At 74.2% G+C, this 57,671-nt stretch carries 43 protein-coding genes and 2 pseudogenes (2 of these 45 running past the window's edge); 15 read left to right on the forward strand and 30 right to left on the reverse strand.

Features of this window, described 5'->3' with window-relative positions; genetic code table 11:
- On the forward strand, window positions 1-365 hold the final stretch of the coding sequence (locus ACF1ED_RS08700) for an AI-2E family transporter (RefSeq protein WP_391757995.1). Its footprint begins 772 nt before the window's first position; 365 of the gene's 1,137 nt are visible here — the last part of the coding sequence; the start codon falls outside the window, past its left edge; the stop codon is at window positions 363-365.
- 405 nt (window positions 366-770) lie between these two features.
- Here ACF1ED_RS08700 and ACF1ED_RS08705 read toward each other — a convergent pair whose 3' ends face one another.
- Window positions 771-971 (reverse strand): CsbD family protein, encoded by a 201-nt coding sequence (locus ACF1ED_RS08705; protein ID WP_391757997.1) that lies wholly within the window; start codon window positions 969-971, stop codon window positions 771-773.
- A gap of 107 nt (window positions 972-1,078) precedes the next feature.
- On the opposite strand from ACF1ED_RS08705, the gene ACF1ED_RS08710 reads away from it, so the two are divergent.
- Entirely contained in the window at window positions 1,079-1,546 is a 468-nt protein-coding gene (locus tag ACF1ED_RS08710; protein ID WP_391757999.1) for an MSMEG_6728 family protein, read from the forward strand.
- Window positions 1,547-1,612: 66 nt separating this feature from the next.
- On the forward strand, window positions 1,613-2,791 hold the full coding sequence (locus tag ACF1ED_RS08715; RefSeq protein ID WP_391758001.1) for a spore photoproduct lyase family protein: 1,179 nt from the start codon (window positions 1,613-1,615) through the stop codon (window positions 2,789-2,791).
- 298 nt (window positions 2,792-3,089) lie between these two features.
- Here ACF1ED_RS08715 and ACF1ED_RS08720 read toward each other — a convergent pair whose 3' ends face one another.
- Window positions 3,090-4,007, reverse strand: coding sequence for an alpha/beta fold hydrolase (locus tag ACF1ED_RS08720; protein WP_391758003.1), 918 nt, complete (start codon window positions 4,005-4,007; stop codon window positions 3,090-3,092).
- Window positions 4,008-4,225: 218 nt separating this feature from the next.
- On the opposite strand from ACF1ED_RS08720, the gene ACF1ED_RS08725 reads away from it, so the two are divergent.
- Window positions 4,226-5,785, forward strand: a complete 1,560-nt coding sequence (locus ACF1ED_RS08725) for an AMP-binding protein (protein WP_391758005.1) — start codon at window positions 4,226-4,228, stop codon at window positions 5,783-5,785.
- A gap of 720 nt (window positions 5,786-6,505) precedes the next feature.
- Here the strand turns inward: ACF1ED_RS08725 and ACF1ED_RS08730 are convergent.
- On the reverse strand, window positions 6,506-7,429 hold the full coding sequence (locus ACF1ED_RS08730; RefSeq protein ID WP_391758007.1) for an NADP-dependent oxidoreductase: 924 nt from the start codon (window positions 7,427-7,429) through the stop codon (window positions 6,506-6,508).
- A gap of 126 nt (window positions 7,430-7,555) precedes the next feature.
- On the opposite strand from ACF1ED_RS08730, the gene ACF1ED_RS08735 reads away from it, so the two are divergent.
- From ACF1ED_RS08735 to ACF1ED_RS08745, 3 genes and pseudogenes are all read left to right on the forward strand, one after another.
- Complete coding sequence (locus ACF1ED_RS08735) at window positions 7,556-8,611, forward strand: GlxA family transcriptional regulator (RefSeq protein WP_391758009.1); 1,056 nt, start codon at window positions 7,556-7,558, stop codon at window positions 8,609-8,611.
- 63 nt (window positions 8,612-8,674) lie between these two features.
- Window positions 8,675-9,286, forward strand: a pseudogene (locus ACF1ED_RS08740) (hypothetical protein); the annotation flags it as partial.
- A 124-nt stretch (window positions 9,287-9,410) separates the two neighbouring features.
- Complete coding sequence (locus ACF1ED_RS08745) at window positions 9,411-10,502, forward strand: PP2C family protein-serine/threonine phosphatase (protein WP_391758011.1); 1,092 nt, start codon at window positions 9,411-9,413, stop codon at window positions 10,500-10,502.
- A 134-nt stretch (window positions 10,503-10,636) separates the two neighbouring features.
- Here the strand turns inward: ACF1ED_RS08745 and ACF1ED_RS08750 are convergent, their stop codons facing one another.
- The 3 genes from ACF1ED_RS08750 to ACF1ED_RS08760 all read right to left on the reverse strand — a co-directional run bounded on the left by ACF1ED_RS08750 (window position 10,637) and on the right by ACF1ED_RS08760 (window position 14,717).
- Window positions 10,637-13,033 (reverse strand): SpoIIE family protein phosphatase, encoded by a 2,397-nt coding sequence (locus ACF1ED_RS08750; RefSeq protein ID WP_391758013.1) that lies wholly within the window; start codon window positions 13,031-13,033, stop codon window positions 10,637-10,639.
- 546 nt (window positions 13,034-13,579) lie between these two features.
- A complete protein-coding gene (locus tag ACF1ED_RS08755; RefSeq protein ID WP_391758015.1) occupies window positions 13,580-13,834 on the reverse strand; it encodes a hypothetical protein in 255 nt (84 codons plus the stop codon).
- A 316-nt stretch (window positions 13,835-14,150) separates the two neighbouring features.
- Window positions 14,151-14,717: a DUF4291 domain-containing protein gene (locus ACF1ED_RS08760; protein WP_391758017.1), complete on the reverse strand. Its 567-nt coding sequence runs from the start codon at window positions 14,715-14,717 to the stop codon at window positions 14,151-14,153.
- A 273-nt stretch (window positions 14,718-14,990) separates the two neighbouring features.
- Here ACF1ED_RS08760 and ACF1ED_RS08765 point away from each other — a divergent pair, with 273 nt between their 5' ends.
- The 3 genes from ACF1ED_RS08765 to ACF1ED_RS08775 all read left to right on the forward strand — a co-directional run bounded on the left by ACF1ED_RS08765 (window position 14,991) and on the right by ACF1ED_RS08775 (window position 19,349).
- Window positions 14,991-15,494 carry a hypothetical protein gene (locus tag ACF1ED_RS08765; protein WP_391758019.1) on the forward strand — a complete coding sequence of 168 codons (504 nt, stop codon included), beginning with the start codon at window positions 14,991-14,993 and terminating at the stop codon, window positions 15,492-15,494.
- Window positions 15,491-16,711, forward strand: a complete 1,221-nt coding sequence (locus ACF1ED_RS08770; RefSeq protein WP_391758021.1) for a metallophosphoesterase — start codon at window positions 15,491-15,493, stop codon at window positions 16,709-16,711. The genes ACF1ED_RS08765 and ACF1ED_RS08770 overlap by 4 nt, the downstream gene beginning before the upstream one ends.
- Window positions 16,712-16,925: 214 nt before the next feature.
- On the forward strand, window positions 16,926-19,349 hold the full coding sequence (locus ACF1ED_RS08775) for an ABC transporter substrate-binding protein (RefSeq protein WP_391758023.1): 2,424 nt from the start codon (window positions 16,926-16,928) through the stop codon (window positions 19,347-19,349).
- A gap of 239 nt (window positions 19,350-19,588) precedes the next feature.
- On the opposite strand, the gene ruvB is transcribed toward ACF1ED_RS08775, so the two are convergent.
- The 12 genes from ruvB to ACF1ED_RS08835 form a co-directional block, all read right to left on the reverse strand.
- Window positions 19,589-20,794, reverse strand: coding sequence for a Holliday junction branch migration DNA helicase RuvB (gene ruvB / locus ACF1ED_RS08780; protein WP_391758025.1), 1,206 nt, complete (start codon window positions 20,792-20,794; stop codon window positions 19,589-19,591).
- Window positions 20,795-20,856: 62 nt separating this feature from the next.
- Window positions 20,857-22,080, reverse strand: coding sequence for a recombinase RecA (recA, locus tag ACF1ED_RS08785; protein WP_391758027.1), 1,224 nt, complete (start codon window positions 22,078-22,080; stop codon window positions 20,857-20,859).
- 61 nt (window positions 22,081-22,141) lie between these two features.
- Window positions 22,142-22,645: a single-stranded DNA-binding protein gene (locus ACF1ED_RS08790; protein WP_391758029.1), complete on the reverse strand. Its 504-nt coding sequence runs from the start codon at window positions 22,643-22,645 to the stop codon at window positions 22,142-22,144.
- Window positions 22,646-22,859: 214 nt separating this feature from the next.
- The gene (locus ACF1ED_RS08795) at window positions 22,860-23,651 is read right to left on the reverse strand and encodes a hypothetical protein (protein WP_391758031.1); all 792 of its coding nucleotides are present in this window, start codon (window positions 23,649-23,651) and stop codon (window positions 22,860-22,862) included.
- Window positions 23,648-24,163, reverse strand: a complete 516-nt coding sequence (locus ACF1ED_RS08800) for a hypothetical protein (RefSeq protein WP_391758033.1) — start codon at window positions 24,161-24,163, stop codon at window positions 23,648-23,650. The genes ACF1ED_RS08795 and ACF1ED_RS08800 overlap by 4 nt, the downstream gene beginning before the upstream one ends.
- A complete protein-coding gene (locus ACF1ED_RS08805; protein WP_391758035.1) occupies window positions 24,160-25,164 on the reverse strand; it encodes an ATP-binding protein in 1,005 nt (334 codons plus the stop codon). The genes ACF1ED_RS08800 and ACF1ED_RS08805 overlap by 4 nt, the downstream gene beginning before the upstream one ends.
- Before the next feature lie 259 nt (window positions 25,165-25,423).
- Window positions 25,424-26,341 carry a RecB family exonuclease gene (locus ACF1ED_RS08810; RefSeq protein ID WP_391758037.1) on the reverse strand — a complete coding sequence of 306 codons (918 nt, stop codon included), beginning with the start codon at window positions 26,339-26,341 and terminating at the stop codon, window positions 25,424-25,426.
- Between the two features lie 255 nt (window positions 26,342-26,596).
- Window positions 26,597-27,925: a lysine N(6)-hydroxylase/L-ornithine N(5)-oxygenase family protein gene (locus ACF1ED_RS08815; protein WP_391758039.1), complete on the reverse strand. Its 1,329-nt coding sequence runs from the start codon at window positions 27,923-27,925 to the stop codon at window positions 26,597-26,599.
- Window positions 27,922-28,512 (reverse strand): GNAT family N-acetyltransferase, encoded by a 591-nt coding sequence (locus tag ACF1ED_RS08820; protein WP_391758041.1) that lies wholly within the window; start codon window positions 28,510-28,512, stop codon window positions 27,922-27,924. The genes ACF1ED_RS08815 and ACF1ED_RS08820 overlap by 4 nt, the downstream gene beginning before the upstream one ends.
- The gene (locus ACF1ED_RS08825) at window positions 28,509-30,293 is read right to left on the reverse strand and encodes an IucA/IucC family protein (RefSeq protein ID WP_391758043.1); all 1,785 of its coding nucleotides are present in this window, start codon (window positions 30,291-30,293) and stop codon (window positions 28,509-28,511) included. Before ACF1ED_RS08825 ends, ACF1ED_RS08820 begins: the two co-directional genes overlap by 4 nt.
- Window positions 30,290-31,828, reverse strand: coding sequence for a pyridoxal phosphate-dependent decarboxylase family protein (locus ACF1ED_RS08830; RefSeq protein ID WP_391758045.1), 1,539 nt, complete (start codon window positions 31,826-31,828; stop codon window positions 30,290-30,292). Before ACF1ED_RS08830 ends, ACF1ED_RS08825 begins: the two co-directional genes overlap by 4 nt.
- 12 nt (window positions 31,829-31,840) lie before the next feature.
- Window positions 31,841-33,661 carry an IucA/IucC family protein gene (locus tag ACF1ED_RS08835; RefSeq protein ID WP_391758047.1) on the reverse strand — a complete coding sequence of 607 codons (1,821 nt, stop codon included), beginning with the start codon at window positions 33,659-33,661 and terminating at the stop codon, window positions 31,841-31,843.
- A gap of 191 nt (window positions 33,662-33,852) precedes the next feature.
- Between ACF1ED_RS08835 and ACF1ED_RS08840 the strand changes: the two genes are divergently transcribed.
- The gene (locus ACF1ED_RS08840) at window positions 33,853-35,367 is read left to right on the forward strand and encodes an MFS transporter (RefSeq protein WP_391758048.1); all 1,515 of its coding nucleotides are present in this window, start codon (window positions 33,853-33,855) and stop codon (window positions 35,365-35,367) included.
- Window positions 35,368-35,414: 47 nt separating this feature from the next.
- Here ACF1ED_RS08840 and ACF1ED_RS08845 read toward each other — a convergent pair whose 3' ends face one another.
- The 6 genes from ACF1ED_RS08845 to ACF1ED_RS08870 all read right to left on the reverse strand — a co-directional run bounded on the left by ACF1ED_RS08845 (window position 35,415) and on the right by ACF1ED_RS08870 (window position 43,940).
- The gene (locus tag ACF1ED_RS08845; protein WP_391758050.1) at window positions 35,415-37,496 is read right to left on the reverse strand and encodes an iron ABC transporter permease; all 2,082 of its coding nucleotides are present in this window, start codon (window positions 37,494-37,496) and stop codon (window positions 35,415-35,417) included.
- The gene (locus ACF1ED_RS08850; protein ID WP_391758052.1) at window positions 37,496-38,491 is read right to left on the reverse strand and encodes an ABC transporter substrate-binding protein; all 996 of its coding nucleotides are present in this window, start codon (window positions 38,489-38,491) and stop codon (window positions 37,496-37,498) included. The genes ACF1ED_RS08845 and ACF1ED_RS08850 overlap by 1 nt, the downstream gene beginning before the upstream one ends.
- A gap of 104 nt (window positions 38,492-38,595) precedes the next feature.
- A complete protein-coding gene (locus tag ACF1ED_RS08855) occupies window positions 38,596-39,399 on the reverse strand; it encodes an ABC transporter ATP-binding protein (protein WP_391758053.1) in 804 nt (267 codons plus the stop codon).
- A gap of 568 nt (window positions 39,400-39,967) precedes the next feature.
- Window positions 39,968-41,890: a molecular chaperone HtpG gene (gene htpG / locus ACF1ED_RS08860; RefSeq protein WP_391758055.1), complete on the reverse strand. Its 1,923-nt coding sequence runs from the start codon at window positions 41,888-41,890 to the stop codon at window positions 39,968-39,970.
- Window positions 41,891-42,083: 193 nt separating this feature from the next.
- Entirely contained in the window at window positions 42,084-42,734 is a 651-nt protein-coding gene (locus ACF1ED_RS08865; RefSeq protein WP_391758057.1) for a type III effector protein, read from the reverse strand.
- 219 nt (window positions 42,735-42,953) lie between these two features.
- Window positions 42,954-43,940 carry a hypothetical protein gene (locus tag ACF1ED_RS08870; protein WP_391758059.1) on the reverse strand — a complete coding sequence of 329 codons (987 nt, stop codon included), beginning with the start codon at window positions 43,938-43,940 and terminating at the stop codon, window positions 42,954-42,956.
- 329 nt (window positions 43,941-44,269) lie between these two features.
- Between ACF1ED_RS08870 and ACF1ED_RS08875 the strand changes: the two genes are divergently transcribed.
- Window positions 44,270-45,091 carry an ArsR/SmtB family transcription factor gene (locus ACF1ED_RS08875; RefSeq protein ID WP_391758061.1) on the forward strand — a complete coding sequence of 274 codons (822 nt, stop codon included), beginning with the start codon at window positions 44,270-44,272 and terminating at the stop codon, window positions 45,089-45,091.
- A 459-nt stretch (window positions 45,092-45,550) separates the two neighbouring features.
- On the forward strand, window positions 45,551-46,474 hold the full coding sequence (gene ligD / locus ACF1ED_RS08880; RefSeq protein WP_391758063.1) for a non-homologous end-joining DNA ligase: 924 nt from the start codon (window positions 45,551-45,553) through the stop codon (window positions 46,472-46,474).
- A 268-nt stretch (window positions 46,475-46,742) separates the two neighbouring features.
- Here the strand turns inward: ligD and ACF1ED_RS08885 are convergent, their stop codons facing one another.
- Window positions 46,743-47,273, reverse strand: a complete 531-nt coding sequence (locus ACF1ED_RS08885; RefSeq protein ID WP_391758065.1) for a hypothetical protein — start codon at window positions 47,271-47,273, stop codon at window positions 46,743-46,745.
- A 182-nt stretch (window positions 47,274-47,455) separates the two neighbouring features.
- On the opposite strand from ACF1ED_RS08885, the gene ACF1ED_RS08890 reads away from it, so the two are divergent.
- Together ACF1ED_RS08890 and ACF1ED_RS08895 are read left to right on the forward strand one after the other, a co-directional pair.
- On the forward strand, window positions 47,456-49,813 hold the full coding sequence (locus ACF1ED_RS08890) for a phosphoketolase family protein (RefSeq protein ID WP_391758067.1): 2,358 nt from the start codon (window positions 47,456-47,458) through the stop codon (window positions 49,811-49,813).
- Between the two features lie 108 nt (window positions 49,814-49,921).
- The gene (locus ACF1ED_RS08895) at window positions 49,922-51,694 is read left to right on the forward strand and encodes a hypothetical protein (protein WP_391758069.1); all 1,773 of its coding nucleotides are present in this window, start codon (window positions 49,922-49,924) and stop codon (window positions 51,692-51,694) included.
- A gap of 12 nt (window positions 51,695-51,706) precedes the next feature.
- Here the strand turns inward: ACF1ED_RS08895 and ACF1ED_RS08900 are convergent, their stop codons facing one another.
- From ACF1ED_RS08900 to ACF1ED_RS08920, 5 genes and pseudogenes are all read right to left on the reverse strand, one after another.
- A complete protein-coding gene (locus ACF1ED_RS08900) occupies window positions 51,707-53,845 on the reverse strand; it encodes an ATP-binding protein (protein WP_391758071.1) in 2,139 nt (712 codons plus the stop codon).
- A gap of 149 nt (window positions 53,846-53,994) precedes the next feature.
- Window positions 53,995-54,488, reverse strand: a pseudogene (locus ACF1ED_RS08905) (hypothetical protein).
- A gap of 449 nt (window positions 54,489-54,937) precedes the next feature.
- Window positions 54,938-55,690 (reverse strand): ABC transporter permease, encoded by a 753-nt coding sequence (locus ACF1ED_RS08910; protein ID WP_391758073.1) that lies wholly within the window; start codon window positions 55,688-55,690, stop codon window positions 54,938-54,940.
- Window positions 55,691-55,893: 203 nt separating this feature from the next.
- The gene (locus ACF1ED_RS08915; RefSeq protein WP_391758075.1) at window positions 55,894-56,376 is read right to left on the reverse strand and encodes a hypothetical protein; all 483 of its coding nucleotides are present in this window, start codon (window positions 56,374-56,376) and stop codon (window positions 55,894-55,896) included.
- A protein-coding gene (locus tag ACF1ED_RS08920; protein ID WP_391758077.1) for a putative T7SS-secreted protein crosses the window boundary here: on the reverse strand, window positions 56,364-57,671 show its final stretch. It continues 3,489 nt past the right edge of the window; 1,308 of the gene's 4,797 nt are visible here — the last part of the coding sequence; its start codon lies off the right edge, out of view; it ends in the stop codon at window positions 56,364-56,366. Before ACF1ED_RS08920 ends, ACF1ED_RS08915 begins: the two co-directional genes overlap by 13 nt.

The following is a 57,671-nucleotide window of genomic DNA, read 5'->3' on the forward strand; positions in this document are numbered from 1 at the left end:
TCGGCGCACTGTTCGCCGGGTTCGTCGCCGTGCTCATCGCCCTGGTCTCCAACGGCCTGACCGACGCCCTGCTCGTGCTCGCTGTCATCGTGGTGGTGCAGCAGCTGGAGGGCAACGTCTTCCAGCCCATCATCCAGAGCCGCGGACTCGGTCTGCACGCCGCCGTCGTCCTGCTGGCCGTCACCCTCGGCGGCAGCCTGGCCGGCATCGTCGGCAGCCTCCTCGCCGTGCCCGTCGCAGCCCTCATCGCGGTGGTGTGGGGGTACATGCGCGAGCAGCTGTCCGAACCACCGCACCACGACCCCGACGGCGATACGGAACCCAGCCCCGGCGGCGGCCCCGAGGCCGTCGCCCCGGCGTCCTGAGCGAGCCGGCGCCCGCCGCGTACCGCGTGCCGAGCGGTACGGGTGCGGGGCGGGCGCCCTCCGTTCCTCCGGGCGTCGCCCGGACGCTGCTGCCCAGCGGCGCGCAGCGGTTGCCCGGCAGGCTTTGAAGCAGACCGTGCCGCGCTCCCCTGGCCGGGCCGCCGCCCGAACGGACTCCGACGGCCTCGCAGACACCGGAGAGCCGCTGTCCGGTCTCCCTCGGACCACCTTCCGCGCGGTCCGGCCTCTGCGGCCGGCCCCGTCCCCGCCGGGAGCCCTGCGAGTGCGCGAGTGCCGTCGTCCTCCCCGTGCGGCCGTGGGCCCTGTCAGCCGTTCGCGGACATGCGGCGGCCCGCACGCCCCGTTGGAGGGGCGAGCGGGCCGGGTGCGGCCGTCGGAGGAGGTTCAGGGGTTCTGACGGCCCCGGAGGGAGTCCTTGACGCCCTTGGCCCGCTCCTCCGTCTTGCCCGCGGCTTCTCGCGCCTTGCCCTTGGCCTGGTCGGTCTTGCCCTCGGCCCGCATCCGTTCGTTGCCGGTCGCCTTGCCGACGGCCTCCTTGGCCTTGCCCTTGGCCTGCTCCATCTTGCCCTTGGCCTTGTCCGCCATGGGTTGACTCCTTTCCTGGATGGAAATCCATCCACAAATTAGGGCATATGCGGTGTTTCCGCTCATCGAGCCGAGAGGGCGGGGCCGGGGGCGGGGAGCAGATACACATGCAGACCTTCCTTCCGTACGAGAGCTTCTCCGCCTCCACCGCCGTGCTGGACCCGAAGCGACTGGGGAAGCAGCGCGTCGAGGCGCTGCAGGTGTTCCGGGGGCTGACCGTGCCGACGTACGGGTGGCGGCGGCACCCGGCGGTGCGGATGTGGGCCGGGTACGAGGAGGCGCTGGTGCGGTACGGGCTGGACGTCTGCGCCGTGTGGACCGGGCAGGGGCGGGCCGACACCTGCGCGGTGACCCTGCTGGACGACTACCGTGCCTGGCGGCCCCCGGGCAGGGTGCGCGAGCAGGCCGAGCTCGCACGGGCGGGCGAGCTGCCGCCGTGGCTGGGGAACCCGGCGTTCCACCGCAGTCACCGTTCGGCGCTGGTGCGCAAGGACCCGGCGCACTACCGGGACCGTTTCCCCGACGTGCCGGACGATCTCCCGTACGTGTGGCCGGCGTCCGACCGGAAGGGATGACGGGCGGGACTCGTAGACTGGGGCAAAGGCATCGGAACCGGGATCGGAATCGGCGGCGGAGCGGGTATGGGGCGGCCTCAGGAGACGGACGGGGAGACCGAAGGGCTGTTCGAGGTGGCGGAGCTCGTCGCCGCGTCCGCGCCGGCCGGGACGCGCGAGGGGCGGGCGTTCCGGGACGGGCCCGAGGCGGCGCGGCTGCTGCGGGTGGCGGAGATCCACGCGGAACCGGGCGCCGCGACGTCCTGGCGGGGGCGGCAGATCATCGCGCGTTTCCCCGACGCCCGGCTCGTCGAGACCGGCTCGCACTGGCGCATCCCGCACCTGCACGGCAACGAAGGGAACGTCGAGCACTGGGTGCGGGTGAAGCGGGAGACGCTCGTCCTCGGCGAGCGTTCCTCCCTCACCGTCCGCCCCAACGGCCGCTCCGCCGACTGGATCGCCCCCGGGCTGTCCAACGGCTGCGCCATGGCCTGCGCGTACTGCTACGTGCCGCGCCGCAAGGGTTTCGCCAACCCCGTCACCGTCTTCACCAACGTCGAACGGGTCCTGGCCGCGATCGGCCGGCACATCGCCACGACCGGACCGAAGAAGGAGCCCAACCAGTGCGACGCACGGGCGTGGGTGTACGACGTCGGCGAGAACGGCGACTGCGCGGTCGACGACCTGATCAGCGACAACACCGCCGACCTCGTCCACGCCTTCCGCCGCTGGCCCACCGCCAAGGCGTCCTTCGCGACCAAGTTCGTCAACCCCGACCTGCTGCGGCTCGACCCCCGCGGGCGTACCCGGATCCGTTTCTCCCTCATGCCGCCGGACGACTCCCGGCTCCTCGACATCCGCACCAGCCCCGTCCCCGCCCGCCTGGAGGCCGCCGGCGACTTCCTGGACGCCGGGTACGAAGTGCACTTCAACCTGTCGCCGGTGGTCGTCCGGCCCGGCTGGCGGAACGCCTGGGGCGAGCTGCTGCGGATGATGGACGACGTGCTCCCGCGGCGGGTGAAGGAACAGGCCGCGGCGGAGATCATCATGCTCACCCACAACGAGGACCTGCACGGGGTCAACCTCGGCTGGCACCCGCGCGCCGAGGACGTCCTGTGGCAACCGGGCCTCCAACAGCCCAAGAGGTCGCAGAACGGCGCCCTGAACGTCCGCTATCGCACCCCGGTCAAACAGGAGGCCGTCGAGGCGCTGACCGGCATGATCACGGAACGGACGCCGTGGCTGCGGGTGCGCTACGCCTTCTAGGGACGGAACCGCCGGACGTCGGTCACACATGGGTCTCCGAACGGACGGAGACCTGCCACGCCCCCTTCGCCGCGACAGCGGCGGGACCGCCAGGCGCAGCACCGCCCGGCGGAAGAGCGTCGAGGTCAGCAGTTCGACGAACTGTCCGGAGTCGACACCTGTGCCTTCCCCCACGTACCCGACGCCGTGGGGGCGCTCGCCGGAGTTCCGCTCGCTCCGCTGACCCCGGCGGGGCCGAGGAGCTCGTGCTCGGCGGTGGCAGCCACCCGCCCGGCGACGGAAACTGCTCCGGCCGGGGTCAGTGACCGCCGGGCGCCGCGCCCACCGCGACGTCGCGCAGGGCGCGGGAGGAGCGTTCGAGGGGGGTGAGGAAGTCCAGGGTGTCGAGCGGCTGGTCGGTGAAGAAGCGCAGCAGGAGTTCCGAGACCTCTCGAGGCCGCTCCAGGGCGGAAAGGTGGTCCGTTTCGCGGACGAGGGTGAAGACGCTGTCCTCGATGCCGGCCGCGACCTCGCGGCCGAGGTCGGGGCGGGTGAGCGTGTCGTGTTCGCCGGTGAAGCACAGGGTGGGAATGCCGTTGAGGCCGCCGGCGGGCAGGCCTTGCCAGTCGATGACCCGGCGGGTCGATGCGTGATGCCGTTGGAATCCGTTCCCCTGGACGGCTGCCATGTCGCGGGCGAGGAGCCGGGTGACGGCGGCCCGGTTGCGTACCGGCCGGTCGGCGGGGGCCATGAGCGCGTCGACGCTGCGGCGGGCGTAGCCGTCGGCGTCGCCGGACTCCAGCGCTCCGGCCATCGCTTCGAGGCTCGCGAGCTCCTCGGGGGGATAGATCGGAGCGGCTCCCGTGAGGGCGAGACGGGCGACGTGGCGCGGGTGTTCCTGGGCCAGACGGTAGACGACGGGCACACCGTAGGAGACCGCGTACAGGTTCACCCTGCCGAGGCCGAGGCGTTCCAGCAGGTCCGTCAGGACATCGGTGAGGAAGTCGAATCCGTAGGAGGCCGGCAGCGCGTCGGCCCCGCCCGAGCCGGGGAGGTCGACGTTGACCAGGGTGGCCGCTTCGGCCCAAGGCCGTTCGAGGCGGCGGTAGGAGTACATGTTCTGGAAGGCGCCGCCGATCACGACGATCGGTTCCGTGCGGGGCGCCGGGTTCTCCACCACTCGGCACTGGTAGCCGAAGCCGGAGAAGGCGAAACGATGCACCTGGTCAACAGACATACGGGAAAGCTCCAAGGACGGGAAACGCTTACCGCGATCAACGAGTCACCCACTTGATGGATCTTGTCCGTTGCCCACCACCACACGATCGAGTCACGGCCTGGGCGCATGTGGCAGCGGCACGAACCGCCACGGACGCCGTCCCGATTCGTTGCCAGCGTGCGGCGTCCGGCCCCCGCCGGAGCCATGACCGCTTCACCGACACACGGGAGCAGTACATGTCCGCGACCTGGGACACGGCATCACCCGACGGCGGCCGCTTCGTCAGCTACGCCGAAACGCTCCTCGACGTGCTGGGCGGACATCCCGACCGACCCGTGGTGATCACCCCGGACCACACGCCCGTCTCCGCGGCCGAACTCCGGGACACGACCATCCGGCTGGCCCGTTCCCTGGCCGCACGCGGTATCGGTCCGGGCACGACCGTCGCGCTCCTCACCGGCAACAGCGCGGAAGCGCTGGCCGCACGCCACGCCGCCACCCTGGCCGGCGCACGTCTGGTCTACCTCTACGAAATGCTGCCGCCCGACTCCCTCGCGCACATCGTCCACAGTGTCGAACCCCGACTGCTGCTCGTGGACCCGGTCCGCCACGCGGACATGGAGCGGCTCCTGCCCCTCGTGCCCGCATCGGCCGTGGCAACGCTCGGTCCGGGGCCACGCGGCCGGGACCTCGCCGACCTCATCGCCGAAAGCACCCGTCAGGCTCCAGCGCCCCTCCCCACGAGGGCCGGCCCTGACGACGACTGGTGCATCCGCCACACAAGCGGTACCACGGGCGTTCCGAAGGCCATCCAGGTGACGCACAGGCAGTACCGCAGCTGCCTGGAGAACCTCCGTGTCGACGCGGGCGACCCGCCCCGCTTCCTCGCCTGCACTCCCCTCTCCCATGTCGCCGGGCTCTGCGCCGACCTGACGCTGCTCCAGGGCGGATCGGTGGTGCTGCAGCACGCGTTCGAGCCCGGCGCCGTCCTTTCCGCGATCGAGCGCGAGCGCATCACCCACACGTGGCTCCTGCCTCCCCTTCTCCACCAGTTGCTCGACCATCCCGCACTCCCCGCGACCGACGTGTCCCGCATCGAGCGGATCACCTACGGGGGCAGCCCGGCCGCACCGGCGAGACTGCGGCACGCGGAAGAGGTCTTCGGGCCCGTGCTCCACAGCTGGTACGGACAGAGCGAGACCCTCGGGCTCACCGAGGTGGGCCCCGAGGAGCACACGGTGGTCGGGCGCCACGGTCAGATCACCGTCGGCCGGCCCATGGCCGGCGTCGACATCACCGTGCGCGACGAGCGCGGCGAACCCGTGCCCGTGGGAACGCAGGGAGAGATCCTCGCCCGCTCCCCGGGGATGATGTCCGGCTACTGGAAGCAGCCGGAGCTCACCGCCGAGGTCATGCGGGACGGATGGGTCCGGACCGGCGACGTCGGATACCTCGACGAGAGCGGTTACCTCTTCCTCGTCGACCGGTGCAACGACATGATCAAGGTGGCGGGCGGGGGCATCTATCCGAGCGAGGTCGAAGCGGTGCTCCTGACCCATCCGGCCGTCGCCCAGTGCGCCGTCTTCAGCGTGTCCGACCAGGACGCGACCGAGCACGTGCACGCCGCCGTGGTGCCCGCCCGGGACCACGACATCACCCACGACGAGATCCACGCCTTCGTCACCGCCCGCAAAGGCGACCAGTACGCACCGACCGCGGTCCACCTGCTGGCCGACATCCCCCGCACCCCCGTGGGGAAGCCCGACAGGCGCAAGCTCCGAGCGCTGCTGAGCTGACGATTCCCTTGCCGGCCGCGGTACGGAGGACTCGCCGCCGGTATCCGGTGCGGCACAGACCAGGCGCGGGGCGAGGCAACCCCCGGCCCACGCCGCCGTGGCCCGGGCCGAGCACTCCCGCGCCGACGGCCCGGGCGCCGATGAGGCCGACATCGCGCCTCGCCGTACCGGCTCCGGCAGGACACCGGACTCCCCGACCACGCGGCCCGGGCCGCGGAACTCCGAGCCCGGGTACGGGCCGGGCCACCGCGGCAGCAGACCACCGCCGTCCTCACCAGGTCCGTTAGCACCTCGAGTCCGGCCACCGGCAAGAAGATCGCCGGGCCGAAGCGATGCCGGACGCGTCACCGCCCGGATCGGCCCCACCACGCCATGGGGCCGATCCGGGCGTGTGGCCCTCGCGCCCGGGCCGGGCGCGGACCGGATTTCCGCCCGGGCGCCCCGGTGCGGTGCAGCGGGGCCGTACGGGCACCGGCAAGGCGGTGGGCGCGGGAGAAAGCCCGGGGTCCGGGCCGCGTTCCGCCGGCTCACCGCCGCACGGATCCGCCGGGCCCGTGCGGAGGCCGGCCGCCCCGCCCGCACGCCCTGGCGGTTCGGCCCCGCCCGGACGGTCCGGGCAGGTCGCCCCACGGGAAGGCGCCGTCGGTCGTTCCGCACGGCGTCCCCGTGCCCGGGCGCGGGGACGCGGCCGGTTCGGAGCGACCGGCCGCGTCCCGTGGCTCAGACGACCGAGAGGACGATCTTGCCCGTGGTGCGGCCCCGTTCGCCGATCGCGTGGGCCTTCGACGCCTCGGCGAGCGGCACGACGAGGTCGACCACCGGCCGCAGCAGCCCCTGCTCCACCAGGGCGGCGATCTCGCGCAGGCCGAGGTGGTCGGGCTCCACCAGGACCCAGGCCGCCCGTACGCCGTCCGGCGCGGCGGGGACGTCGTCCGGGCCCGGCAGGGTGATCAGCCTGCCCCCGGCCCGGAGCACCTTCAGGGAGCGTTCCGCCGTCTCTCCGCCGATGCCGTCCAGGACGACGTCCACGTCGGAGACGACGTCCTCGAAGCGTGTCACGCGGTAGTCGATCACCTCGTCCGCCCCCAGCTCGCGCACCAGGTCGTGCTTGCCCGCGCTCGCCGTGCCGATGACGTGGGCCCCGCGGGCCTTGGCGATCTGCACGGCGAGGTGCCCGACCCCGCCGGCCGCCGCGTGCACCAGCACCCGCTCGCCGGGGCGGACGTCCGCCGCGTCGACGAGGGCCTGCCAGGCGGTGAGCGCCGCCAGCGGGAGCGCCGCGGCCTCGACGTGGGTCAGGGAGGCGGGCTTGGGGGCGAGGTGCCGCGCCGGGGCCACCACGTACTCGGCGTATCCGCCGGCCTGCCGGGGGAAGCGCGGCATGCCGAAGACCTCGTCGCCGGGACGGAAGATCCCCACGCCGGGGCCGACGGCCTCCACCGTGCCGGAGACGTCCCACCCGACGGCCGGAACGGGGCCCCACTCGATGAGGGCCCCGCCGGCCCGGGTCTTCCAGTCCACGGGGTTCACTCCGGCCGCGTGGACCCGCACCAGGACTTCGCCCAGACCGGGCTCGGGGCGCTCCGTCTCGCGCTCGACCAGGTTCTCGGGTCCGCCCCACCGCTCCACGACCACCGCACGCATGCTGTCCGCCTCGTTTCCGTCTCGATCGGTACGCCCCGGACCGTTCCGGCGGCGACGCGTCCACGATCCGGTATCGCGGTCCCGCACGGTGTTGGCCGTTTGGCCAGCATGTGACAGGATCTGGCCATGAGGAAGACAGGAGAACCGGCCTCGGGGGCCGCTCACGGAGCGACGCAACCGCCCCCGCACCGGGTCGCCGTCCTCGCGCTGCCCGGGGTGCCTCCGTTCGAGCTCGGGATACCCTCCCGGGTCTTCGGCAGCGCCGAGGACGCCGACGGCCGCCCCCTGTACGAGGTCACGATCTGCACGGCCGACGGCGCCCCGGTGCCCAGCGACGCCGGGTTCACCGTCCAGCCCTCGGCCGGGCCCGAGGCTCTCGCCGCCGCCGACACCGTGGTCCTCCCGCCCACTCACGCCATGCCCGAGCTCGGCCGTGGCGGCCCGCTGCCGCCCGAGGTCGCCGCGGCCATCGACGGCATCCGGCCCGGCACCCGACTCGTGTCGATCTGCACCGGGTCGTACGTGCTCGCCGCCGCCGGGCTCCTCGACGGCCGGCCGGCGACCACGCACTGGAACCTGGCCCCGGAGTTCCGCCGGGTCTATCCCCGGGTCAAGGTGGACGAGGACGTGCTCTTCGTCGACGACGGCGACGTGCTGACCTCCGCGGGCGTGGCCGCGGGGGTCGACCTGTGCCTGCACATGATCCGGCGCGACCACGGCGCCTCGGCCGCCAACCGCGCGGCCCGCATGTGCGTGGTGCCTCCCTGGCGGGACGGAGGGCAGGCCCAGTTCATCGACCGGCCCGTGCCGGAGCCGACCCTGGCCAGCACCACCGCCACCCGCGCCTGGGCCCTGGAACACCTCGCCGAGCCCCTCACCCTGGCCCGGCTCGCCGAGCACGCCCGGATGAGCCTGCGGTCCTTCACCCGGCGGTTCCGCGACGAGGTCGGGGTGACTCCGGTGCAATGGCTCACGGCACAACGTCTGGAGCTGGCCAGACAACTTCTGGAGACGACCGATCTCCCGATCGACCTCGTCGCCCACCGCGCGGGCCTCGGCTCCGGCAACTCCCTGCGCGCGCACATGCGCGCGGCCTTCGGCGTCTCGCCCGCCGCCTACCGCCGCGCGTTCGGCACCGGCGCCCTCCCCGGACGCGGACGGGAGACGGAACCGTCCGTGTGACGGGCTCCCGGGCGGGCACCGCCGGTTCCCGGGCGGGCCGCGCCCGGGAGGGACGCCGTCGGCGTGCTGCCGCGGCACGGCACCACCCGGGCCTTACGCTGCGACGCCGGAACGAACCCTCCCCGACCGAGCCTCCCCGAAAGCACGGATGTCCTGCTTGCCGTCACCGTCATCGCGGGCGTTCTGTTCACCTGGTGCGTCCTCTCGCGCAGGCTCGCGCTGTGGAGCATCACCGCACCGATCGCCATGATGGTCGCGGGCATCGCCCTCACCAGCGGCCCGGACCCGCCGCTCGTGTTCGACTTCGGCGACCTGGCCGGCTTCGAACGCGCCGTGGAGGTCGTCCTCGCCCTGCTGCTCTTCGCCGACGCGACCGAGGTTCCGGCGGGAGGCATCCGACGGGAGAGGAGCGTCGTCGCCCGTCTCCTGGGCGGCGCGCTGCCGCTGACCCTGGGCGCCGCCTTCCCGTCCGCGCTCGTCTTCTTCCCCGACCGGCCCGGATGGGTGCTCGCGACCCTGGCGACGGTCGTCGTCCCCCTCGACCTGGCGCCCGCCGCGGCCCTCGTGCGGGACGAACGCGTCCCGGCGCGCCTCCGGGAGGTGCTCGACGTCGAGGGCGGCCTCAGCGACGGAATCGTCTCGCCGGTGTTCCTGGTCTGCGTCGCCGCCGCGGCCGAGTACCACACGGCGGGCTCCGACTACGCCGAGGCGTTCCTCGACGCGGTCGGAGCGGCGGGCTGGGCCGCGGGGCCCGCTCGTCACGTCGCTGAGCAGGCCCCTCGCGGATACTCTGGGATTCATGATCGAGCCCGGACGGCCGCGGCTCCGTCGAAGCTACGGCTACGGCAGGCTTGTGCGGCTGTCGCCGGTGATCCTGACCGTCGTGATCGCCTGCTTGGCCTACGCCACCCCGCCGGAGATGGCCTTCAGCCGCCTCCTGCCCTCGGCACCGGCTCTGGCCGCCGCCATGTGGCCGGTCCTTCCGACCGTCCTGCTCGGGACCGTCTGCCTCCTTCTGATGATCGGCCTCGGCCTCGTCTTCCCCGATCTGGGAACGTGGTGGACGTCCGCGGGGATCGTCGCGGTCACCGTGGCCGCAGCGTACGGCAGCCACGTCCGGCTCCAGCGGGAGCGCACCCTCTTCCAGGTCCGGCTCGTCGCCGACGCGGCCCAGCAGGTGGTGCTGCGGCCCCTGCCGCACCGTTTCCGGAACGTCGAGATCGAATCGCTGTACCTCGCGGCCGCCGCGGAGGCCCGCATCGGCGGGGACTTCTACGAGGTGGTCGACACGCCGTACGGGCTACGGCTGCTCATGGGCGACGTACGGGGCAAAGGCCTGCCGGCGGTGGGGGCGGCCGCGGCGATCGTCAACGCCTTCCGGGAGGCGGCACACGACGCGGCCTCCCTGACCGACGTCGCCCGCAGGCTGGACGCCGGCTGCGCCCGGCACAACGCCGCCCATCCGCCCGAGGCGCCGATGGAACGCTTCGCCACCGCGCTGCTCGTCGAGATCCCCCGGGGAAGCGACCGCATCACCATCGTCAACTGCGGACACCCCCCGCCCTTGGTCCACGGCCCGAAGAACGTGCGCGCCCTCGAACCGTCCGCCCCGTCGCCCCTGCTCAGCCTGGCGGAGCTGCTCGGGGACCAGTACCGTGCGGACGCCTTCGACTTCGCTCCCGGGGAGCTCCTCCTCCTCTACACGGACGGGATCGCCGAAACCCGCGCCCGGGACGGCGAGTTCTTCCCGCTGACGGAGTGGCTGCGTCGACAGCCCCCCGCACCTCCCCGTGACCTGCTCACGGCCCTGCACCGCGACCTCCTCCGTCACAGCAGAGGCAGCCTCGACGATGACGTCGCCGCCTTGGCCGTACGCCTGCGCACTTCGTGAGCCGTGCGCGCGGAGAGGCCATGGGCTCCCCCGCGGCTCGGGCCCGAGCCGGCCGTCCGCCCGGTCCGGCGGTGCCGCGGGGGGGACCGCGTACACCGGTGGCGGGGCTGCAGAAGCCCCGGCGCGGGCGGCCGTCAGGCCACGGGCAGGGCCTGTTCCGCCCAGATCGTCTTCCCCGTCGGCATGTAGCGCGTCCCCCAGTGCTCGGTGAGCTGGGCGACCATGAACAGTCCGCGTCCGCCCTCCTCGTCGCTGCCTGCGTAACGGGCGTGCGGTGAGGTGTGCTGCGAGTCGGAGACCTCGCAGATGAGGGAACGGTCCCGGATCAACCGCAGGCCGATCGGTCCGGAGGCGTGGCGGATCGCGTTGGTGACCAGTTCGCTGACCACCAGTTCCGTGGTGAAGACCAGGTCGTCCAGTCCCCACCGCCCGAGCTGTTCCGCGGCCGTCGCACGTGCGCGTGCGACGAGGGCGGGGTCCGGGGGCAGCTCCCAGGTCGCCACCTGACGTGCCCCCAGCGCACGGGTGCGCACGACGAGGAGCGTCGCGTCGTCCTGCACCTGGCCCGATGCCAGCTCCGCGACGATCTGGGCGCACAGCCGATCGGGCGACGATCCTCGCTGCTCGCCGAGTACGGCCGCCAACCGGTCCAGCCCCACGGCGGCGCCCTTCCCCCGGGCCTCCACGAGGCCGTCGGTGAACAGGACGACCAGGCTTCCCTCGGCGAGCTCCACTTCCGCGCCCTCGTACGGAAGCCGTCCCACGCCCAGCGGAGGCCCCGGCGGCAGACGAAGGAAGCTGACGGGGCCGTGCGGCCGCACCACGGCCGGCGGCAGGTGTCCCGCCGCCGCCCAGGTGCTCGTGCGGGACGCCGGATCGTAGATCCCGTAGACGCACGTCGCTCCGACGGCGCCACCGCCGTCCGCGCTTTTCCCGTTCTGTTCCGACGCGTCCTTGCCGACTTGATCGTTCAGCCGGGCCAGGAGTTCGTCGGGCGCGAGGTCCAGCTCGGCCAGGGTCCGCACCATCGCGCGCAATCGCCCCATGGTGGCGGCGGCCCCCAGCCCGTGGCCGACGACGTCCCCCACGACGAGTCCGACGCGTGCCCCCGAAAGCGGAATGACGTCGAACCAGTCGCCGCCGGCGCCGAGGTGGCTGTCGGCGGGCAGGTAGCGACTCGCCGCCTCGACCGCGCTCAGCTCGGGCAGCGATCGCGGCAGCAGGCTGCGCTGGAGCACGAACGCGGCGGTGTGCTCCCGCCGGTACCGCCGGGCGTTGTCGATGCATACGGCGGTCCGCGACGCCAGTTCCTCGGCCATGGCCCGATCGCCGTCGTCGAAGGGTTCCGAGTCCTCGCCCCTCATGAAGGTGACGAGGCCCAAGGGCGTCCCCCGCACGATCAGCGGGACGTACAGCCGTGTCGGCGCGACCGCGGCGTCCGTGGTCGCCCGGCCCCCGGCCAGGCTCTCGGCCTGCGATGATCCGGCGGCGTACGCGACCCCCGCGCCCACCTGGGAAGGCCCCCCGTCGGAATCCGCCACGCGTACGAGGTCCCCTGCCGTGACGGGCTTCGGTTCCTCCCCTTCGAGCACTTCCGCCGCCACGTCGACGAGCACGGCGTCGGCGTATCGCGGCACGGCGACCTCGGCGAGCTCCGCTGCCGTTCCCGACGGGTCGAGCGTCGACCCGATCCTGGCGCCGGCCTCGGCGAGGAGTGCGAGGCGCTGCTGCGCACGGTAGTGGTCGGTGACGTCGATGGACTGTTCGCACACGCCCACCGGTTCTCCCCGGCCGTCCAGCAGCCGGAAATAGGACGAGGACCAGACGTGCTCGCGTTCCGGGTCGGCCGGGGAGCGCCCTCGGAAACGCACGTCGATGACCGGCTCACCCGTGTCGAGGATCTGTTGGACGAATTCCTCCGGGGGCACCAGGTGCTGGGTGGTGAGGACGTCACCGGGAAAGAGTTCGGTCATGGAGCGGCCGAGCGATGCCGCGAGGTCGCCACCGAGTTCCCGCACACTGGACGCGTTGGCCCACAAGAGGCGCGCGCCGGGGCCGTAGATGGTCAGTGTCACCGGCGACTGGGTCACGAGTCCCTGCAGCATCGCCTGTCGGGTCTCCCACCAGCGGAGCCCCTCCACCTCGGCCGCCATGAGGACGGCGGAGGGCGCCCGACCGGAAGGGACCCCGTCGGAGACGGGGGCGAGGGGGTGCAGAGTCACCGCCACACGCACGGTGTCGCCGCTACGGTGACGCACGTCCACGACGGCGCTGCGCGCCCCGCCGAGCCGCAGCCGCCGGTCCGGCCCCGGTTCCTCCGGTCCGCCGCGATCGGCGTGCGAGGGTGCGATCAGGTCCACCGCCCGGCGTCCCAGCACCTCCGAAGCCGCATACCCCAGGAGGGCCTGGGCCTCACGGCTCCACCCGACGAGCACTCCGTCCGCGGCGACCAGGGCGAAGGCGGCCGGAGGCGGGCCGAGGCGCTCGCCTTCGTCCACCCCGGCGGGAGGAATGAACGGTAGCCCTTCCATGTCCCCATCATCCTTCCCCGCGGTCGCGACCGCAGCGCGCTCGGTCCGGTCGGGGCCGCCGCCGCGCAGCGCGGGCGGATGCGCGGCTTTCGGGGTTCTCCGCTGAGGGCCCTCGTCGGAGTCCCGACGCCGAGAAGCCGTACGCCGTGCAGTCGAAACCCGGAGCGGAGCGGATCGACCGGACCGGGAAGCCCCCTGGAGACCGCCAACCGGCAGCGGGGCGGTGGGGCGGCCGATGCCGGTAAGGCGGGTACACCGCGACGAGCGCCAGGAGGGATCCCGTGCGGTCGCCGCCCTCGACGCGACCTTCGGTCCGGCCGGCGACCGGGTCCGTACGGGCCCTTCGCGGGGAAAGCGGGGAAAACGGGGAGAGGGGGCCTTGTCGAGCAGCAGGACGTCGTACCCCGCCCGTGCCGGGGGGAGCCGGCGGGCCTGCTCCGACGACGACGGCGGGCGTCGGGCGGTCCGCCGGTCCGGGCAGCCGTCGTGGTCGACGTCCGTGGTGCCCACCGGTCAGGGCCGCACCACCCCGTGCCGCACGGTGTGTCAGCGGCCGGCCGCGACGAGCAGCGGGACGAGCGTGCGGCCCTCCAGGACCTGCCGGTACGCCCCGCGCCGCTCGGTGTGCACGCTGCGGCGGGCCAGGCACAGCGTCCCGGCCGGCACTCCGCAGGTGGGGCAGGGGACACCGAACGCGCCGTGTCCGTACAGCCGCTGCGTCTCGTACGCGGCGTCCAGGACCGCGTCGGCGATCCGGTCTCCGAAGGAGGGTGCGCGGCGCGGCGTGAGGGTCGTGGTCATGGCGGGGCGATCTCCTGGGTTCGGCGGAGGACGGCGTCGTCAGGTCGTCCCGGGACTTCGGTCTTGCCGTCGTCTACCCGTCGGTACGGAAAGGAGTCCTGCTTCACGGCTCGACTACGACGGGTTCCGTTCTACGGGACGGGTCTGACAGCGAGGGTCGGAGCAGGTTCCGGAAGGCCGGACCCGGCGTACGGCGGCGCCGCAGACCGTCCATGGGGACGGAGAGCGGCGCGCGGCCCTGCCCGGAGCGATGGGCGAGGTCCTCGGAAGTGCTCGTGACGTGGTGGGCCGTGGAGGGCACCGCGCGTGTCTCCTGTCAGCCACCCGGGCAAACGACGTCCCGCAGTGCCCGCGGTATCGGGTACGCGCGCTCCGCCGGAAGCAGCCGCTGGGCCTTGGCGGCGTGCCCGCTCCGCATCAGTGTCGCGGCCTTGCGGACCTGGGGGGTGAGATCGGTGAGGCTGACGGTCCAGTCGTCGGTGAACGCGCGGATCAGGTGGCGGCCGATGCCGACCTGGATGCTGTAGTGGTTCAGTGCCGCTCCGCGCGGCGAGCGCTCCGGGTCCCACTGGACGTGTACGGCTGCCCGGGTCACCGCCTCCGGGTCGGCGGTCGTCAGCACGGCCCGGGACAGGGCCTCCTCCCAGCCCTCCCGGGTGATCCGCACGGCGAGAACACGTTCCTGGCCCGGTTTGCGGGCCCAGTTGCTGCGGTGCATCAGCCACGTGAACGACGGCTTGATCCACGTCATCCGGTGGAACGAGAACGGCGCGACGAAGCGGCCCGCCCGCAGTGCCGCGTCGGCGATGGCGGGCGAGTACGCCTGATAGACCACGATCGTGCGGGCGTCGTAGTCGGCACGAATCCGATACTGGGGCGTCATGCGCCGCACCCTGCCATCTGGTCCGCTGGTGCGGCGAGCTGATTTCGCCTCACCGATTCCGGCAGGACCGGACGCACCGCTCGGAGCCGCTCGTTGATGGCGGCGCCGAGGACGGTCCCCTCATGTCGGGCTTCGGCGGCCGGCCGCCACGGGAGCCGCGCTTCCCTCGGTCGCGCGCCTGATCGGCCGTGTCGGGAACGGTGCGGCGGAGCCCGCGGCGGCGCAGGCAGGCGCGGTTCCCGCGGGGGCGTACGCCTTGTCGGCCCGCGCTCGATGGGGACGGACGCGTGGCGGGCCCGGCCCGCACCGACGAACGCCTGCCGGATCGCCCGCCCGCTCACGACTCCGTCCCTCCACCTGAAGGTGGTCGGCGCGCACCTCACCGGGCGGCCGCTCAACGGACGACCGCTCGCCCTGGGAGGCCGCTTCGTCCGCACGACCACGACGGCATCCGCCCACCGGCCGTACGCGCTGGACACGACCCCGTCGAAACCCGGTCCGGTTCGGGTACGCGAGGGCGGCGCGGCGGTCCCGTCGGTCGAGCGGACCGCCCCGGCACGCGGCCCCGTCGAGGCCCGGAGGGCGACCCGTTCCCCCCACGGCGGACAATGGGTTCTCCGAGAAACTCCGGCAGGCGAGGCCGGAGCGGAAGCGGGGCGCGGGCGGCGGTTCATGCCGAAGCCACCGGCGGACGGACGGCACGACGAACGTGCCGCCGCCACCCGGCTCCGCCACTCGCACGGTCCGCCGGACAGGGCCTCAGGAGGGGAAGCGTGACAGAGACCGACGACACCCGATCAGCCGCCCAGGAGGAACAGGGGGCATCACGGAGCCGATTGCGGCGCCTGACGCGCCACATCCCCTTGATCGCCCCCCTCCTGCTGTGGGCCGTGCCGTGCTGGGTCCTCCTGCACACCGGTCAGCGCTGGCCGCTGCCCGTCACACTGACCGGCACCGCGCTCTTCGCCCTCGGTCTGACCGGAATGCCGCTCGCGATGGCACGCGGCCACGGCCGCCGCCAGCAGGACGGGGCGGCGATCATCGGCGACACGCTGCTGGGCGCCGGCTGGATCCTGTTCACCTGGTCCGTTCTGCTCGGGGTCCTGCTGCGGCTCGTCCTGGTCGGGGCCGGTGTCGGTGACGGACAGGACCGGGCCCGGATCGTCACCTGGGCCGTCCTCGGCGTCACCGCCGTCCTGCTCGCCTGGGGGTACGCGGAGGCCCGACGCGTGCCGCGCGTGCGCCGGCTCGACGTGCCGCTCCCGCGTCTGGGAGCCGGACTGGACGGCACCCGGGTCGTACTGATCACGGATACCCACTACGGTCCGCTCGACCGCGCCCGCTGGTCGGCCCGGGTCTGCGAGACGGTCAACCGCCTGGAGGCCGATCTGGTCTGCCACACCGGCGACATCGCGGACGGCACGGCCGAACGCCGGCGCGCCCAGGCCGCTCCCCTGGGCACCGTGCGGGCGACCCGGGCCCGTGTCTACGTGACCGGAAACCACGAGTACTACAGCGAGGCCCAGGGCTGGGTCGACCTGATGGACGAGCTCGGCTGGGAGCCGCTGCGCAACCGGCACCTGCTGCTCGAACGCGGCGGTGACACCCTGGTGGTCGCAGGTGTCGACGACGTCACCGCCGAGTCCTCCGGACTGGCGGGTCACCGGGCCCACCTCGCCGGAGCCCTCCGGGGCGCCGATCCCGACCTGCCCGTCCTCCTGCTCGCTCACCAGCCCAAGTTCGTCGACCGGGCGGCGGCCCACGGAATCGACCTCCAGCTCTCCGGCCACACCCACGGGGGCCAGATCTGGCCCTTCCACCACTTGGTCCGCCTCGACCAGCCCACCGTCGCCGGTCTCAGCCGCCACGGTGCTCGCACCCTCCTCTACACCAGCCGCGGCACCGGCTTCTGGGGCCCGCCCTTCCGGGTCTTCGCCCCCAGCGAGATCACCTTGCTCGTGCTCCGCTCCCCGGAGCGGTCCGCCTCGGCGTGAGCCGTCCTTTCGGGGTCCCTCCGCCACGGGAAGCGAGGAGGGCCGTTCCGGCGGCCCACTCCTCGGTCACGGAGGGGGAGGCCGTACGCGTGGCGGAGCCTCGGGGCGGGGGCCCGGGCCGGCTCCCGCCGGTCCTTCGCCCCTTCGCCCTCGGGGGCGTGATCAAGCCGTCTTTCCGTCACCCGGTCGGCTCATCAGGATCTAGAGTGTGCGCGTGACCGAGGAGAACGACGCACTCATCGCCGGCCGCTACCGACTGGTCGAACGTATCGGCCAAGGCGGTATGGGCCGGGTCTGGCGCGGCTTTGACCAGCAACTCTTCGGACGCGAAGTCGCCATCAAGGAAATCCTCTTCCCTCCGGGGATGACCGAGGCCGACCGCGAGGCGCTGCTCAGGCGGTTCACCGGCGAGGCACGCGCAGCGGTCACTCTCAGCCACCCGGGGGTCATCACCGTCCATGACGTCGTGGAGCACCGCGGCGCCCCCGTCATCGTCATGGAGCTGATCCGCGGCCGGTCCCTGGCCGCCGAGATCCGCAGCCACGGCCGGCTGCCCGTACGGCGGGTGGCGGAGATCGGCGCCGCCGTGCTGGACGCGCTGACCGAGGCGCACGCGGCGCGGATCGTCCACCGCGACATCAAGCCGGACAACGTGCTCCTGGCCAAGGACCGGGTCGTCCTGACCGACTTCGGCATCGCCCACCTCGCCGACGCCACGACCAAGCTGAGCCACAGCGGGATCGTCATCGGCACCCCGCAGTACATGCCGCCGGAGCAGCTCGACGGCAAGCGCCCCACCCCCGCCAACGACCTCTGGGCGCTGGGGGCCACCCTGTACCACGCCGTCGAGGGCCGCCCCCCGTTCGAGGCGGAGGGACTCCACGCCCTCGCCGTGGCCGTGTTCACCCGTCCGCACCGGCCGCCGGTCCACGCGGGCCCGCTCGCCCCGCTGCTGGACGCGCTGCTCACCAAGGACCCGGCCGAGCGCGTGGGCGCAGCGGAGGCGGCCGAGACGCTCAGGGCCCTACGGGGTTCCGCCCCCTCCACCACCGGGCCGGACCGCGGGCCCGGCCCCGCGCGGGAAGCCGGACCGGGCGACGGTCCGGGACCGGAACCCGCTCCCGGCCCGAAGGCGGCTCCGACACCGGACGCGCCGGTGGAACCGTCCGACGCCCCGCCGGTGCCCGAGCGGGACCCCTCGTCGGCACCGTCCGTACCGACCCCCACCGTCGTCGACCCCTCCGGGGGCGGCGCGGGCCCCGCGCGTCGCCGCGTGCCCGACCGGCCGACCGCGCCGCCGGTCGTCGTGGCCCCGGACGAGCAGCCGCCCACACTCGACGCGACGGGTCCGTCGGAGCGGGGCGGCCGGACGTCCAGGGGACCCCGGGGCCTCACCCGGCGCTCCGCGGTCCTGGGGACGGCGCTCGCCGTGCTCGCCACGGGCTCGCTCCTGACCTGGTCCCTCACCCGCGACGACGACCCGCGGGGCGGCGGGACGGGCGGCGGCGGGTCGGCGGCCTCCTCCCTCACGGTGCGGATCGGGGTGGACGCGCCCCTCAGCGGCGGCTTCTCCTCGATGGGCACCGGCATCAGGAACTCCGCCGAACTCGCGGTCCGGACCGCCAACGAGACCGGACACGTCCCCGGGGTGACCTTCGAGCTCACGGCCCTGGACGACGGGGCCGACCCCGCCAAGGGCGCGGCCAACGCCGCCCGCTTCGTGTCCGACGACGAACTGGTCGGCGTCGTCGGCCCGCTCAACTCCGCCGTCGCCCGCACCCTGGTGCCCGCGCTCTCCCGCGCGGGCGTGGTCAACGTGTCGCCGGGCAACACCGACCCCGCCCTGACCCTGGGCCCCGACTGGGCCACGGGCACCCGCGCCCGTCCGCACTCCACGTACTTCCGGACGATCGGAACGGATGCCGACCAGGGGCCGTTCGCGGCCCGGTACCTGCACGGCACCGGGAAGACCAAGCTCTACGTGGTCGACGACGCGAGCCCCCACGGGACCGCCGTCGCCTCCGGCCTCACCGCCGAATGGAAGAAGCTCGGGGGGACCGTCGTCGGCACCGAGCGGGTCGATCCCGCGGAACGCGACTTCGCGGGCCTCGCCCTCAGGGTACGGTCCTCGGGAGCCGAAGCCGTCTACTTCGGCGGCTACTACGACACCGCGGCACCGCTGTCCCAGCAGCTCGGGCAGGCGGGCGTGACCGTCCCCCTCATGGGCGGCGACGGCATCTTCGACCAGGCGTACCTCACCGGGAACCCCCAGGTCGACGGCGACCTCGCCACCCAGATCGGCGCACCGGCCACGGAGTCGGCGGCGGGACGCGACTTCCTCGCCCGGTACGAGAAGGCGGGCTACGCGCAGCCGCCCGGCTGGTACGGCCCCTACGCCTACGACGCGACCTGGGCCCTCATCGAGGCGGTGAAGGCCGTCGCGAAGCCGGACGGCGGCACCCTTGCCGACGACCTCCGCGCGAAACTGCCGCAGGCCGTCGGGCACCTGGCCTTCGACGGCGTCACCGGCCCCGTCGCCTTCGACGGGGCCGGTGACGCCGTCAGCCGCCGCCTGACGGTGTACCAGGTGGACGGCGGAAGCTGGCAGGCCAGGACGAGCGGCTCTTCCACCCCGTGACGGGACGCTTGCCGTAGGGCTGCGGATTCCTCCCCGCACCGCCGGCACCGACGGCGGCTTCGTCCCGGCGGAAGAAGCCCGCCGAGACCGCTCCGGAGACGTCCGGGCGACCGCCGGGTCTGGGCCGGGTCCGGAAGCAGGCCGGTCGGCGAAGTCCTCGCGCACGGCCGGGTTCCCGCCCGGAGCGTGTCCCTTCGGCCGGTCGGCCGGCCGATCGGGTGCGTCTGCCCGGTGGGTGGTCACCGATGTGACGGGGGACCGGTTCGGGCCGCCGGTGCCGGGCGGTCCGGGCCGCGGCCCGCCGGCGGGCCCTCCGGACCGGGACCGCCGTTCCGGTGGGGTCGCGGGGACGGGGCCCAGGACGGCCCGGGCGGCGGCGCGAGCCCGAAGTGGGTCCAGGCGGCGGGCGTGGCGACCCGTCCCCGGGGCGTCCGGGCCAGCAGTCCCTCGCGTACCAGGAAGGGTTCGGCGACCTCCTCCACCGTCTCCCGGTCCTCCCCCACGGCGACCGCGAGGGTGGCCAGACCGACGGGGCCGCCGCCGAACAGCTTCAGCAGGGCGTGCAGCACGGCCCGGTCCAGGCGGTCCAGACCGCGGCGGTCGACCTCGTAGACCCCCAGGGCCGCGGACGCGATCTCGCGGGTGACCACGCCGTCGGCGGTGACCTGGGCGTAGTCCCGGACCCGGCGCAGCAGCCGGTTGGCGATGCGGGGGGTGCCGCGGGAGCGGCCGGCGATCTCGGCGGCGCCCGCGGGCTCGACCTCCACCTCCAGCAGCCGGGCGGAGCGCTGGACGACGCGTTCCAGTTCGGCCGGGTCGTAGAACTCCATGTGGGCGGTGAAGCCGAAGCGGTCGCGCAGCGGCGGGAGCAGCAGACCGGCCCGGACGGTGGCGCCGACGAGGGTGAACGGCGGCAGGTCGAGGGACATGGCGGTCGCGTCGAGGCCGGTGCCGGCGACGATGTCGACGCGGAAGTCCTCCATCGCCAGGTAGAGCATCTCCTCGGCGGGCCGGGACATGCGGTGGATCTCGTCGAGGAAGAGGACCTCGCCCCCGGTGAGCGAGGTCAGGACCGCCGCCAGGTCACCGGGGTGCTGGATGGCGGGGCCGGAGGTGACGCGCAGCGGGACTCCCATCTCGGCGGCGATGATCATCGCCAGGGTGGTCTTGCCGAGCCCCGGGGCACCGGAGAGCAGCACGTGGTCGGCGGTGGCGCTCCGCTGCCGCGCGGCCCTGAGGACGAGGTCGAGCTGCTCGCGGACCCGTACCTGGCCGATGAACCCGTCCAGGTCCTTGGGGCGCAGCGCCGCGTCGGTGACCCGGTCCTCGCCGTCGGCGGGGGCCGCGACCGGCCGGTGTGCCGGCTCCGCCGCGGTGGGCCGGTCCGCCGCGGCTCCGCCCGGGGCCGGCGTCCCGTCCCGGGGCGCGGCGGAGCCGGGGAACACGGTGCCGCGCCGGTCCGCCGGCGTTCGCCCCGCGCCGGGGTGAGGGAGCGGCCGGCCGGTCTTCACGGCCCGGCCGGGGTGCCGTCGAGGAGGACGCGGGGGGCCGGGCCGCCCGGGGCCGGCGAGGCCGTTCCGGTGGGGTGCGGGCCGGTGGCGGCCGGGTCGAGCGGCACGGTGCCGGGTGCGGCCGCCCGGTGCGCCCCGTCCGCCGCCCGGTTCGCCCCGTCCGCCAGCCGGGGCTCCGCCGCCCGGGGCTCCGCCGCCGGGGCCTCCGGCTTCGGGGCCTGCGGCTTCGTCCCGATGCCCAGTCCCTCCCTGGTCTTCTTCTCGATCTCCTCCGCGAGGTCGGGGTTGTCCTTCAGGAAGGTGCGGGCGTTCTCCTTGCCCTGGCCGAGCCGGTCGCCCTCGTACGTGTACCAGGCGCCGGACTTGTGGACCAGGCCGTACTGGACGCCCAGGTCGATCAGCTCGCCCTCGCGGCTGATGCCCCGGCCGTAGAGGATGTCGAACTCGGCCTGCCGGAACGGCGGGGCGACCTTGTTCTTGGCCACCTTGACGCGGGTGCGGTTGCCCACCGGCTCGGTGCCGTCCTTGAGGGTCTCGATCCGGCGGATGTCCAGGCGGACCGAGGCGTAGAACTTCAGGGCGCGGCCACCGGTCGTGGTCTCCGGCGAGCCGAAGACCACGCCGATCTTCTCGCGCAGCTGGTTGATGAAGATCATCGTGGTTCCTGAGTGGCTCAGCGCGCCGGCGGTCTTCCGGAGGGCCTGGCTCATCAGCCGGGCCTGCAGGCCGACGTGCGGGTCGCCCATCTCGCCCTCGATCTCCGCGCGCGGCACCAGCGCGGCGACGGAGTCGACGACGACGAGGTCCAGGGCGCCGGAGCGGATGAGGGTGTCGGCGATCTGCAGGGCCTGTTCGCCGTTGTCCGGCTGGCAGACCAGCAGGGCGTCGGTGTCGACGCCGAGCCGCCCGGCGTACTCCAGGTCGAGGCCGTACTCGGCGTCGATGAACGCCACGATGCCGCCCGACCTCTGGGCGTTGGCCATGGCGTGCAGGGCCAGGGTCGTCTTGCCGGAGGACTCCGGGCCGTAGATCTCCACCACGCGGCCGCGCGGCAGGCCGCCGACGCCCAGGGCGAGATCCAGGGCGATCGAGCCGGTGGGGACGGCCTCGGTCGGAGCCTCCGGCTCGTCGCCCAGGCGCATCACCGAGCCGGTGCCGAACCTTTTTTCGATCTGGGCGAGGGCGAGTTCGAGCGATTCCTCGCGGTCCTGTTCCTTCATGGGGTCCGCCTCGGATGGGTGCGGTGGGGGGTCTCGGCCGGGACACGGGTGCGCCCGGCCGTCAGAAGGGGTCCGTCTCCTCGTGGGGGGCGTGCCGTCCGCCCGCGGCGGGGACCGGCTGCTCGCCGCCGCCGGACCGGGCGAACGGGTCCTCGGCGGGGGGACGGGGGCCGCCGCGGGGACCGGCGGGGACGCCGGTGTGCGGGGGTTTGGTGACCGTCACGGCGGCGAACCTCAGCGACGGGCCGATCTCGTCGGCCTCCAGCTCGATGACGGTCCGCTTCTCGCCCTCCCGGGTCTCGTACGTCCGCTGGCGCAGCCGCCCCTGGACGATGACGCGGGTGCCCCGGGACAGGGACTCGGCGGCGTGCTCCGCCTCCTGGCGCCAGACCGAGCAGCGCAGGAACAGCGTCTCGGCGTCCCGCCACGCGTTGCTCTGCCGGTCGAAGGTGCGGGGCGTGGACGCGACGGTGAAGTGGGCGACCGGGTCGCCGGACGGGGTGAGGCGCAGCTCGGGGTCGTCGGTCAGGTTGCCGACGACGGTGATGACGGTTTCACCGGCCATGGCGGTTTTCCTCTCGTGCGACGGGTGGTTCCCCACCCGTGCCGGTTCGGGTTCGACGGGCCGCCTCGCACCGGTGGTGAGGGTGCCCGGAGGGGAGGCCGCGGCGCTCCGGCCCGGCGTGGGGGGCGAGCCGGGCGGCGCGGGTCTCCAGGGGGTCGCGGGGGGGGGAGGGACGGCAGGGCCGCGGTGCGGCGGGCCTTCGTCGGATCGGGGGTCATCGGGTTCGCCTCGCCGCCCCCTCCCGTCCGGGCCCCGGCTCGGCGAGCCCGGCCGCGACGAGCCGTGCGTGGTGGGCGGGGGCCCTCCTGAGCGGGGTGCCGAGCCGGGGGACGGTGCAGGGGTGGCCCGTGGCGGCCCCGCACCAGGGACAGGGCACGCGGAGGGAGCGGTCGCGCGGGTCGTGCTTCGCGCCGGCGGGGCGGGAGGGCGGGCCGGCCGGGGCGGCGGGCGGGCGTTCGACTCGTCGTCCCGAGGCGATCGCGGTCACCAGGTCGAGGAGTTCCGCGCGGTAACGGCGCGGGTCGTCGGGGTCGCTGTCGGGGAGCGGCAGCGGGTTGCGGGCGAGCCGCTCCTCCCGGATCGCGCGCACCTCGGCGCGGATGTCGGCGGCGGCGATGTCGGACCGCTGCCCGCCCAGCCGGGTCACGGCCGCCCGCACGTCGGCGACGTCCAGGTCGGCGAGCAGCAGGTGCCAGGCGTCCGTGGTGGTGTCCTCCAGGTGCATCGACGGGCACATCGCCGCGACCAGGGCGACGAGCTGGGCCGTCTCGGCCGGCAGCATGCGTTCTTCCCTTCCGCGCAGGAGCGTCCCGGCCGGAGCCGGTGTGCCGCTTCCCGCCGCGTCCTCCGGCTGCTGGTACGCGTACAGGACGGCCCCGCAGGCGCACCGCAGCCGTTTGTCGTCCTCGAACGTCCAGCGGCCGCAATCGAGGTGATCGGCTCGGGAGACCAGGAACCACACCGTGCCGAGGGCGTCCCGGCCGGGGTGGGCGGTGACGGCGCTCATGGGTCCTCGCCGCCCTCCAGGGGGATCAGACGGCTCAGGTCGAGCGTGCCGGTGTGCCAGGCGCGGGCGATCCGGTCCCGCCCACCGGGCAGGGGACGCAGGCTGAACGACCGCGGTTCGGAGGCCGGCAGCACGCCCAGTCCCGGGATCGCCTCGCCGGTGTGAGGATCGGCGACCGGGTCGAGGCGGGTCAGCCGGGCGAGGAACCGCCGCTGCCAGCCGGGGCGCACCCGGACCAGCGTCTCCACCTCGCCGGGGTGGTTGTCGGCCACCCAGGCGGTGAAGACCTCCTCGTCGGTGACCACGACCGCCGGTCCCGGGTCGACGAGGGTGAGGGTGGCGACCGGCGTGTCGTCCGGCAGGGTTACCCGGACCGACTTCAGGTTCAGCTCGGCGCGGGCCGCGCGCAGCTCCGCGAGGACCTCGTCGCGCTCGGCCCGGTACTCGGCGTCGACGGCGTCGCGCAGCACCCGGAGCACGGCGACCCGGGTGGCGTGCTCCTTGAGGCTCATACGGCCGCACCCTTCCGCTCGGCCCCGTTCTCCCGCCCGGCCCCGGCCTTCCGCCCGGTGCCGTCCTTCCGTCCGGTCCCGTTCTCCCTCCCGGTCCCGGCCTCGACGTCCTCGGCGACCCTGTTCCTCGCCGCCGCGGTGCCGTGGCGCACGATCAGCTGGCCGAGCGTGTGGGTCTGCCCGGTGTCGTCCAGGACGGCGGCCCCGAGCAGGTTGTGCCGACGGGCCTCCTCGTACAGCGCGCGCAGTTCCTCGTGGCCGGCGTCCGGCGCGGTGGCCGCCGTGACGTAGTCGGACACGGAGCGGGCGGGCGTGCCGGTCTCCAGCCAGCTGAGGACGGCCTCGGCGAACTCCGGGCCCGGCCTGTGGAGGACCGTCCCGGACAGCGGCTTCGCCCGGGACTTGGAGATCACCAGGGTGTTCTCGTGGTCGAGGTCGCCGACGATGTCGAATTCGTACTCGATGCCCTCCCGCTGCTCGGGCTTGAGCCCGATCTTGCGCGGCACCTTGCGGCCGCGCTCGTCGGCCTCCACGACGTACTCGGTCTTGGTGCGCATGGTGACGATGAGGTGGCCCGGGTAGGCGAGCAGGGCGTCGATCATCGCCCGCTCCTGGGGGCGGGCCTCCTTCCAGCCGGCGAAGCTGCCGCCCGCCCCGAGGCGCTTGGCCGCGTTGTCGACCTGCTCCAGCATCCCGCCGGTGCCGGACCAGAAGTGGCTCAGGGAATCGACGATCATGACGTCGTAGCCGTCGTGGGCGGCCACCGCGAGCGCCTCGACGAGGGTGGTGGGCTGGAACGTCGAGAGCGGGAGGGTGTCGAAGACGAACTCGTCGGCGTACTTGGCGGCGCTGCCGTGCTCGGTGTCGATCAGGGCGATCCGCTCGCCGAGCCCGGTGGCGGTGACCAGGGCGGTGTAGGTCTTGCCCGACCCGGTGGGGCCGGCGAGCGCGATACGGGCCTTGGCCTGTTCCTTGGTGGCGGTGGTGAAGGTGAGGTTCACGCCGTGCTCCTGGCATCTGCGGCGGCGGTTCCGGGTGGGCCCGGCCGAGGGGGGACGCGGTCCTCGTCCGGCAGGACGCGCCCCGTGTGACCGTCGCTCGGATCGAATGTGCATTCGAATTACTGTCTGCACCCAGACTAAGCACCCAAGAAGTGACAATCCACCCTTTTAACCAAGAAAAGTACAGAAAAGGAAGAAATGTCAGCAGAGAAGCGTATAATCCCTCCAGCACACGCGCGGGTGCCGGAGGCCTCCGGCCTCAGCCGGCGTCGGCGGCCGGGCGCTCGCCCTCCCCCGCGACCGGGTCCGTGACGACGGCCAGGGGATAAGGCGGCGGGGTGCCGCCCCAGGCCGGGCACAGCGCGCGGTGGGGGCACCAGTCGCAGAGCCGGCTCGGGCGCGGGGGCCAGTCGCCCGTCCGCGTCGCCCGCCCGATCGCGTCCCACAGCGCCAGCAGCTTGCGCTCCACGGCCCGCAGATCGGCCTCCGCCGGGTCGTGGGTGAGCACGTCCCCGCTGCCCAGGTAGACCAGCTGCAGGCGGCGGGGCACGGTGCCCCGCAGCCGCCACAGCACCAGGGCGTAGAACTTCGGCTGGAACAGCGCGTCCGCCTCGTACTCGGGCGGGGGCGCCCGGCCGGTCTTGTAGTCGACGATCCGCACCTCGCCGGTCGGCGCCACGTCCACCCGGTCGATGATCCCGCGCAGCCTCAGCCCGGAGTCCAGCGTCGTCGTGACGAACGACTCCCGCTCCGCGGGCTCCAGCCGGGCCGGGTCCTCCAGGGTGAACCACCGCTCGACCAGCCGCTCCGCCGTGGCCAGCCACTCCGCGACCCGTTCCGGGTCGGGCGCCCCGCCGTCCCGCGCGAACAGCTCCGCGAACTCCGGCCGCGCCGCCCGCAGCCGCTCCCACTCGCCCGCCACCATGGCCCGGGCCCGGGCGGCCGTGCGCTCCGCCGCCGGGACGTCGAAGAGCCGCTCCAGCACCGCGTGCACCAGGACCCCCCGGGCCGGCGCCGCGTTCGGCTTCTCCGGCAACCGGTCGATCACCCGGAGCCGGTAGAGCAGCGGGCACCGCATGAAGTCGCCCGCCCGCGACGGCGACAGCGACGACGGCGGCGCGGCGGGCCGGGGTACCGCGGGCGGGGCCGGTGCGCCGGAGGGGTCGATCGGCTGCACACCCCCGACCTTACGCCGGAGACCGGCGCACCGCTCCGGCACCGTCCCCGCCCGCGGCGGCGACCGCGCGCCCCCTCGGAACCGTCCCGCGCCGCCGCCAGGGTCATGCCGAGGGCGACGCCAGGACACCGTCCCCGAGGGCCGCGGCCTCCAGGGCCCGCGGTTCGAGTCCGGACCGGACGGCCGCCTCCTCGGGGAGGTGTCCCGCCCGGCGCCGCTCGACGACCTGGTCGCGCGGCCGTGGCGGGGGCGCGGTCACCGGTCGCTCGACGGCGTCCGCCCGGGCGCCGCGAAGCTGGTGAACGCGCTGCTCTTCGGCAGGCGGTAGGCCTCCCTCCCGGTGACGGCGTTCAGGATGGTGGCGTTGCGCACGGCGCCGATGTCGAGGTTCGGGGTGGAGACGCCGTAGGCGTGGAGCTCGGCGTTGGACACGAAGATCCGTCCAGTCACACCGCCGTCGAGTTCGACGGAGTGGTCGGCCCGGACCACCGGCCGCCCCTTGGTGTCGCGCCGGATCAGCTTCTCGACCGGCGCCAGGAAGGCCGGCGGACGCGCGCGGTAGCCGGTCGCCGCGACCACGAGGTGGGTGACGTGCTCGAAGGCCTCCCCGGTGTCCAGGTGGCGGCAGCCGAGCACGGTCCGTCCGCCGGCGTCGACGCCGGCGCTCTCGACGGCGATGCCGAAGCGGAGTTCGACGTCGCGCAGGCCGGGTTCGAGCTGGCGGCGGTAGAGCAGTTCGTGGATCTCCTCCAGGGTGTCCGTGGAGACGCCCTTGTAGAACTGCCACTGCTCGCCGACCAGCCGGTCCCGTACGTCCTCGGGGAGCGAGTGGAAGTACCGCATGTACGCGGGGGTCGTCAGCTCCAGGTTCATCTTGGTGTAGTCGAGGGGCGCCCAGGAGCCGGTGCGGGTGAGCCAGCCGACCGCGGGACCGCCGTCGAGGTTGCGGGTCAGCAGGTCGACGGCGACCTCGGCGCCCGACTGCCCGGATCCGACCACGGTGACCCGCTCCGCCCTGTCGACGTCGCCGGTGCGGTAGAGGTAGTCGGCGGTGTGGAGGACCCGGTCGCCGGGCAGCCCCGCGAGCGCGTCGGGGAGGTGGGGCGCGGTGCCGACGCCGATGACGAGGTGGCGCGCGCGCATCCGTGCGGCGGTGCCGTCACCGCGTACGACGCGGACGGTGAACCGTTCCTCGTCGGCGTTCCAGTCGACCTCTTCGACCCGGTGGGAGAAGCGCACGGACGGCAGCCTGGCGGCGGCCCAGCGCAGGTAGTCCTCGTACTCCCGGCGCGAGGGGAAGAAGTTCTCCCGGACGGTGAAGGCGTACAGCCGGTCCCTGTCGTGCAGGTACGCCAGGAACGACAGGGGGTGCCAGGGGGCCACCAGGGTGACGAGGTCGGCGAGGAAGTTCACCTGCATCGACGCGTCGCCGAACATCATGCCCCGGTGCCACGTGAACTCGGGGCGCTCCTCCAGGACGACCAGGTCGAGCTCGTCGACGGTGGAGGCCAGGGCGGCGAGTCCCAGGTTGAAGGGGCCGCAGCCGACGGCCACGACGTCGTGTTCGGTGGCGCCGTCGCTCATCGGGGCAGGTCCCCTTCCGTGCGCGGGTGGATCATGAGGGCGGCGGTCTTGTCGGGGAACCCGACCTTGCCGGAGGGCCGGAAACCGGCGGCCTCGAAGGCGCGCAGCGAGGGCGCGTTGTTCACGTCCGGTTCGGCGACCACCCGGACGCAGGCCGGGTCGGCGGCGAGCAGTCCTTCGGCGAGGGCGCGCAGCAGGGTCCGGCCGAGGCCCTTCCCGGTCCGTGCCCGCTCGCCGATGGCGATGTGGACGCCGAGGTCGTGGGGCGACCGCGGATAGTGTCCGGCGAGCCGGTCGCGTAAGACCCGGTAGACCTCGATGTACGCCACCGGCCGGCCGTCGAGGTCGACGAGCACGGGCAGGATCGCGTCGCCGGCGAGGTGGCCGGCGATCTCCTCGTGCCAGCGCTCGCGCGGCCATGCCTGGTGCCAGAAGGCGGCGATGTGCGGGGACCGCATCCAGCCGTGCACGAGGTCCAGATCGGCCCCTTCGGCCCGGGCGACCCGTGCGGTCCAGCGGCCGCGGAGGAGCGGCAGCGGCGGGCCGGGGACCGTGGCGTCGTCGGGTGCCTGCTCCATCGTGGTCATGAGGCTGCCTCCTGGAGGGGGTTGGGGGCGTCGAGGTAGACGGATTGGGCGTCGAGGGGGGCGAGGACCTCGTCGATGCCGTGCAGCCGGGTGAGCAGGTTCCCCTTGCAGGGCAGGCTGTCGGCGGTGAGCCAGCGGCGGGCGAGCCGGTCGCCGTCGGGGCCGGCCGCGGCCAGGCCGGGGAGCGCCGCCCGCAGCCGGTCGGCGAGGACGGCGAGCAGCTCGCGCTCGTCGGCCAGGCCGTCGACGGCGAGGCAGCCGATGACGGAGAGGGCCTGGTTGCGCAGCAGGTAGTACGAGAGCCGGTCGTCGACCAGGGCGTCGTCGACGACGGCGAGGGTGGAGGAGTCGGCGCCCAGCCGCTTCAGGAGGCCGGGGAGGTGCGAAGCGGCCAGGTAGTAGCCCTGGTTGTCGCGGAAGGTGCCGCCGGTGACCCGGCCCCCGTCGTCGAGGCGGACGAGGGTGTTCTGCTGGTGGGCCTCCAGGCCGATGCCGGTGGCGGCGTACAGGTGCAGCATGGGGACGAGGACGTGGTCGGTGTAGTCGGCCGTCCACTGTTCGGCCGCGCCGGGGCCGAGGCCGGCGACGAGGTCGCCGAGCGTGCTGCGGCCGAGGCCGGGACGCGGGGCGACGAGGCCGACCAGGCAGCGCAGGGAGTCGACGTCCCGGGGCACTTCGCGTACGGCGACGTCGAGGCCGGTGACGTCGGGGCCCTCGGGGCGGTCGGGTTCGTCGACGGCGATCCAGGCGGGGTCGCGGGTGATGGCGAAGCCGGGGTGGGCGGTGAAGGTGTCCGCCGCGTGTCCGGCGTCGAGGAGCCGGTTGATCTCCAGCCCCCGGCACAGTTCGGTGCGGGTGGACTCGCGGCGGGAGTTGGTGAGCCGCAGTCCGAGGGAGAGTTTGAGCATCACGTCGGCGTCGGGCCGGTACACCGTGCGGACGCTGGACGTCGGCCACCAGGCGGGGCCGAGTTCGCCGAGCGGGGTGAGGGCTCCGGAGGCGACGAGGGCCTTGACGCGGGGGCGGTGCAGCAGGTCCCTGGCCTGCCAGGGGTGGGCGGGGATGAGGATCCGGCCGTCGTCGCGGCGCTGTCCGGCGAGGTCGGCGAGGAGGGCGACGGTGTCGCGGCCGGCCAGGGAGGGCGCGCCCTCGACGGCGTCGTGGGAGACGACGGAGGGGTCGGCGGCGAACCAGTGGAGCCGGAAGGAGCCGCGGAGTTCGGGGGAGAAGGCGGCGGCCTCGTGGTCGGAGACGCCGTCGCGGCTCTTGGGTGCGGGGTGGTTCAAGTGGCCGAGCAGCAGGGCCTGTTCGGCGTCGAGGAAGCCGTCCACTCCGGGCGGCGGTTCGGGTCGGGTGCGACGGTCGGCGATGAACGTGGCGACGCGGCGTACGGATTCGGCGGTGCGCTCCACGAGGTCGGCCACCTCGCCGGCGGGGACGCCGCCGGGGCGGTTGCCGCCGCGAGCGGCGGCCTCGGTGGAGAGCAGGGCGACGGCGGTCACCGGGTCGGCGGTCTCGCCGAGCGGGCCGCCGGGGCCTTCGAGGCGGGTGGGGCCGAAGCGGTGCCAGCCGGTGGGCGAGCGGTGGGTGACCTCGGTGACGAGGGTCAGCCCCGCGGTGGGCAGTTCGACCCGGAGCGGGCCGGGGGCGACGGGCGTGCCGGTCTCGCGCAGCCAGCAGCGGAGCAGCGCCTCGATGTGGGCGTGCTCGGAGGCGCCGCGGGCGTCCCGTTCGTGCAGCGGGTCGGCCTGGGTGGTTGCCGCCGTGGTGGTGGTGCTCATGCGGCGTTCTCCTTGATGAGTCGTTCGCAGGTGCGGCCGGCGTCGAGGACGGCGTCCACGAGGCCGTCGATGTCGTCGGTGGTGGCGGTGGGGTTGAGCAGGGTGAACTTCAGGCACACCCGGCGCGGTGCGCCGGGGCCTTCGGTCCGGGCCTCGGTGCGTCCGACGAGGGCGGTGCCGGTTTCCAGGAGGTGACGGCGCAGTGCGCCGTTGAGGTCGTCGGAGGTGGCCGGGTCGGCGCTTCGGTAGCGGAAGACGACGGTGGTGAGGTCGGCCGGGGAGACCAGTTCGAGGTCGGGTTCGTCGAGGACGCGGCGTTCGGCGTGCCGGGCGAGGTCGTGGCAGGTGTCGACCAGCCGGCCCATGCCGGTGCGGCCGTACGCGAGGAGGGTGGCGGCGGCCTTCACGGCGTCCGGGCGGCGGGTGGTCTGGAGGCTGCGGCCGAGCAGTCCGTCGTAGCCGGCTTCGGAGTCGTCTGTGGGGTTGAGGTAGGCCACCTCGCGGTCGAGCGCGGTGAACGCGGTCGTGTCGGAGACGAGCAGCACGCTCGCGGCGGCGGGCTGCCAGCCGATCTTGTGCAGGTCGAGGGTGATCGAGTCGGCCAGTTCCAGGCCCGCGAGGCGGCCCGCGAGGCGTTCCGAGAAGAGGGCTCCGAAGCCGTAGGCGGCGTCGACGTGCATCCACATGCCGTGTCCCGCGGCGATCTCGGCGATCTGCGGGAGCGGGTCGACGGAGCCGAAGTCCGTGGTGCCGGCGGTGGCGACGACGGCGACCGGTGTCCGGTCGGGGCCGAGCGCCTCCAGGGCGGCGAGCAGTGCCTCCGGCCGCATGCGGCGACGGGCGTCGACCGGTACGGGACGCACGGCGGCTTCGCCGAGGCCGAGGGCGGCGCAGGCCCGGTGGGTGGAGAAGTGGGCGAGTTCGGAGCAGAACACGACCGGTCCGGGCAGCGCGGCGACGCCGTGTTCGCGGGCGTCGATGCCGCGCCGGTGGGCGGCGGCGTCCCGGGCGAGCAGCAGGCCCATCAGGTTGGACAGGGAGCCGCCGGGGGTGAGGACGCCGTCGGCGCGCTCGCCGAGGCCGGCGAGCCCGGTCAGCACGCCGATCAGCCAGCGTTCGACGGCGATGGCCGAGGGGCCGGAGTCGTACGTGTCGAGCGAGGCGTTGCCGGCGCTCGCGAGGACGTCGGCGGCGACGGCGACCGTCAGGGCGGGCGGCTGGAGGTGGGCGGCGGCCCGGGGGTGGGACAGGTCGATGCCGTGCTCGGCGAGCACGGTGGCGAGGAGACCGAGGGCGGCCTCGGCGCCGATGCCCTCGGCGGGCAGCTCGGCAGGGCCGAGCGCGCGCGAGGCGGCGGCGAGCACTTCGGCGGGGACGCCTGCCGGGACGGGGCCTTCGGGTCGCCGGGCGTTCGACACGGCGTCGACGGCACCGGTCAGGGCGGTGAGGACGTCGGCGAGCCCGGTGCGGGAGCCGGCGAGCGGGGACGGGGCGAGGTCGGACCGAGGGGGGCGCGTCCGGGTCAGGGGTGTCACGGCCGGTACTCCTCAGCCTTCGGCGAGCGGGTTGGGGTGCGTGCCGTTCGGGAACAGCGCGTGGCGCAGGGCGCGGTCGCCGTAGCGGGTGACGACGACGCGGTCGCGGTTGAGGCCGTACCGGGGGATCTCCGGGGTCAGCAGGTCGTACTCGGCGAACCGGCCGGCGAGTTCGGGGAAGCGCTTCTCGAACCGCTGCTGGAAGTCGAGGACGGTCTGCCGCACGAGCCGCCAGAAGGTCCGCTCCGGCACGCCGAGCTGTTCGGCGCAGAGCGGCGCGAGGTAGCGGAAGTGGCCGACGAAGACCTGGTCGACGACGTGCTGCTTGATGATCGACGGGTGTTTGCGGGGCAGGACGTGGTCGTGTCCGTCCGGCTCGGGACCGCGCTCGGGCACGTCGGTGAAGGAGACGCACACGTCGTCGACGAAGTCCTTGAGGTAGAGGCGGACCGGTACGTCGTTCGCGTCGTAGCCGATGAGGGTGTTCTGGCCGTGCGGGTTGAAGGTGACGCCGTAGCGGTAGAGCACGTGCGCGATCGGCACGAGAAGGGTGTCGAAGAGGCGGCGCAGCCAGTCCTGCGGGTCGAGGCCGGAGGCGCGGACGAGTTCGGCGACGAAGGCGTTCCCGGCGCTGTCGACGTGCAGGAGCGAGGCGAAGGTACGGACGTGCTCGTCCGGGTCCTTGCGTGCGGTGACCGATTCGCGCCAGATGCAGCCGAGGGCTTCCAGGTGCTGGTAGGGCGCCTGGTCGAGGGTGGAGAGGTAGGGGTGGCGCACGGTCACGGAGGCGACCTCGCCGAGGAACACGGTGCGGCATTCGTCGGTGAGGAACGCGTCGCGTTCGACGAGGCCGCGCAGCCACTGGGTGACGACGGGGGCGCCCATGGTGCAGTGCGGCGGGATGCCGCGCCAGACGAGGGTGTTGAGGATCTTCAGCGGGAGTTTGACGTCGTGGCGTTCGGGCGTGGTGACGTTGGCCATGGTGCGGATGGACTGGCCGGGCAGGTACGCGTCGGGGCCGTCGCCGAGCGGGACGATGCGGCGCTGGGCGACGTCGGCGGCGTGCAGGGTCTGGACGGCGTGGTCCCACTGCCAGGGGTGCACGGGCATCCACACGTAGCTCTGGGGGTCGACGCCGGCCCGCTCCAGGACCGCGGTGAAGCGGGTGCGGGTCTCCTCGTCCAACTCGGCTTCCAGGATGCCGGTTTCGGACAGTTCGGAGGTGCCGCGGAATTCGGCGAGGCCGCGGTGCACGGCCACCCACAGCAGCTTCAGGGACTGGGCCGACTCGGGGGCGTACTGCCGTACGTCGGTGGCGGAGAAGCCGATCCGGCCTTTGTTGGCGACGAGGAGGTTGTGCCCGGTCATGCGGCACTCCAGCTCCGAGTGGCCCAGTGAGCGCAGTTCGGCGACCGGTTCGCCGCCGTGCGTGAGGCGGGCGGCGTCGACGGCGAGGGTGGCGGAGAGTTCGGTGAAGTAGGTGGCGACGGTGGACGGGTCGCTGTCGATCGTGGTGGCCGCCTCCATCAGGAACTGCAGGGCGTCCCAGGCGGGTTGGGCGATCGAGTTGCCGAGCATGCTGGTGGCGGTGCGGGTGATGGAGCCGGGGTCGACGCGCAGCCAGCCGAAGGCGCCGGGCGCGGCGCGAAAGGCGTAGGTCGTGCCGCTGTCGAGGTCGATCCGGTAGCCGCCGTCCTCGGTGCCGGTCGCCTTGAGCATGTCTTCGAAGCACCATTCGCCCAGGGCTTTGGCGAGCAGGCGACGGTTGGCCTCCCGCCAGGCCGCGGGATCCACGTCGGGCAGGACGGGCACGGGATGGTCGGTAGGGGTCATCAGGCGGCTCCGGATTCTGTCTGGATTCGGTTCGCTCGAGCGCCTGGACGCCCAAGCGGGCGCTACATTAGGTTAGCCTTACCTAACGGACAAGGCCAACTTCCAGACACAGAAGGGCAGTTACCGGCCGGTGCAGCCGAAACCGGTGCGTTGACGGCCCTCTCTCGAACCGCATACGGAGGTGTTCAGCGGTGCCCTCCCGACGGCACAGCCCTCGATGGACGTTCGCACTCGTCAGCGCCGGCGGCGTCATGATGACCCTCGACGTGACCGTCGTGAACGTCGCGCTTTCGGACATCGCCCGCGATCTGGAATCCGGTCTCGGCCGGGTGCAATGGACCGTGTCCGCGTACTCGCTGGCCTTCGGAGCGCTCCTGCTCACCGCGGGCGCGCTCTCCGACCGGCTCGGCAGGCGAGCCGTGTTCACGGCCGGAATGGGTCTGTTCACCCTCGCCTCGGCCGCCTGCGGTCTCGCTCCGGACGCCGGCACCCTCATCGCCGCCCGGGCCGCCCAAGGGCTCGGCGGGGCCATGGTGTTCGCGCCGACCCTCGCGCTCGTCGCAGCCGCGTACGAGGGGGCCCGCCGCCAGGCGGCGATCGCCTCGTACGCCCTTGTGGCCTCCGCCGCCGGCGCGCTCGGACCCATCGTCGGCGGCGTGTTCGTCGAGGCGCTGAACTGGCGCTGGATCTTCCTGGTCAACGTCCCCATCGGCGTCCTGGTCGTGGCCGGCGCGCTGACCCGCATGCCCGGATCCGCGGCGGCCGGGGACACCGGACGGCGGGTCGACGCGCTGGGGGCGGTCCTCGCGGTCGGCTTCCTCCTCGCGCTGCACTATCCGCTGGTCACCGGTCCCGAGGCGGGCTGGACCGCACCGGAGGTGCTGGGCTCCGCGGCGGCCTGTGCGGTGCTCGCGGCGGCCCTGGTCGCCGTCCAGCGCCGCGGGGGCGGCCTCGTCGACATCGCGCTGCTGCGGATCCGGGCCCTCTGGGGCGCCGCGCTGCTCGGCTTCCTGGCACGGTTGTCCAGCCTCGGCATGCTCGCCTTCCTGACGCTGTGGCTACAGACCGCGCACGCGTACTCCCCGCTCCGGACCGGCTTGCTCCTGCTCCCCCTGACCGGCAGCCTGCTGGTCGCGGGCATGTTCGTGAACAGGCTCCAGAAGGCGTACGCGGCCCATGCCCTGGTGGCCTGGGGCTTCGCCGCGCAGGGCCTCGGGCTCCTTTCCCTGGCCGCGGCCGGGACGGGCGCCGGCCAGGTGCCCATGGTCACCGGTCTGGTGCTGCTCGGCGTCGGAGGAGCCGTCATCTTCCCGCCGCTGATGGGCGTGGCGGTGGGCACGGTGCCCCCCGAGCGGGCCGGTACGGCGTCCGGTCTCACGAACGCCTGCTACCCGCTCGGCACCGCGACCGGAGTGGCCGTCTTCGGTGCCGTGTTCTCCCTCCGCCTGAACAGCGGCCTCGGCACCGGCCCCGCCGGCGCCGCTCCGCCGCGGGAGGCCGTGGAGACCGGCCGGTTCGACCTCCTCGCCCCCGCCCTCCGCCCCCTGGCCCGCACGGCCTTCTCCGGCGCCTTCACCGCCGTCTGCCTGGCCGCCGCCCTCGTCTGCCTCCTGGGCGTGGTCGCCGCCCGCACCCTCAGGACCGCACCGGCCCCCGCGGACGCCCTCACAGAACGCCCGCGGTCCCGCGCCCCGCAGCCCTCCTGACGCACGGCCCCGCCCGGCGCGGCACCGCCGGGCGGGCCTCCCGCGCCTCAGACGTCGCGGCTCCTGCGCAGGAGCCACACCAGGTACGGGGTGCCGACCAGGGCCGTGACGATGCCCACCGGGATCTCCGTGGGGGCGAGCAGCCACCGGCCCAGGGCGTCGGAGGAGACGACCAGGACGGCACCGAGGACAGCGGCCATCGGCACCATGCGCACGGTGCCGTTGCCGACGACGCGCCGGGCCAGGTGGGGCGCGACGAGGCCGACGAAGCCGACGGCGCCGACGGCCGCCGCCGTTCCCGCGGCGAGGACCGCGCCCGCGCCGAGGACCAGCAACCGGGCCCGGCCGAGGTCGAGTCCGAGGGCGCGCGGCAGTTCCTCGCCGAGGGAGAGGAGGTTCACCGGACGGGCGGCGGCCACGAGCAGCACGGCCGCGAGGGCGGGGAGGGCCAGCCAGCCCAGGGCCGAGAAGTCCCGGCCGTACGTGCTGCCGGCGAGCCAGCCGAGGGCGGTCGAGATGTTCATCTGCGCGCCCACGACCATGATGTTGACCAGCGCCATCGAGGTGGCGGCCGCACCGATGCCGACGAGGACCACCCGGGTGGGGTCGATGCCGCTCCGGCCGCCGCCGCGGGTGCCGCGGGCCACGAGGACCACCAGCACCAGCATCAGGACGCCGCCGGCCCCGGCCGCGGCGGGCAGGGCGACGAGCGGCGCCGACGGGACGAGCAGGATGACCGTGACGGCGCCCAGGGACGCCCCGCCGGTCACGCCGACGAGTCCCGGTTCGGCCAGCGGATTGCGTACGACCGCCTGCACGGCCGCTCCGGCGACGGCCAGGCACGCGCCCGAGAGGGCGGCGACCAGGATGCGCGGCAGCCGGAAGGAGACCACGGCCTCGGTGAGCTGATCGGCGGAGCCGGTCAGCCAGGCCCCGAGCTGGCTCCAGCCGACGGGGACGTCGCCGACGCGCAGCGACACGGCCATCGCGACGGCCAGGGCGACCAGGCCGCCGCCGAGCGTGACGGCGTAGCCGGGTGCGCGGCGCCGGTCGGAGACCACCACGGCGGCGCCGATGTCGGCGTCACCGGTGCTCACCCGGCGGGCCAGGGCCATGAAGACGGGTCCGCCGATGAGCGCCGTGACCACGCCGACCGGGATCTCGGCGGGCTGGGTCGCCGACGGCGTCACGATCAGCTGGGCGGCCGCGTCGGCGCCGAGGACGAGCGCGGAGGCGAGCAGGGCCGCCATCGGGACCAGCAGGGCGTGTCGGCGCATCCCCAGCTGCCGCACGATGACGGGGCCGATGAGGCCGACGAAGCCGATCGGCCCGGCGAGCGAGACGGCGGACGCGGACAGCAGGACGGCGAGCAGGAAGGCGGCGGGGCGGATCCGTTCGACCCGCACGCCCATCGCCTGCGCGGTCTCGTCGCCGAGTGCGAGCAGGTCCAGCGGGCGGGCCAGGAACGGGGCGGCCAGCGCACCGGCGAGGACGACGGCGCCGAGGGTGAGCGGCCGTTCCAGGCCGGACTGGAGCAGGGTGCCGTTGCCCCAGAAGAACAGCCCCCGGGTGGCCTGCACGTCGAGCATCTGCAGGAACTCCGCGGCCGAGGTGGCGGCCAGGGCGACGGTCGCACCGGCGAGCAGCACCCGGCCGGGCGTCAGCACTCCCCCGTTGGTGAGCAGGTAGACCAGGCCGACCGCGAGGAGCCCGCCGAGGAACGCCGCGCCGCCGGCGGGCACCGGGCCGAGGCTCACGCCGGTGAAGGCCACGAGCACCACGGCGAAGTACGCTCCGGCGTTCACGCCGAGCGTGTCGGGCGCTGCCAGCGGGTTGCGGGCCGCGCCCTGCACGAGCACCCCGGAGACGCCGAGCGCGACGCCGACGACGAGGCCGGTCAGGGTGCGCGGCAGCCGGCTGCCGAGGAGGACGTCCCGGGTGCGGGCGTCGCCGTGGCCGAGGAGCAGGTCCAGGATGTCGCCGGTGCCGACGCCGGACACGCCGAGGCCGAGGTGGACCACCACGACCGCGGCGAGGGCGAGGGACAGGCCGCCGCCCACGAGCAGGGCTCGTGGGCGGCGGCCGAGGGTCGCGGCCGGGGCGGCGGCCGTCAGTCCTTTCGAGGCCATCAGACCTTCAGTGCCTTGCCGGTCTCGTCGAGGATGTGCTGCGCGGACAGCGGCCCGCCGAAGAGCCAGGTGCCCGGGTCGAGCGGCAGCGCCTTGTCGTTCTTGACGAAGGACAGGCCCTTCCACACCGCGTTGCCCGCGAGGTCGCCGGTGAACGGGTTGTCGTTGTCCGCGGCGACGTACAGGAAGGTGGCGTCCTTGTCGACCTGCGTCAGCCCCTCGATGCCGACGGTGGTCATCCCCCACGCGTCCGACTGCCCCTTCCAGCCGTTCTTCAGGCCGGCGAGGTTGAGCACCTGCGGGGCGATGGCGTCGTCGGTGAGCATCCGGATCGAGGCGGCGCCGTTGGCGGTGAAGCCCTGCGCGAGGGAGTACGTGAGGCCGCCCTTGCCCGCCTTGTCGAGACGGCTCTTGAGGTCGGCGGCCTTGGCGTCGATCCGGGCGTTGACCTCGGCGGCCTTGTCCTCCTTGCCGACCGCCTTGGCCAGCTCGGTGAAGTTCTTCTTCATCGTGGCGAGTTGGGGCTTGGTGGTGTAGGTGAAGGAGAGCACCGGGGCGATGTCCCGGAGCTGCTTCAGGCTGGCCTTGGAGCGTTCGTTGTCGATGACGATGAGGTCGGGCCGGAGCGCCTTGATCTTCTCCAGGCTGGGCTCGTTGCGGTTGCCGACGTCGGCGACCTGGGCCGGCAGGGCGGCGCCCTTCGCGGTGATCCAGGCGCCGTAGCCCTTGTTGTCGGCGTTGCCGACGGGGGGCAGGCCGACGGCGACGAGCTCCTCGGCGTACGTCCACTCCAGGGTGACGACCTTCACGGCGGGCTTGTCCAGCGAGACCTTGCCCTGCGCGGTGTCGACGGTGATCTCGGCGCCGGCGGTCGCGTCACCGGCCTTCTTCCCGTCGTTCGTCTCGCCGACGGTGCCGCCCCCGCAGCCGACGGCGGTCAGCACGAGGGCCACGGTGGCACCGCCCGTGGCGAGGAGGCGCAGCGTTTTCTGCATGGTGAATCTCTCCTTGTGTGCAGGCTGTACAGGCAGTGCGGACACCGCTTCCGGCGGGACGCCGGGAGGAACGCCGCTGATTTCAGGACGCGTTCAGGAGGCGCTCAGGACGCGGCGGAGCTCTCGGACCGCTCGGGGAAGCAGGCGAGGTATCCCGTCGCGGGGTCGCGGACGACGTTGACGCGCAGTCCGAAGGCGCGCTGGATGACCTCGGGGTTGAGCACCTCGTCGGGGGTGCCGGAGGCGGCGACGCCGCCGTCGGCGACCACGACGACCTCGTCCGCGTAGGCGGCGGCCTGCATCAGGTCGTGCAGCACCACGCCACAGGCGATGTCGTGCTCGCGGGCGAGCCGGCGCACGACGTCGAGGACGTCGAACTGGTGGCGCATGTCCAGGTAGGTGGTGGGCTCGTCCAGGAGGAGGACTCCGGCCCGCTGGGCCAGCACCATGGCGAGCCAGGCGCGCTGGCGTTCGCCGCCGGACAGTTCGTCGAGGCGACGGTCGACCAGGGGCCGGGCGTCGGTGACGTCGAGGGCCCAGTCGATCGCCTCGGTGTCCTCGGCGGTGTGCCGGGCGAGGGCGCCGCGGTGGGCGTAGCGGCCGTGGCGCACGAGCTCGCGGACCGTGACCCCCGCGGGTGCCTGGGAGGTCTGGGGAAGGAAGGCCAGGCGCTGGGAGAGCGCGCGGCGGCCGATCGAGCGGAGCGGCTCGCCGTCGATGCGCACCTCTCCGCCGATCGGCGGGAGCAGTCCGGCCACGGTGCGTAACAGGGTTGACTTGCCGCAGCCGTTGGGGCCGACCAGGACGGTGATCTCACCGACCCGTAAGGAAAGGTCCACCTGCCTCAGTACCGTGCGGCCACCATGACCGACGTCCAGATCGTTCGCCATGAGGCGGACGCCACTCATGGACACCACTGTCCCTCCCGTCGTCGAACCGACCGCGCCACCATACAACTTAGGTAAGGCACGCCTTAGGGGTCGGGCGAACTCGTCGCGGCTTGTGACCATGTCGAGATCTCCCGCACCTCCGTGCGCCCCTTTCCGCACGCGCAACCCCCTTGCACGGAAGGCCACATGGGACGTGGGGGGACATGGGCGGACGTGGGCGGACGCGGCCGGATCCCCCACCGCTCCGCTTCGACGGCATCATCGAGGGCCGTCGTCCCCGGGCGCCGGGAGCCCCGCGCGGGCCGCCGGTCCCACGAACTGTCGCGACCGCGGCGTGATCAGCGGTTCTCCGCCCCAGGATCACGGCTGGTCCCGGGTCGGACGACGATCGTCCGGACGGGGGCGCCGAGATGACCGCGGAGGCGCTGGCGCCCTCGCGGGCGGCCGGAGCCGAAGGGACCGGGCGTCCCGGCGGGATCCCGCCGGCGCGTCGATGGTTCCGAGCCCGGGGGAACCGGCGATTCCTCCGCCCGCGGCCCGGGCCGCCCCGCCCGTGGGGCGGGGCGGCCGTGGGCCGCGCCCGTGGTCACAGGGTGCGGGCCAGGCGCTCGGTGAGCAGGCGGGTGAAGCGGGCCGGGTCGGGCAGGTCGCCGCCTTCGGCGAGCAGCGCGCTGCCGTAGATCAGCTCGGCGGTCTCCACCAGGGCGGGATCGTCGGCGGCCGTGTCGTGTGCCGTGCGCAGGGCGGTGACGAGCGGGTGCGTGGGGTTGAGTTCCAGGATCCGCTTGACCGGCGGCAGCTGCTGCCCCATCGCCCGGTACATCTTCTCCAGCGTCGGCGTCACGTCGTGGGCGTCGCCGACGATGCACGCCGCCGAGGTCGTGAGTCGTGACGACAGGCGGACCTCCTTGACCTGCTCGTTCAGGGTGGTGGTCAGCCACGACAGCAGGGCGGCGAAGTCCTGCTCCCGCCGGGCCTTCTCCTCGGTGCCGGTCTCCTGGTCGCCGTCACCGGACTCGCCGAGATCGACCTGGCCCTTGGCGATGGACTGCAGACGGTGGCCGTCGAAGTCCGGGACCCGGTCCACCCACACCTCGTCGACGGGGTCGGTGAGGATCAGGACCTCGTACCCCTTGGCGGTGAAGGCCTCCATGTGCGGGGAGTTCTCCACCATCGCGCGGGACTCGCCGGTCAGGTAGTAGATGGTGTCCTGGCCGTCCTTCATGCGGTCGGCGTACTCGCGCAGGGTGGTGGTCTTCTCCGGGTCGTGCGTGGAGGCGACCGAGACCAGTCCGAGCAGGGCCTCGGTGTTGTCCGGGTCCTCGATCAGGCCTTCCTTCAGCGCCCGGCCGAACTGGGCCCACACCTTCGCGTAGCGCTCGGCGTCCTTGGACCGCATGTCCTTGAGGGCGCCGAGGACCTTCTTGACCAGGCGGCGGCGGACGCCGCGGATCTGCCGGTCGTGCTGGAGGATCTCGCGGGAGACGTTCAGCGACAGGTCGTGGGCGTCCACGACGCCCTTGACGAAGCGCAGGTAGTCGGGCATCAGCGCTTCGCAGTCGTCCATGATGAACACCCGCTTGACGTACAGCTGCACGCCGGACCTGGTGTCGCGGGAGAACAGGTCGAAGGGCGCCTGGGAGGGGATGAACAGCAGCGCCTCGTACTCGAAGGTGCCCTCGGCGCGCATGTGGATCGTCTCGGCCGGCGGCAGCCAGTCGTGGCTGATCTGCTGGTAGAACTCGTTGTACTCGTCCTCGGTCACTTCGCTGCGCGGCCGGGCCCACAGGGCCTTCATCGAGTTCAGCGTGTCATGGTCGCGGACGGTCCCGCCCTCGGCGTCGGTGCGCTCGGTGGCCATCAGGATCGGCCAGCGGATGAAGTCCGAGTACTGCTTGACGATCTGACGGATCTTCGGTTCGGAGAGGTAGTCGGCGAGGCCGTCCTCGCTGTCGGCGGGCTTGAGGTGCAGGGTGACCGAGGTGCCCACGGGCAGGCCGTCGACGGCCTGGAGGTCGTAGGTGCTCTCGCCGTCGGACTCCCACTGGGTGCCGGAGTCGGTGCCGGCCCGCCGGGTGCGCAGGGTGACCTTGTCGGCGACCATGAACGCCGAGTAGAAGCCGACGCCGAACTGCCCGATCAGGTTCTCGGCGGTGGCGGCGTCCTTGGACTCCTTGACCTTCTCCAGCAGCCCGGCGGTGCCGGACTTGGCGATCGTGCCGATCAGCTCCACGAGTTCGTCCCGGGTCATGCCGATCCCGTTGTCACGGACGGTCAGCGTGCGGGCGTCCTTGTCGATCTCCAGCCAGATTCCCAGGTCGGCGGTGTCGGTCCCGGCGAGGCTGGAGTCGGTCAGCGATTCCAGCCTCAGCTTGTCCAGGGCGTCGGAGGCGTTCGAGATCAGCTCGCGCAGGAAGATGTCCTTGTTCGAGTAGATCGAGTGAATCACCAGCCGGAGCAACTGGCGGGTCTCGGCCTGGAACTCCAGCGTTTCGGCACTGCTGCCCATGGGGTCTCTCTCTGTCGGGATGTCGGGATGTCGGTCGTGATGTCGGGATGTCGGGATGTCGGGATGTCGGCGGGGATGTCGTGAACGGGCCCGGACTCGGGCCGAAGCGGGTCATCACCCCCCGTCGGCGTGGTCCGGGGCGTGGGACGCGAGCCGGGCCGCACCCGCCCGGTGCGGCCCCGTCCGGCCGGGGTCAGCCGTCGTCAGCGGACGCCGTCGTCCCCCGGCCTTCGAGGAGGTCCAGGGACGCGGCGAGGCCGGCGTGGCGGGCGTCGAGGTGGGGACGCATGCCGGCCAGGGGCGCGACGAGCTCGGCGGCGTCGGCGGCACCGAGAGCGGCGTGCAGGGCGGCCTGCGCCGAGCGCGCCTCGGGCCCGAGGGGGGCGAGCGCGGTGAGCTGTCCGGCCAGGCGGCGCAGGTCGGCGGCGTGGGTACGGGCCCAGGTGGCGGTGGCTCGTTCGGCGGCCCTGGCCCGCCGGGTGGCCGTCACCCGCTGCTCGCCGGTGGTGCCGGTGGCGCCGGGGCGGCCGCGCAGGTAGCGGCGTTCGGCGGCTTGACGGCTGGCGACGCCGAGGGGGCCGGCGAGGTCGGCCCAGCTGGCGCCCGCCTCGCGGGCGGTTTCGATCAGGCCGGTCTCCCATCCGGTGAGCTGCTCGCGCACCTGCCGCAGCAGCGTCAGGGAGGCGAGGGCCTGCTCGGGACCGGGCCCGGCGGCGTCGGGAGCCTCGCACCGGGCCCGGCGCAGCACGTCGTCCATGGCGGTGAGGGCCGCCGCGGCGGCGAGGAAGGACGCCGGGCCGTGGACGTCGGTGCGGGGCGCGGACGGCTGGTCGGCCGTGGTCACGGGAACCCCCTCAGGATGTCGTCGGTTCGATGACATCATCTTTGTCATCCATCGGACGACATGCTACAACGCGTCGGTCCGGCGCGTCGGCAGCGACCGCCCGGACCCGCCGGGGGCGCGCTCACGATGCCGACGCGCACCGCGGCCCGGGGAGTCGGCGCCGTGGACAGCACGGCGCCGACTCCCCGGGCCCGTCACGCGTGGGCGGCCGGCGTCACCTCACGGAGTCGCGGCCCCGGGGAGGTCACGGGGATCCTCGCAGGTGGGGTCGGGGAGCGCGCGCACGGTGTACGGCGGCCGGCCCGGCGGCTCGTCGAGCTGGCTGTCGACCACGTAGAGGCGGCATCCGTGCTTCGCCAGCGTGGTGGGCAGGTCGAAGGGTTCGTCCGTGAGGCGGTGGGTGACCGTACCCGTCCGCAGTTCCCGGTCGAGCCGGGCGATGTAGACCCCCTGCGGGGCACCGTAGTTGAGCACGGCGTACAGCGTGCGGCCGCGCAGCACCATGCCGTCGGCGCCGAAGGACTGGTCGCCGAGGTCGAGCCGGCCGATCTTCCGGTCGGCGGTGCCGATCCGCCAGACGGCCTCCGTGCCGTTCGACGCCACGAGGAGGGTGGAGCCCGTCTCGTCGGCCACGATGCCGTTCAACAGCCAGTACTGGGGCGGGAACTGGGGGAACGCGGCACGGACGTCGAGCCAGGGTTCGAGCGGGCCCACGACCGAGCCCCGGATCTCCGCCCGGTGGATCACGGGGTTGGCCCAGTCGGTGACGTACACCGCGTCCCCGGTCACGACCAGGTCGTTCAGGTGCGGCGCTCCGAGCGGCCCGTCCTCGGCCGTGCGCCGGGCGAGCAGCCGTCCGTGGCGGTCGTGCACGGTGAGGGTGGCGCCCCCGACGGACAGCACCCGGCCGCGCCGGTCGGTGTGCACGCCCAGGGTGCTGGGGCGGTCCTCGAGACCGCGTGCCGGGAACGGCGCGAGGTCCGGAGCGTCGATCCGGCCGCGGTAGAGGGTTCCGAGGCCGTCGGAGGAGACGTACAGGGTGCCGTCGGGGGTGACCGTGATCCCTTCGGGCAGCACCCCCGCCTCCCGGGAGACGACGTAGCGGTCGGGCAGGTCCCGCGCGACGGCGGGCGCGGGCGCTGCGGCGAGTGCCGTGAGCAGCGAGGCGGCTGCGAGACAGGCGGTACGGGCGGGAATGCGGCGCATCGGCGCGACCTCCGTGGGAATGCTGCGCGGGACGAAGGGGACGAGAGGAGCGTGCGGCATCCGCGCGCGGAACGCAGTGCCTTTCGCCCCTCGTCGAAAGGGTCCGGCGGGCGGATAATCACTTGTCATGATCCGTCTTCACTTCACCGCCGAGGATCTGTGCCGGATCACCCTCGCTCCGGCGGCCAACGCGCTGGCGGAGACCGTGCTGGGCGCGGGTCTGAGCCTGCGTCAGGGTGGCCGGGGAGGCGGGGGCCGGGGCTCCGGGCGGACCCGTCGTACGCGGTCCGCGGTCCGGGAGTGGCACCGCTCCCCCGCACGGAGGCCCCGTGCTCCGGACCGGAGCGCTCGCCGAACTGCTCGCGGAGGACGGCTTCGTACCGGACTTCCTGCTGCAGCCGGGGATCCACGACCTCTCCGCCGGCCTGGAGGCGGCGGCGGCCACGCCCGTGGAGCGGCTGGCCCTTGATCTGGGGATCCCGGACGCGGAGGGGTGGAACGGCGGTCTGGTCCGGCCCGGCCGGTGGGCGCGCGAGCTGGCCCAGGGCTCCCCGGCCGCGACCCGGGCCCTGCTCCACGACACCCGGGACTTCTTCACGAGGTGTGTGGAACCGCTCTGGCCGCGGATCCGCCAGGACGTCCTCGCCGATCGCGCGCTGCGGTCGGAGATGCTGCTCCGCGGCGGCGTCGACGCCCTGTTGACGACGCTCGGCACGACCTGGCGGTGGCAGTACCCGACGCTGCACCTGCCCTCGGCGTCGACCCACGACGTCCCGCTGTGCGGGCGGGGGCTGCTGCTGGTGCCGTCGTGGTTCGCGACCGGTCCGTCGGTGATGTACCGCCCGGAGGCGGCGACCGTACTCGTCCATCCCCTGTACGAGGCGGCCGGCGGAAGCGCCGCCGACGACGAGCGGCCGGAGGCACTCGCTGCGCTGCTGGGCCGTACCCGGGCCCAGGTGCTCGCCCTCCTGCGCACCCCCGCCACCACGACGGGACTCGCCGAACGGGCCTCCGTCTCCCTCGCGGCGGCCAGCCACCACGCGGGGGTCCTGCGGGCCGCGGGGCTGATCGACACCGTCCGCACGGGAACGGCCGTCCTGCACAGCCTCACCCCTCTCGGCCACTCCCTGCTGGCCGGAACCCCTCGGTGACGCCCCACCGCGCTCGGGCCCGCGCGTGCGGCACCGGGCGTGGGGCGTGGCCGGACCGGCGGGACGATCGCCTGCGCGGTCCTCCCGCCCAGGAGGGGACCGCCGCGGCCCGTGCGCGGAAGACGACGAGACCTGCGGTCCGGACGGTGAGCACCCGCCGGTCGCCGGGTCCGCCGCGCCGCCGCCACCTCACGAGGACACCGTCCGCGGTCTCGCCGCCTCCGTCGCCGCCGCTCGAAGTGGCCCGGCGCTCGGGACGTCCGGCGTCGCGGGGCGCATGGACACCGGTGGTCCGGGAACACGCCCTCACAGTCCGTCCCGTTCCGCGCGCACATGGCGGCGGCGGTGCGCGAGCGGGCCGGCGTGACCCGCCGTCCCGCCCCGGCGCCGGCCGGGGAACCCGCCGGAACGGGGGCGGGCGGACCGGCCTGCGGGCGCGACGACCGAGGGAGAGGACACATGGCTGCCACCCACGAGGTCCGGGTGGGGCGGCGTACGGTGCCCGTCAGCCGGCCGGAGAAGGTGCTCTTCCCGGACGACGGCATCACCAAGGCCGATCTCGCCGCCTACTACCGAGCCGTCGCCCCGCGGATGCTGCCGCACCTGCGCGGACGGCCCCTCATGCTGGAGCGTCGTCCGGACGGGATCGGCGACCGGGGCTTCATGCAGAAGGACGTGCCGGACCACTTCCCGGACTGGGTCCGCCGCGTCGAGCTGCCGAAGGAGGGCGGCACCGTCACGTACCTGCTGTGCGAGGACGCGGCCACGCTCGTCCTCCTCGCCGACCAGGGCTGCGTCACCGTGCACCGGTGGCTGTCCAGGGCCGACCGCCCCGACCACCCGGACCGGCTGGTCTTCGACCTCGACCCGCCGGACGACGACTTCGGCCGGGTGCGGGAGGCCGCACGCCGGCTCCACGAGCTGCTGGACGAGGTGGGACTGCCCGCCCTGCCGATGACCACCGGCTCGCGCGGGCTGCACGTCGTCGTCCCGCTCGACCGGAGCCTGCCCTTCGACGCCGTACGCGCCTTCGCCGCCGACGTCACCGGCGTGCTCGCCGCACGGCACCCGGACCGGCTCACCACCGAGGCCCGCAAGAAGGCCCGGGGCGACCGGCTGTACCTCGACATCCAGCGCAACGGGTACGGGCAGACCGCCGTCGCCCCCTACGCGGTGCGAGCCCGCCCCGGCGCTCCCGTCGCGGCCCCGGTCACCTGGGACGACCTGGAGGATCCGGACCTCGGGGCGCGCCGCTGGAGCCTCGCCGACGCGGACCTGCTCCTGAAGGACAACCCGTGGAGCCCCGCTCCCCGGCCTCGCTCGCTCGGAGCCGCCGCGGACCGCCTGCGCCGGCTCGGCCTCCGCCCTGCCGCGGACCGGTAGCGCGCGGAGCCGGGGCGCCGGGGCCCGTGCAGGCCCCGGGGCCGCTCACGTGACGGGCTCCGGCGCCGGCACGGGCCCCGGCAGCGGCCCGGGCTGCGGGTGGGGTTCCGGGCGTGGGCCCGGTGGGGGCGGGGGGTCGGGCCCGGGTCGCGGCGGAGCCGGCGGCACGGGGTCCGGCCCGCCCGGGGCGGGCACGGGGCCGGGCACCGGCCCCGGTCGCGGCCCCGGTCCCGGGCCGGGCGACGGGGTGGGACTCGGAGGCACCGGGTCACTGGGCGGGGTGCCCATGGCCGTCTCCTTTCCACGGCGAGTGCTCGGGGCCGGAACGGCCGGCGGAACCGGCCGCCCAAGGGGACGCCGCGGCCGTCGCCGCCCGGTGGTGGCTGCGCCGCGCCCCGTGCCACTCGTGGGGCGACCGGTGCACCAGCTCGAAGCTCTGGCGCTCGCGCGCGAGCTCGTGCCCCTCGGCGTCGACGAACCGGCCCGTCACCTCGTACGTCGCACAGTTCGCCCGTCCGACGGGCAGCCGCTCCGCCGGCAGCCGGATCTCGTAAGGCCCTCCCGGGCGGAAGCCGCCGAGCAGATGGCGGGAGGTCATGACGACCTGCCCGTCCCGGCGGCGTTCTTCCTCGTAGGCCAGTCCCTCGGTCTGCTCGCCCACCCGGAAGGTGAGGGAGACCGCCATCACCCCGCCGTCGGGCAGCTCGACGGGAAGGCGTCCCTCCGGCGCCGGAAGGAGGGACAGTCTGCCCCGGTCCTCCGAGAACAGGGCCACTTCGAGGAGAGTGAAACGCGCCATGCCGGACTCACGACCTTTCGCCCCCGGTCACCCCACCACCGTACGCCCGGTCCCGGAGGGTCATCGCCTGCCGACAGCGGGGGAACCGCGGCGGCCCTCCCCGCCCGTACGCCCGCCGATTGAGCGGTGCCGGGCGGGGCAGGCGCCCTCACGAAGCCTCTTCCCGGCCCCTCGGAGGTGTCGTGACCCCGCCCGCCCAGCCCCGGCCCGAAGGGCCCGGCCCCTACATCCGAGCGGCCGACTACACCGCCGCGGCCCTGATCTTCCTGCGGGACAACGTCCTGCTCACCGAGGCCCTGCGGCCCGAACACGTGAAACCGCGGCTCCTGGGCCACTGGGGCTCCTGTCCCGGCATCACCCTGGTCTACTCGGCCCTCAACACCCTGATCCGCCGGCGCGGCGCCGACGTCCTGCTGGTCACCGGGCCCGGCCACGGCGCACCCGCCGTCCACGCCAACCTGTGGCTGGAGGGCACCCACGAGCGCCACGACCCCGCGCTGGCCAGGACGGAGGCCGGGCTGCGGGAGCTGGCGAACCGCTACTGCGCCCCCGACGGCTTCCCCAGCCACCTCTCCCCCTCGGTGCCCGGCACCCTGCACGAGGGCGGCGAGCTCGGCTACGCCCTCTCGACGGCGGTGGGAGCCGCGCTGGACGCCCCCGACCGGATCGTGGCGTGCGTGGTGGGCGACGGGGAGGCGGAGACGGGGCCCACCGCGGGCGCCTGGCACTCCACCAAGTACCTCGACCCGGTGACCTGCGGAGCGGTCCTGCCGGTGCTCCACCTGAACGGTTACAAGATCTCCTCGCCGACGCTCTTCGCCACGATGACGGACACGGAGCTCACCGCCCTGTTCCGCGGCTACGGCTGGGACCCGCACCTCGTGGACGAGACCGGGCCCGCGTCCGGAGCCGCCCTCACCGCCGCCGTGCTCGACGCCCACGACACCATCCGGGAGCTCCAGCGCGGGGCCCGCGCCGGCGACCTTCCCGCGCGGCCCGCCTGGCCGATGATCGTGCTGCGCAGCCTCAAGGGGGCCGGTGCGCCGGCCGAGGTCGGGGGCACCGCCGTCGAGGGCACCTTCCACGCCCATCAGGTTCCCCTCCCCGACGCCCGCGAGGACCCGGCGCAGCTGAAGGCCCTCGAGTCCTGGCTGCGTTCGTACCGGCCCGGGGAGCTGTTCGACGAGGAGGGACGGCCGGTCCCGGAGGTCCTCGCCGGACTGCCGGAGCCGGACGCCCTGATCGGCGCCCGGCCCGCCGCGAACGGAGGACGGCTGCGGCGGCCCCTCCCGCTCCCGCCCCTCGGCTCCCACGCCGTGGCGCTCGCCGGGGGCCCGGGGTCCGCGACGGCGAGCCCCACCCGGGTCCTGGGCGGCTGGCTGGCGGAGCTGATGGAGGCGACGGCCCGGCGCCGTGACTTCCGCATCGTCTCCCCGGACGAGCTGGCGTCCAACAAGCTCGACGCGGTCCTGGCGGCCAGTGGCCGCGCGTACGTCTGGCCGGTCGGGGAGTACGCCGAGGACCTGGCCCGGGACGGCCGGGTGATGGAGACGCTGTCCGAGCACAACTGCCAGGGGTGGCTGCAGGGGTACCTGCTCTCCGGCCGCCACGGCCTCTTCCCCACCTACGAGGCCTTCGCCGCGATCGTCGACAGCATGGCCAACCAGTACGCGAAGTGGCTGAAGATGTCCCGGGAGGTCCCCTGGCGGGAACCGGTCAGCAGCCTCACCTACCTGCTCACCAGCGAGGGATGGCGCCAGGAGCACAACGGCTACAGCCATCAGGGCCCCGGGTTCATCAGCAACCTGCTCGACCGCAAGAGCACCGTCACCGGTGTCTACCTGCCTCCCGACGCCAACACCCTGCTGGTCACGATGGAACGGCTGCTCGACGAGACCGGGAAGATCAACGCCGTCGTCGCCGGCAAGCACGACGCCGCCCAGTGGCTCGATCTCGACGCCGCCCGGGAGCACTGCCGGGCGGGCGCCTCCGCGTGGGCGTGGGCCGGCACCGCGGGCGACGGGCCGGCCGAGGCCGTCCTGGCCTGCGCCGGCGGCATCCCCACCGTCGAGTCGCTGGCCGCCGCCGACCTGCTGCGGCGCGACCTTCCCGACGCCCGCATCCGCTTCGTCAACATCGTCGACCTGTGCGCCCTCGCCCCGCCGGACCGCCATCCCCACGGCATGTCCCCGGAACGGTTCCACGAGCTGTTCGGCGAGGACACCCCGGTCGTCGTCGACTTCCACGGCTACCCCTCGGCCGTGCACCAGCTCCTGCACGGCCGTCCCCGTCCGGACCGCTTCCACGTCCGCGGCTACGTCGAGGAAGGCACGACCACCACCCCGTACGACCTCCTCGCCCTCAACGGGACCACCCGCCACGACCTCGCCCTCACGCTCCTGCGCCACCTGGACCGGCCCTCCGGCCGGACCCGGCGGCTCGCCGACCGCTACGCGCACCACCGCGACGAACTCCGGCGCGAGCTGCGCCGTACCGGCGTGGACCCCGCCGAGATCACCGGATGGAGGTGGCCGGGATGACCGGCCGACCGCTCTTCCCGCAGGTCAGAACGGCGGATCGAGCGCGGCGACACGGCGGACGGATAGGCTGTCGGAACAACGACATCACGCTCGCCCAGGAGGTCACGAGTGGGGCCAGAACCCCCGGCGATCCGCGTCCCGGTCGGGGAAGGGTCCGATCGGTGGGCGAGCCGGACGGCACAGCGGCGGGTCCTGCTGGTGGTCCACAACGTGACCTCGGCCGGCCGCCTGCTGGATCTGACGCCGCTGTTCCACGACGACTTCCGGGTCCAGGTACTGGTCACCTCGACGGGCTCCTCCGCGTTCCAGGACGGCATCCATGAGCTCCTGCGCGGTCTGGAGCTGCCCGAACTGCCCTGGAGGCAGGCCGTCTCGACCCCGGTGGACCTGGCCGTCTCGGCGAGCTTCGGCGGCGAACTCGACCTGATCCAGGGGAATTTGACCGTGCTCTCGCACGGGGTCGGATATACTAAGAGATTGGGCAAGCCGGGAGCCGGGAGCCGGGAGCCGGGAGCCGGGAGCCGGGAGCCGGGAGCCGGGAGCCGGGAGCCGGGAGCCGGGAGCCGGGAGCCGGGAGCCGGGACGCCGACCTTCGGGTTGTCGCCGGAGTGGCTGCTGTCCGGCGGGAAGCCGTTCGCCGACGGCCTGGTCCTCTCCCACCCCGAACAGCTGGAACGGCTCGGCCGGGTCTGCCCTGAGGCGGTGCCCGCGGCCGTGCTCGCCGGAGACCCCTGCTACGACCGGATGCTCGCGGCGCGGCCGTACCGCGAGAGGTTCCGGCGCGCGCTGGGGGTGCGCCGGGGCCAGCGGCTCGTCGTCCTGAACTCCACCTGGAACCCCGAGGGCCTTTTCGGCAGCGGCGGGCGGGACGTCCTGCCCGGGCTCCTCCCCCGGCTCGCCGCCGAACTGCCCGCCGACGACTACCGGCTGGCCGCCGTCCTCCACCCGAACGTCTGGTACGGGCACGGCCCCGGCCAGATCCGGGCCTGGCTCGACCGCGCCAGGCGCCACGGGCTGGTCCTCGTCGACCCCGTGCACGCGTGGCGGCAGGCCCTGCTCGCCGCCGATCTCGTCCTCGGGGACTTCGGCGCGGTGTCGTACTACGCCGCCGCCCTGGGCACGCCCGTGCTGCTGGCCGCCGACGGGGCTGGCCTGCTCGACCCGGAGGCACCGCTCGCGCGGTTCGTCCGGCACGCGCCCCGGCTCGATCCGTACGGGCCGCTGCTCCCCCAGGTGGAGCGGGGGATCGCGGACCACCGTCCGGACCCCGCCCACGCCGGGTCCGTCACCTCGGAGCCGGGCCGGGCGGCCGAACTGCTGCGCCGGCACTTCTACGCGCTGATGGACCTTCCCGAACCCCCCGGCCCCGCCTCCCTGGAGCCGCTCCCGCTCCCTCCGTACGCCCCGGGGAGGACGACGGCCCCCCTGCACGTACGGACCCGCGCGGAGGGGACGGACGTCGTGGTCGAGCGGTCCGCCGGGCATCCGCCCGGGGCCGCCGGCGACGCCCACCTCGCCGTGCACGAGGAGACCCGGCACCCCGGCGACCTCGACGTGGCGGACGTGATCACCCGCGACGGGCCGGCGGACGACCCCCGGCTGGGCGGACCCGGCGCATGGGCCGACGAGGTGCTGCGCCTGCACCCGCACTGCTCGACGGCCGTCTACGTGACGGGCCCGCACGACTGCTTCGTACGCAGCCGGGCGCACGGCACGTTCCGGCTCGCCGCCGAGCCGGGGGCGGACGCCGACCCGGCGGCGTACGCCTCCGCCCTGCACGCGTGGCTGGCGTACGGCGGGAGGGTCCCCGCGGACGGGACCGTCCTCCGGATGCACACGGCCGGAGGCGTGCGTCCCTTCCGCGTGACCCCGGCCGCCTGACCCCGCCCCGGCCTACCGGTCCGCGGCCGGCGCGCACCGCCGTCGCAGACCGGCGAGGTAGGCGCGGTGCGGGGCGGCGGAGGCAGGCAGCAGCGTCTCGGCCTCGGCGATGCAGGCCAGGGCCGCCGCGTCGTCACCGGCCTCGTGCAGGGTCTCGGCCAGGTCGGTGAGGGCCCGTGCCCGGTTGTACGCCTCCGGCGGCGCGCCGGTGCGTCCGGCGAAGAAGTCCACGGCGCGCTCCAGGCACCGGCGGGACTCGTCCAGCCTGCCCAGGCCGCGCAGGGCGCGGCCCTGGTGGCGCTCGACCAGCGCGAGGGCCCTCGGGAGATCGGCCGCGCCCTCCTCCCCGGGCCCGATCCTCCGGTAGACGGCCTCCGCCTCGGCGAACCGCTCGTACGCCTCCTCGTACTCCCAGCGGTTGAGGCTCAGCAGGCCGAGGAGTTCCACGGCCGACGCCTCGCCCCGCAGATGGCCGGCGGCCCGCTCGTACGTGACGGCCGCCCGGGCCGCCCGGGCCGCCTGCTCCCACCGGCCCGTCTCGCCCAGGCAGTGGGCCAGCTGGATGTGGAGCGAGGCCGCCATCCGCTCGTCCGCGCGGTTCCCCTCGGCGCACCGCGCAGCGTCCCGGAGCGCCGGGAGCACCTCGTCCCAGTGGCCCGCCTTCAACTGCAGCGGCCAGAGCGAACGGCCCAGCCACAGGGCGGTCTCGGCCCGTCCGTGCTCCTCGGCCACGACGACAGCCCGGGCCACGTTGGCGACCTCGGCGGCCAGGACCGCGATGCCGTCGGGGACGGATCCGGCAGCGGCCCGGTACTCCCCCGGCACCTCGGTCCGCCAGCTCTCCGGCAGGGCCGCGCGGGACGCGGGCAGGACCAGCGCGAGCAGCGCGTCGAGCACCCGGGACACGGCGTCCGCGCACGCTTCGGGGCCGTACTCGGCGGCGGCCGTCTCGGCGAGCTGCCGTCTGACCTCGGGCCGGAAGCGGTACCGCAGGTCGGGGAGGGGTTCCAGCAGTCCGACGTCGACCGCCTCGTCGAGCAGGCGGGCGGCCGTCACCTCGGGGACGTCGGCGGCGGCCGCGGCGATCGCGGCGCTGACGGAAGGCCAGCCGCCGAGCGCCGCGAGGCGGCACAGGCGCAGCGCCTCCGGGCCGAGCCGGAGCGACGCGGCGTGCGCGGCGGCACGCACCGGGTGGCCGGGCCCCGTTCCGGTCCGTTCACCGGGCGCGGGCCCGGGCTCGTCGCGGGTCAGCAGCCGGGCCTCCGCGTGGAGGGCGAAGGCGTTGCCCCGGCAGCGTTCGAGCACTCCGGGAAGCCGTTCCCTGACCCGCGCGGCGTGCTCCGGCCCCGCCACCTTCCGCACGAGCCGCTTCGCGTGCCGGTCGGACAGCGGCGGTACGGCGACGCGTTCGGCCTCCAGCAGCAGCGGCGGCCCGGACACGACGACCACCAGCAGGACGTCGGGGGTCGAGGGCACGAGGGCGCGGACCTGTGCCAGGGAGGTCGTGTGGTCGATCACCACCAGTGCCCTGCGCTCCGCGGTGAGCTGCCGGTACAGGCGCTCGCGGCCCACCTCGGTGGCCGGGATCCGGTCGGGTTCCACGTCCATCTCGCGCAGCAGCCGCAGCAGGACGCCCGCCGGGTCCGGGCCGGTCTCCCCGGCGGTGTCGCGCAGGTCGACGTAGTACTGGCCGTCGGGGAAGCGGTCGCGCGTCTCCGCGCCCAGCCGGAGCGCCACCGAGGTGGAACCGCTGCCCGCGGGGCCCGACAGCAGGACCACCCGGGGCCGTCCCTCCCAGGGGCGCTCGGCCTCCCGCAGCAGCCGCTTGAGCACCTTCTCCTGGTTCGTGAACGCCCACGGGGCCGGGGGCATCGCCCCCTGGGACGGCTCGGCCGCCGTCTCCGGGGAGCCCTCCATCAGCAGCGCCCACTCGCCGGCCCGCCGCGGGTCGCCGCTCAGCCGCGCGTGCACGCGCCCTGCCAGCGCCCGGCGGTCCTCCGCGCCGGCCGGCAGCGGTGTCTCCCGCCCGAGCGTCCGCCGCACCAGAGCCCCCGCCGACAGGGTCAGGTTCTTCCCGACCTCACCGGCCGCGCCGTTCCCCACCCCGAGCAGGAACGTGGTCAGCGCACTGAGCGCCACGACCTCCAACACTTCGGCCCCTCCCCCTGGTCGCCGGCTCCGCTACCGCCGGACTGTATCGCCGCTCCGCCAGATCATGGAAACGTTCGCGCCCCGGTAACTCCCCTGTGTGAAGGGATACATGCGGAGCCGGGACGCGTCCGACCGGCTCCCCGGCCTGCTCACGGGCTCGAAAGGGCTTGCGGGGAGAGGGTCTTGATCATGGTGTTGGTCCAGCGGATCCGCCGCAGGGTCCGGGGGTGACAGGCCGACGCGAGGCCGAGGGCGCCGTCGTCGCGGGTCGCCCACGCGACCTGGGCGAGCATCTCCCAGTACGGGGAGTTCTCCGTGGCCCTCAGATGCAGGTCACGCAGGTCGCGCAGGAGCAGCAGCGCGGGTTCCGGGCGGGGCCCACGGCTTCGGCGGTCCTCTCCCCCAGCGCTGCCGGGAATCCGGGCGCGGAGTCGTCCCGTCGCGGTTGGGCGAGGTCCAGGCCGTGCCGGCGGGCGGTCCGCGTCACGCGCTCGACGTGCTCGCGCGACCAGGCCGCGAGGTCGGTGGCCACGTGGTGGACCTCGTGTTCGGCGGAGTGGCGCCCGGCGACCGCCAGCAGCTCGTCGGCGAGGTCCTGTTCGCCGTGGTGGAAGGCGCGCAGGACGAGGTCGGTGCCGTCCACGTGTCGCTCCTTCCGCCGCCGCTCCGGGCCGGGTCGGCCGTCTCGGTCACGTGGGCCGCCCGGCCTCCCTCGGTGGCGGGGGGCGTCGGCGGGGTGGTACGGGGCGGAGGCGGTGGTCGCGGGTGCGGCCGACGTCTCGCCGCCGGCCCGTTCGACGAGCCGCAGGGCGGCCGCGGCGGTCTTGAACAGCGGCTGCTTCGAGACCGGGTCCCCGTCGGTGACGGTGGTCTCGTTCGCGGCGCGGCCCGGGGTGGTGGCGGAGGGGGCGCCTGCCTCGGGGTGCCTCCGCGGGGGCGGCGGCCGGGACGGCGGGAGGACGACGCGCCGGCCCCGCTCGCCTTCGGCAGGGGGCGGCGTCACGCCGGCGGCTGGGGGGCCTGGCGGCCACGGCGTCGAGGACTCCGTCCGGGCCCTCGGCGTCTTCGACCGGGTGCACCCGTCCTGACCGCTCAGCGCGCCCCGTCGTGGCGGCGCAGGCGGCCGCGCGCCACGAGCTCCAGGGTGACGGCGGTGGCGACGGCCTGGACGAGGAGGAGCGCGACGAGGACGAACAGCTGCACCGCGCCCGCGTGCAGGGGGGAGGCGCCGCCGAGGAGCATGCCGACGAAGGCGCCGGGCAGGGTGACCAGTCCGACCGTGCGCGTCTGGTCCATGCCGGGGAGCAGGGCGTCGGCGGCGGCCGGGCGGGCCACCTCCATGCGCGCGTCCCGGTCCGCCAGCCCGAGGGCGAGGGCGGCTTCCACCTCGCCGTGGCGCGTGGCGAGTTCGTCGAGGGCACGGCGTCCGGCCAGCACGGTGGCGGTGAGAGCGCCGCCGATGAGGATGCCGGCGATCGGAACGAGGGCGATGCCCCGGGGCGGGAGCACTCCGGTGAGGAGGAGGGCGGCGAGGACCGGGAGGACGCCGGCGGCGATGGGGAAGGCCGTCCAGGGCCAGGAGCGCCCGGGTGCGGGGACGACGCGCCGGCCGGCCGTGCGGACGGCCACCGCGTACATCAGGAGGAGGAAGCAGAGCAGGAGCGGAAGCGCTCGGACGACCCAGCCGATCAGGAGGGAGACGGCGACGAGTTGGACGGTCGCGCGGGCTCCGGCGAAGAGGGTGTCGCGGGCGGGGGCGAGCCGGGCGATCGAGACCACCGCCGCCGCGAGGCCGAGGAGGACGGCCAGGAGCACCCCGAAGGCGAAGTTCACGTGGAGGAGCACGGCCCCACCCTAGGTCTCGCCCGATCCCGCCGGAGTCATCCCGGAAGGGCCGTCGCGCCCGGACCCGCGCGCCCCGGCGGCACGGCCGGCCGCCGGGGCGGGCGGCACAGCCGGGGCGGGAGGGGGTCCTGCCCCGGGCGCCGGGCGCCCCGGACCGCGTCGCCGGCCGGGGGCCGCGGGGTTCCGGAACCGGGTCGGGCGGGTCAGGCGGCGGGGGCGGCCTCCAGGGCCACCACGACCATCACCGGGAGGTCGGTGTCGGGCTGGACCACACCGGCGGTCAGGGTCCGGCCGTCGAGGGTCCACTTCCTCAGCGCGATGAACTCGTCCTTGTCCTCCGCCGTCTGCTCGGCCTCGGCGAGGCGGCCGGCGAGGGGAGAGCCCTCGATCTCGGGGAGGAAGCCGGCCAGGACCCGCTCCCCCTCCTCGTAGACGGCCTCCAGGTCGTCGAAGTATCCCGACTCGTCGACGTCGCGGATCCAGACGGTGAACGAGACGGTGACCGTCCCGCTGCTGAAGGTCCGGATCCAGGCCCCGACGCCGTCCTCGTCCCAGGAGGTCTCCACGCCGTCGCGGAGCTTGCCGCCGGGCGTCCACCCCCGGGCCGCGAACCGCGCCGCCGCGCCCTCGGCGGTCAGCGGGGCGAGGGCCCCGAGCTCTTCCAACATCGCGATCACTGCAGCCATGAACTCATTCCACTCATGCCGTTGCCGGGCACGTGATACGCCCTGAGCTTCCCGCTGGCGTAGGCCTCGGGGAATGCCTTGGACAGCACGTCGTTCACATGCGCGGCGCCCCATTCATTGGACACCATATAGCGGACCCCCTTGCCTCCGAGGTCCTCGTTGAGGGCGAGCAGCTTGTCCGCCTGGGTGGTGATCCGGCTCTCGTCGTAGTACTTGAAATCGGGGTTGTAGGGGGACTTCTCCCATTCGGAGACCCGGTCGCCGCCGGTGAACTTCGCCTCCGTGATCCAGCCGTCCCGCGGGCCGCCGTCGACGTGGACCTCCCGGCCGTCCGGCAGGATCCACTGCTGCTCGTAGCTCTGGTCGGTGACGAGCCGCTGGTAGCGGAAGGACGGACGTTCCATCAGTTTGTCCGTCAGCCAGCCCAGGCCCTTGAACTGCGAGTACGGCGAGAGGCCGAGCGGGTCGCAGACGGTGAACGGGTTGTGCACGTAGGCGACCGGGTTCGGCGCGGGGCCGAGGCCGAGGGGGTCCGGGGAGGTGTAGCGGCCGGTCTCGGGGTCGTAGTGGCGGAAGAGGTTGTAGTGGAGGCCGGTCTCCGGGTCGTAGTACTGGCCGGGGAAGCGCAGCGGGGTGTAGGCCGTGCCGGAGCGGGCCCAGGCGGTGGTGCCCCAGAGGGTGCTCCTGGCGTGCCAGGCGATCTCGCCGGACTCGTCGACCAGCTCGGTGGGGGTTCCCACGAGGTCGGTGGCGATGGCGAAGAACCGGCGGTCGATCTCCTCCTGGCGGCTGTCCGGGGTGAGGAGGCGTTCGGTCTGGGACAGGGGCACCAGGCCCCGGTGGTCCCAGGTGAGGGCGACCACGTGGGGGAGGCCGGGGGTGTGGACCGTCTGTTCGCACAGGTTCGTGCCGTCCCAGGAGAAGCGGACCTCCTCCGCGACCCCCTCGCCGTCGGCGGTGAGGCGCTGCTTGGCGGTGCGGCGGCCCAGGGGGTCGTAGCGGTAGCGCCAGCGGGTGCCGTCGGGGGTGACCACCGCCGCGAGGCGGTCCTCCGCGTCCCACTCGTAGCGCCAGGTGTCGGGTTTGCGCGACAGGCGGGTCCGCCGGCGCAGCGTCACGCGGCCGAGGGCGTCGTACTCGAAGCGGACGCCGCCGGCCCTGGTGAGGGAGGTTCCGTCGTAGGAGCGGGGGCCGGTGGCGTCGTGGCCGGGGTGGGACCGCGGCCACGAGGCCTCCACCTGGTTGCCGGCGGCGTCATAGGCGTAGCGCTCGGTCCATCCCTCGGCGTGGACCGC

Origin of the sequence: Streptomyces sp. NPDC014656, assembly GCF_043084305.1 — a bacterium.
GTDB lineage: Bacteria > Actinomycetota > Actinomycetes > Streptomycetales > Streptomycetaceae > Streptomyces.

Bases quoted from the DNA above. Each gene is read 5' to 3' on its own strand.
- ACF1ED_RS08705 (WP_391757997.1), bottom strand. From the start codon at position 971: ATGGCGGACAAGGCCAAGGGCAAGATGGAGCAGGCCAAGGGCAAGGCC.
- ACF1ED_RS08710 (WP_391757999.1), top strand. From the start codon at position 1,079: ATGCAGACCTTCCTTCCGTACGAGAGCTTCTCCGCCTCCACCGCCGTG.
- ACF1ED_RS08715 (WP_391758001.1), top strand. From the start codon at position 1,613: ATGGGGCGGCCTCAGGAGACGGACGGGGAGACCGAAGGGCTGTTCGAG.
- ACF1ED_RS08720 (WP_391758003.1), bottom strand. From the start codon at position 4,007: ATGTCTGTTGACCAGGTGCATCGTTTCGCCTTCTCCGGCTTCGGCTAC.
- ACF1ED_RS08725 (WP_391758005.1), top strand. From the start codon at position 4,226: ATGTCCGCGACCTGGGACACGGCATCACCCGACGGCGGCCGCTTCGTC.
- ACF1ED_RS08730 (WP_391758007.1), bottom strand. From the start codon at position 7,429: ATGCGTGCGGTGGTCGTGGAGCGGTGGGGCGGACCCGAGAACCTGGTC.
- ACF1ED_RS08735 (WP_391758009.1), top strand. From the start codon at position 7,556: ATGAGGAAGACAGGAGAACCGGCCTCGGGGGCCGCTCACGGAGCGACG.
- ACF1ED_RS08745 (WP_391758011.1), top strand. From the start codon at position 9,411: ATGATCGAGCCCGGACGGCCGCGGCTCCGTCGAAGCTACGGCTACGGC.
- ACF1ED_RS08750 (WP_391758013.1), bottom strand. From the start codon at position 13,033: ATGGAAGGGCTACCGTTCATTCCTCCCGCCGGGGTGGACGAAGGCGAG.
- ACF1ED_RS08755 (WP_391758015.1), bottom strand. From the start codon at position 13,834: ATGACCACGACCCTCACGCCGCGCCGCGCACCCTCCTTCGGAGACCGG.
- ACF1ED_RS08760 (WP_391758017.1), bottom strand. From the start codon at position 14,717: ATGACGCCCCAGTATCGGATTCGTGCCGACTACGACGCCCGCACGATC.
- ACF1ED_RS08765 (WP_391758019.1), top strand. From the start codon at position 14,991: ATGGGGACGGACGCGTGGCGGGCCCGGCCCGCACCGACGAACGCCTGC.
- recA (WP_391758027.1), bottom strand. From the start codon at position 22,080: ATGAAGGAACAGGACCGCGAGGAATCGCTCGAACTCGCCCTCGCCCAG.
- ACF1ED_RS08790 (WP_391758029.1), bottom strand. From the start codon at position 22,645: ATGGCCGGTGAAACCGTCATCACCGTCGTCGGCAACCTGACCGACGAC.
- ACF1ED_RS08795 (WP_391758031.1), bottom strand. From the start codon at position 23,651: ATGAGCGCCGTCACCGCCCACCCCGGCCGGGACGCCCTCGGCACGGTG.
- ACF1ED_RS08800 (WP_391758033.1), bottom strand. From the start codon at position 24,163: ATGAGCCTCAAGGAGCACGCCACCCGGGTCGCCGTGCTCCGGGTGCTG.
- ACF1ED_RS08815 (WP_391758039.1), bottom strand. From the start codon at position 27,925: ATGAGCGACGGCGCCACCGAACACGACGTCGTGGCCGTCGGCTGCGGC.
- ACF1ED_RS08820 (WP_391758041.1), bottom strand. From the start codon at position 28,512: ATGACCACGATGGAGCAGGCACCCGACGACGCCACGGTCCCCGGCCCG.
- ACF1ED_RS08825 (WP_391758043.1), bottom strand. From the start codon at position 30,293: ATGAGCACCACCACCACGGCGGCAACCACCCAGGCCGACCCGCTGCAC.
- ACF1ED_RS08835 (WP_391758047.1), bottom strand. From the start codon at position 33,661: ATGACCCCTACCGACCATCCCGTGCCCGTCCTGCCCGACGTGGATCCC.
- ACF1ED_RS08845 (WP_391758050.1), bottom strand. From the start codon at position 37,496: ATGGCCTCGAAAGGACTGACGGCCGCCGCCCCGGCCGCGACCCTCGGC.
- ACF1ED_RS08850 (WP_391758052.1), bottom strand. From the start codon at position 38,491: ATGCAGAAAACGCTGCGCCTCCTCGCCACGGGCGGTGCCACCGTGGCC.
- ACF1ED_RS08855 (WP_391758053.1), bottom strand. From the start codon at position 39,399: ATGAGTGGCGTCCGCCTCATGGCGAACGATCTGGACGTCGGTCATGGT.
- htpG (WP_391758055.1), bottom strand. From the start codon at position 41,890: ATGGGCAGCAGTGCCGAAACGCTGGAGTTCCAGGCCGAGACCCGCCAG.
- ACF1ED_RS08870 (WP_391758059.1), bottom strand. From the start codon at position 43,940: ATGCGCCGCATTCCCGCCCGTACCGCCTGTCTCGCAGCCGCCTCGCTG.
- ligD (WP_391758063.1), top strand. From the start codon at position 45,551: ATGGCTGCCACCCACGAGGTCCGGGTGGGGCGGCGTACGGTGCCCGTC.
- ACF1ED_RS08885 (WP_391758065.1), bottom strand. From the start codon at position 47,273: ATGGCGCGTTTCACTCTCCTCGAAGTGGCCCTGTTCTCGGAGGACCGG.
- ACF1ED_RS08915 (WP_391758075.1), bottom strand. From the start codon at position 56,376: ATGGCTGCAGTGATCGCGATGTTGGAAGAGCTCGGGGCCCTCGCCCCG.